The 55756-nt window shown below is 69.0% G+C and carries 53 protein-coding genes (2 of these 53 only partly in view); 19 read left to right on the top strand and 34 right to left on the bottom strand.

The window, feature by feature from the left end:
* Positions 1–34: the 5' end (the start) of a rhodanese-like domain-containing protein gene (locus ACYVGE_RS12870; RefSeq protein WP_460730464.1), read on the bottom strand. 905 nt of this gene lie to the left of the window's left edge; the window shows 34 of its 939 coding nt (coding positions 1–34); the start codon lies at positions 32–34; its stop codon lies off the left edge, out of view.
* Positions 35–297: 263 nt separating this feature from the next.
* Between ACYVGE_RS12870 and ACYVGE_RS12865 the strand changes: the two genes are divergently transcribed.
* Complete coding sequence (locus ACYVGE_RS12865; RefSeq protein WP_460730462.1) at positions 298–879, top strand: outer membrane beta-barrel protein; 582 nt, start codon at positions 298–300, stop codon at positions 877–879.
* 487 nt (positions 880–1366) lie between these two features.
* Here ACYVGE_RS12865 and ACYVGE_RS12860 read toward each other — a convergent pair whose 3' ends face one another.
* The 4 genes from ACYVGE_RS12860 to ACYVGE_RS12845 form a co-directional block, all read right to left on the bottom strand.
* Positions 1367–2395: an NAD(P)H-dependent glycerol-3-phosphate dehydrogenase gene (locus ACYVGE_RS12860; protein ID WP_460730460.1), complete on the bottom strand. Its 1029-nt coding sequence runs from the start codon at positions 2393–2395 to the stop codon at positions 1367–1369.
* A gap of 25 nt (positions 2396–2420) precedes the next feature.
* Positions 2421–2936, bottom strand: a complete 516-nt coding sequence (gene secB / locus ACYVGE_RS12855) for a protein-export chaperone SecB (RefSeq protein ID WP_457097157.1) — start codon at positions 2934–2936, stop codon at positions 2421–2423.
* Between the two features lie 135 nt (positions 2937–3071).
* Entirely contained in the window at positions 3072–3509 is a 438-nt protein-coding gene (locus ACYVGE_RS12850; protein ID WP_460730458.1) for a rhodanese-like domain-containing protein, read from the bottom strand.
* Between the two features lie 105 nt (positions 3510–3614).
* Entirely contained in the window at positions 3615–5501 is a 1887-nt protein-coding gene (locus ACYVGE_RS12845) for a 3-hydroxybutyrate oligomer hydrolase family protein (RefSeq protein WP_460730456.1), read from the bottom strand.
* Between the two features lie 111 nt (positions 5502–5612).
* Between ACYVGE_RS12845 and ACYVGE_RS12840 the strand changes: the two genes are divergently transcribed.
* Both ACYVGE_RS12840 and ACYVGE_RS12835 read left to right on the top strand, forming a co-directional pair.
* Positions 5613–6377: a 3-hydroxybutyrate dehydrogenase gene (locus ACYVGE_RS12840; protein ID WP_460730454.1), complete on the top strand. Its 765-nt coding sequence runs from the start codon at positions 5613–5615 to the stop codon at positions 6375–6377.
* 181 nt (positions 6378–6558) lie between these two features.
* Positions 6559–7221 carry a response regulator transcription factor gene (locus ACYVGE_RS12835; RefSeq protein ID WP_457097153.1) on the top strand — a complete coding sequence of 221 codons (663 nt, stop codon included), beginning with the start codon at positions 6559–6561 and terminating at the stop codon, positions 7219–7221.
* A 14-nt stretch (positions 7222–7235) separates the two neighbouring features.
* On the opposite strand, the gene ACYVGE_RS12830 is transcribed toward ACYVGE_RS12835, so the two are convergent.
* The 3 genes from ACYVGE_RS12830 to ACYVGE_RS12820 all read right to left on the bottom strand — a co-directional run bounded on the left by ACYVGE_RS12830 (position 7236) and on the right by ACYVGE_RS12820 (position 16189).
* Complete coding sequence (locus ACYVGE_RS12830) at positions 7236–10154, bottom strand: putative bifunctional diguanylate cyclase/phosphodiesterase (protein ID WP_460730452.1); 2919 nt, start codon at positions 10152–10154, stop codon at positions 7236–7238.
* 179 nt (positions 10155–10333) lie between these two features.
* Positions 10334–13747: a hybrid sensor histidine kinase/response regulator gene (locus ACYVGE_RS12825; protein ID WP_460730450.1), complete on the bottom strand. Its 3414-nt coding sequence runs from the start codon at positions 13745–13747 to the stop codon at positions 10334–10336.
* Positions 13748–13915: 168 nt separating this feature from the next.
* Positions 13916–16189 carry a TonB-dependent receptor gene (locus tag ACYVGE_RS12820; protein WP_460730448.1) on the bottom strand — a complete coding sequence of 758 codons (2274 nt, stop codon included), beginning with the start codon at positions 16187–16189 and terminating at the stop codon, positions 13916–13918.
* Between the two features lie 177 nt (positions 16190–16366).
* On the opposite strand from ACYVGE_RS12820, the gene ACYVGE_RS12815 reads away from it, so the two are divergent.
* Positions 16367–17764 (top strand): GntP family permease, encoded by a 1398-nt coding sequence (locus ACYVGE_RS12815; protein WP_460730446.1) that lies wholly within the window; start codon positions 16367–16369, stop codon positions 17762–17764.
* On the opposite strand, the gene ACYVGE_RS12810 is transcribed toward ACYVGE_RS12815, so the two are convergent.
* The 3 genes from ACYVGE_RS12810 to ACYVGE_RS12800 form a co-directional block, all read right to left on the bottom strand.
* A complete protein-coding gene (locus tag ACYVGE_RS12810) occupies positions 17761–18411 on the bottom strand; it encodes an HAD-IB family hydrolase (RefSeq protein ID WP_460730444.1) in 651 nt (216 codons plus the stop codon). The genes ACYVGE_RS12815 and ACYVGE_RS12810 overlap by 4 nt on opposite strands.
* Positions 18412–18444: 33 nt before the next feature.
* Positions 18445–18876 (bottom strand): hypothetical protein, encoded by a 432-nt coding sequence (locus tag ACYVGE_RS12805; RefSeq protein WP_460730442.1) that lies wholly within the window; start codon positions 18874–18876, stop codon positions 18445–18447.
* Between the two features lie 105 nt (positions 18877–18981).
* Positions 18982–19437 carry a YiiD C-terminal domain-containing protein gene (locus tag ACYVGE_RS12800; protein WP_460730440.1) on the bottom strand — a complete coding sequence of 152 codons (456 nt, stop codon included), beginning with the start codon at positions 19435–19437 and terminating at the stop codon, positions 18982–18984.
* A gap of 30 nt (positions 19438–19467) precedes the next feature.
* Here ACYVGE_RS12800 and ACYVGE_RS12795 point away from each other — a divergent pair, with 30 nt between their 5' ends.
* The 3 genes from ACYVGE_RS12795 to ACYVGE_RS12785 all read left to right on the top strand — a co-directional run bounded on the left by ACYVGE_RS12795 (position 19468) and on the right by ACYVGE_RS12785 (position 22580).
* Positions 19468–20232 (top strand): uroporphyrinogen-III synthase, encoded by a 765-nt coding sequence (locus ACYVGE_RS12795; protein WP_460730437.1) that lies wholly within the window; start codon positions 19468–19470, stop codon positions 20230–20232.
* 46 nt (positions 20233–20278) lie between these two features.
* Positions 20279–21232: a uroporphyrinogen-III C-methyltransferase gene (locus ACYVGE_RS12790; protein ID WP_460730584.1), complete on the top strand. Its 954-nt coding sequence runs from the start codon at positions 20279–20281 to the stop codon at positions 21230–21232.
* Positions 21233–21317: 85 nt separating this feature from the next.
* Positions 21318–22580 (top strand): heme biosynthesis HemY N-terminal domain-containing protein, encoded by a 1263-nt coding sequence (locus ACYVGE_RS12785; protein ID WP_460730436.1) that lies wholly within the window; start codon positions 21318–21320, stop codon positions 22578–22580.
* 18 nt (positions 22581–22598) lie between these two features.
* On the opposite strand, the gene ACYVGE_RS12780 is transcribed toward ACYVGE_RS12785, so the two are convergent.
* Positions 22599–23570, bottom strand: a complete 972-nt coding sequence (locus tag ACYVGE_RS12780) for a DUF4349 domain-containing protein (protein WP_460730434.1) — start codon at positions 23568–23570, stop codon at positions 22599–22601.
* An 80-nt stretch (positions 23571–23650) separates the two neighbouring features.
* Entirely contained in the window at positions 23651–24928 is a 1278-nt protein-coding gene (locus ACYVGE_RS12775; RefSeq protein WP_460730432.1) for an acetyl-CoA C-acetyltransferase, read from the bottom strand.
* A gap of 202 nt (positions 24929–25130) precedes the next feature.
* Here ACYVGE_RS12775 and ACYVGE_RS12770 point away from each other — a divergent pair, with 202 nt between their 5' ends.
* The gene (locus ACYVGE_RS12770; RefSeq protein WP_460730430.1) at positions 25131–26048 is read left to right on the top strand and encodes a hypothetical protein; all 918 of its coding nucleotides are present in this window, start codon (positions 25131–25133) and stop codon (positions 26046–26048) included.
* Between the two features lie 44 nt (positions 26049–26092).
* Here ACYVGE_RS12770 and ACYVGE_RS12765 read toward each other — a convergent pair whose 3' ends face one another.
* From ACYVGE_RS12765 to glnA, 5 genes are all read right to left on the bottom strand, one after another.
* On the bottom strand, positions 26093–26674 hold the full coding sequence (locus ACYVGE_RS12765) for a superoxide dismutase family protein (protein ID WP_460730428.1): 582 nt from the start codon (positions 26672–26674) through the stop codon (positions 26093–26095).
* 68 nt (positions 26675–26742) lie between these two features.
* Positions 26743–28191: a nitrogen regulation protein NR(I) gene (ntrC, locus tag ACYVGE_RS12760; RefSeq protein WP_460730427.1), complete on the bottom strand. Its 1449-nt coding sequence runs from the start codon at positions 28189–28191 to the stop codon at positions 26743–26745.
* Complete coding sequence (locus tag ACYVGE_RS12755) at positions 28181–29254, bottom strand: two-component system sensor histidine kinase NtrB (RefSeq protein WP_460730425.1); 1074 nt, start codon at positions 29252–29254, stop codon at positions 28181–28183. The genes ntrC and ACYVGE_RS12755 overlap by 11 nt, the downstream gene beginning before the upstream one ends.
* A 76-nt stretch (positions 29255–29330) precedes the next feature.
* Positions 29331–30785: an ammonium transporter gene (locus ACYVGE_RS12750; protein WP_460730423.1), complete on the bottom strand. Its 1455-nt coding sequence runs from the start codon at positions 30783–30785 to the stop codon at positions 29331–29333.
* A gap of 378 nt (positions 30786–31163) precedes the next feature.
* Positions 31164–32573, bottom strand: coding sequence for a type I glutamate--ammonia ligase (glnA, locus tag ACYVGE_RS12745; protein WP_457097138.1), 1410 nt, complete (start codon positions 32571–32573; stop codon positions 31164–31166).
* Positions 32574–32853: 280 nt separating this feature from the next.
* On the opposite strand from glnA, the gene ACYVGE_RS12740 reads away from it, so the two are divergent.
* Positions 32854–33663 (top strand): undecaprenyl-diphosphate phosphatase, encoded by an 810-nt coding sequence (locus ACYVGE_RS12740; RefSeq protein ID WP_460730583.1) that lies wholly within the window; start codon positions 32854–32856, stop codon positions 33661–33663.
* A 66-nt stretch (positions 33664–33729) separates the two neighbouring features.
* On the opposite strand, the gene ACYVGE_RS12735 is transcribed toward ACYVGE_RS12740, so the two are convergent.
* From ACYVGE_RS12735 to ACYVGE_RS12700, 8 genes are all read right to left on the bottom strand, one after another.
* On the bottom strand, positions 33730–34341 hold the full coding sequence (locus ACYVGE_RS12735) for a YbhB/YbcL family Raf kinase inhibitor-like protein (RefSeq protein WP_460730420.1): 612 nt from the start codon (positions 34339–34341) through the stop codon (positions 33730–33732).
* Between the two features lie 102 nt (positions 34342–34443).
* Positions 34444–36510, bottom strand: a complete 2067-nt coding sequence (locus tag ACYVGE_RS12730) for a tetratricopeptide repeat protein (protein ID WP_460730418.1) — start codon at positions 36508–36510, stop codon at positions 34444–34446.
* A 75-nt stretch (positions 36511–36585) separates the two neighbouring features.
* Complete coding sequence (locus ACYVGE_RS12725; RefSeq protein WP_460730582.1) at positions 36586–37599, bottom strand: YheT family hydrolase; 1014 nt, start codon at positions 37597–37599, stop codon at positions 36586–36588.
* Positions 37600–37744: 145 nt separating this feature from the next.
* The gene (locus tag ACYVGE_RS12720; protein ID WP_460730416.1) at positions 37745–38545 is read right to left on the bottom strand and encodes a lysophospholipid acyltransferase family protein; all 801 of its coding nucleotides are present in this window, start codon (positions 38543–38545) and stop codon (positions 37745–37747) included.
* A gap of 136 nt (positions 38546–38681) precedes the next feature.
* Positions 38682–39149 (bottom strand): hotdog fold thioesterase, encoded by a 468-nt coding sequence (locus ACYVGE_RS12715; RefSeq protein WP_460730414.1) that lies wholly within the window; start codon positions 39147–39149, stop codon positions 38682–38684.
* Between the two features lie 193 nt (positions 39150–39342).
* A complete protein-coding gene (locus tag ACYVGE_RS12710) occupies positions 39343–39549 on the bottom strand; it encodes a hypothetical protein (RefSeq protein ID WP_460730412.1) in 207 nt (68 codons plus the stop codon).
* Positions 39550–39607: 58 nt separating this feature from the next.
* Positions 39608–39796: a hypothetical protein gene (locus tag ACYVGE_RS12705; protein WP_460730410.1), complete on the bottom strand. Its 189-nt coding sequence runs from the start codon at positions 39794–39796 to the stop codon at positions 39608–39610.
* 208 nt (positions 39797–40004) lie between these two features.
* On the bottom strand, positions 40005–40694 hold the full coding sequence (locus ACYVGE_RS12700) for a glutathione S-transferase family protein (RefSeq protein ID WP_460730408.1): 690 nt from the start codon (positions 40692–40694) through the stop codon (positions 40005–40007).
* A 102-nt stretch (positions 40695–40796) separates the two neighbouring features.
* Here ACYVGE_RS12700 and queF point away from each other — a divergent pair, with 102 nt between their 5' ends.
* From queF to ACYVGE_RS12685, 3 genes are all read left to right on the top strand, one after another.
* Positions 40797–41609 (top strand): NADPH-dependent 7-cyano-7-deazaguanine reductase QueF, encoded by an 813-nt coding sequence (gene queF / locus ACYVGE_RS12695; RefSeq protein WP_460730406.1) that lies wholly within the window; start codon positions 40797–40799, stop codon positions 41607–41609.
* 96 nt (positions 41610–41705) lie between these two features.
* On the top strand, positions 41706–42026 hold the full coding sequence (locus ACYVGE_RS12690; protein WP_460730404.1) for a LysM peptidoglycan-binding domain-containing protein: 321 nt from the start codon (positions 41706–41708) through the stop codon (positions 42024–42026).
* Positions 42027–42165: 139 nt separating this feature from the next.
* Positions 42166–42675, top strand: coding sequence for a hypothetical protein (locus ACYVGE_RS12685; protein ID WP_460730402.1), 510 nt, complete (start codon positions 42166–42168; stop codon positions 42673–42675).
* 107 nt (positions 42676–42782) lie between these two features.
* Here ACYVGE_RS12685 and ACYVGE_RS12680 read toward each other — a convergent pair whose 3' ends face one another.
* Entirely contained in the window at positions 42783–43178 is a 396-nt protein-coding gene (locus tag ACYVGE_RS12680; protein ID WP_460730400.1) for a YchJ family protein, read from the bottom strand.
* 161 nt (positions 43179–43339) lie between these two features.
* Here ACYVGE_RS12680 and ACYVGE_RS12675 point away from each other — a divergent pair, with 161 nt between their 5' ends.
* Positions 43340–44044 (top strand): UPF0149 family protein, encoded by a 705-nt coding sequence (locus ACYVGE_RS12675; RefSeq protein ID WP_460730398.1) that lies wholly within the window; start codon positions 43340–43342, stop codon positions 44042–44044.
* A 57-nt stretch (positions 44045–44101) separates the two neighbouring features.
* On the opposite strand, the gene ACYVGE_RS12670 is transcribed toward ACYVGE_RS12675, so the two are convergent.
* On the bottom strand, positions 44102–45223 hold the full coding sequence (locus tag ACYVGE_RS12670) for a COG3904 family protein (protein WP_460730396.1): 1122 nt from the start codon (positions 45221–45223) through the stop codon (positions 44102–44104).
* 341 nt (positions 45224–45564) lie between these two features.
* On the opposite strand from ACYVGE_RS12670, the gene ACYVGE_RS12665 reads away from it, so the two are divergent.
* Positions 45565–47790, top strand: a complete 2226-nt coding sequence (locus ACYVGE_RS12665) for an NADP-dependent isocitrate dehydrogenase (protein WP_460730394.1) — start codon at positions 45565–45567, stop codon at positions 47788–47790.
* Positions 47791–47874: 84 nt separating this feature from the next.
* On the opposite strand, the gene ACYVGE_RS12660 is transcribed toward ACYVGE_RS12665, so the two are convergent.
* The 4 genes from ACYVGE_RS12660 to ACYVGE_RS12645 all read right to left on the bottom strand — a co-directional run bounded on the left by ACYVGE_RS12660 (position 47875) and on the right by ACYVGE_RS12645 (position 49833).
* Positions 47875–48909, bottom strand: a complete 1035-nt coding sequence (locus tag ACYVGE_RS12660) for a DUF4344 domain-containing metallopeptidase (RefSeq protein ID WP_460730392.1) — start codon at positions 48907–48909, stop codon at positions 47875–47877.
* A 185-nt stretch (positions 48910–49094) separates the two neighbouring features.
* Positions 49095–49307, bottom strand: coding sequence for a hypothetical protein (locus tag ACYVGE_RS12655; protein ID WP_460730390.1), 213 nt, complete (start codon positions 49305–49307; stop codon positions 49095–49097).
* A 135-nt stretch (positions 49308–49442) separates the two neighbouring features.
* Positions 49443–49646, bottom strand: a complete 204-nt coding sequence (locus ACYVGE_RS12650; protein ID WP_460730388.1) for a hypothetical protein — start codon at positions 49644–49646, stop codon at positions 49443–49445.
* Between the two features lie 28 nt (positions 49647–49674).
* A complete protein-coding gene (locus ACYVGE_RS12645) occupies positions 49675–49833 on the bottom strand; it encodes a hypothetical protein (RefSeq protein ID WP_460730386.1) in 159 nt (52 codons plus the stop codon).
* A gap of 112 nt (positions 49834–49945) precedes the next feature.
* On the opposite strand from ACYVGE_RS12645, the gene ACYVGE_RS12640 reads away from it, so the two are divergent.
* The 4 genes from ACYVGE_RS12640 to ACYVGE_RS12625 all read left to right on the top strand — a co-directional run bounded on the left by ACYVGE_RS12640 (position 49946) and on the right by ACYVGE_RS12625 (position 53751).
* A complete protein-coding gene (locus tag ACYVGE_RS12640; RefSeq protein WP_460730384.1) occupies positions 49946–50914 on the top strand; it encodes a LysR substrate-binding domain-containing protein in 969 nt (322 codons plus the stop codon).
* 98 nt (positions 50915–51012) lie between these two features.
* Entirely contained in the window at positions 51013–51882 is an 870-nt protein-coding gene (locus ACYVGE_RS12635; RefSeq protein WP_460730382.1) for a class I SAM-dependent methyltransferase, read from the top strand.
* 75 nt (positions 51883–51957) lie between these two features.
* Positions 51958–52524: a pseudouridine synthase gene (locus tag ACYVGE_RS12630; RefSeq protein WP_460730380.1), complete on the top strand. Its 567-nt coding sequence runs from the start codon at positions 51958–51960 to the stop codon at positions 52522–52524.
* Between the two features lie 111 nt (positions 52525–52635).
* On the top strand, positions 52636–53751 hold the full coding sequence (locus ACYVGE_RS12625) for a hybrid sensor histidine kinase/response regulator (protein WP_460730378.1): 1116 nt from the start codon (positions 52636–52638) through the stop codon (positions 53749–53751).
* 70 nt (positions 53752–53821) lie between these two features.
* On the opposite strand, the gene ACYVGE_RS12620 is transcribed toward ACYVGE_RS12625, so the two are convergent.
* The gene (locus tag ACYVGE_RS12620) at positions 53822–54211 is read right to left on the bottom strand and encodes a hypothetical protein (protein WP_460730376.1); all 390 of its coding nucleotides are present in this window, start codon (positions 54209–54211) and stop codon (positions 53822–53824) included.
* A gap of 130 nt (positions 54212–54341) precedes the next feature.
* Here ACYVGE_RS12620 and ACYVGE_RS12615 point away from each other — a divergent pair, with 130 nt between their 5' ends.
* The gene (locus ACYVGE_RS12615; protein WP_310054926.1) at positions 54342–55013 is read left to right on the top strand and encodes a Fe2+-dependent dioxygenase; all 672 of its coding nucleotides are present in this window, start codon (positions 54342–54344) and stop codon (positions 55011–55013) included.
* Positions 55014–55038: 25 nt separating this feature from the next.
* Here ACYVGE_RS12615 and ACYVGE_RS12610 read toward each other — a convergent pair whose 3' ends face one another.
* Positions 55039–55756: the 3' portion of a hypothetical protein gene (locus tag ACYVGE_RS12610; RefSeq protein WP_460730374.1), read on the bottom strand. It continues 311 nt past the right edge of the window; the window shows 718 of its 1029 coding nt (coding positions 312–1029); its start codon lies off the right edge, out of view; it ends in the stop codon at positions 55039–55041.

Below are 55756 nucleotides of genomic sequence, written 5' to 3'. Positions count from 1 at the left end.
CGTAGGTGGCTATCAGCTGCAGCAGCGTGTCCATGAACCTTCTTCACCGGCGTCGTTCGGGTGCGGCCATCTTAGGGAGCGCGAGTGCAGGCGAGGGAACCATTCGCAGCCTGCTGTGTTGCCCGGGTGAATGCGGACCACAACCAAGCTGGATGGTTCCTGTACTAACGAGTTCTTTATTAAGCGCGGATTGTGACCGGGCTTGGATACTGGCCGCGACCGGATCTGGCGCCCTTGAGACATCGGATTCCCCAGTCAGCTCCGGACCCACAACAAAACCAAAAGGCTGAGACCTTCATGCATAAGAAACTGCTTGCCCTGACCCTGCTTGCCGCCCTGCCGTTCACCGCTTCCGCCACCGAGGGCCTGTCCTACAACTACGTCGAGGGCGGCTACGTCGCCACCAATAGCGACAGTAACGATGCCGACGGCTTCGGCATCAACGGCTCCGGCGCCATCTCCGACAACTTCCACATCTTCGGCGGCTACACCTTCCAGAAGACCGACGATGTGACCATCGGCGCCGCTCGCTTCGAGGGCATCGATATCGACCAGTGGCGCGTCGGCCTGGGCTACAACTACCCGGTCGCGGCCAACACCGACCTGCTTGCCCGCGTCGCCTACGAGAGCTACGACGTCGAGGACTTCAGCGACCGTCTCGACGGCTTCAGCGCCGAAGTCGGCGTGCGCAGCGCGCTGGCTCCGAACTTCGAAGGCTACGTCACCGCCGGCTATCAAGATGTTGATACCTTGGACGGCGACTTCTACGGTCGCGTCGGCGCGCAGGTGAAGTTCAACCAGAACTGGGGCGTGAGTGGCGACGTCAAGTTCTCCGACGGCGATACCCAGTACTTCATCGGTCCGCGCCTGACGTTCTAACCCGCCCGGGTGCAACGGGCCGGTCGCTCCCCTCCGGCGCGTTCTCTAAGTACCAGTTCCATAGCGCCAGCTTCACAGCGCTAGACGCGACGTCTCTCTCTCCCCCGAAAACGTCGCGGATTGAAGCCCGGTCCTGCCGGGCTTCCTTTTGTCCAATGCGGTTGATGACTTGCGACAAACGCCGTGGAACTACGCAACTCGTGAATGGAAAAAGCCCGGCTTTGGCCGGGTTTTTTTTCTTGCGTGGTCGCGGCGCGCGCGTGTCCGCAGCGGCGCGGCGGTGCCGTTTGCTTAGTCAGGGGTGACGACGATGGACCGCAGGGAATTCAGGGTGTCGCGGATGCGGAACTGGCTCGCGCTGTTGCTGATGGCGATTGCGGCGATGGCGGCGGGAAAGACACACGCGGTGGAACACCACGTCAGCGCAGAAGGTTCCACGCTGCGCATGCTGCGCTGAAGCGGAAGCCGCCGGCTCGGTTGAACAGGCTCAGTCGAACAGGCCGGCCGGATATTCGGGCTTCTGCTCGCGCGCCAGCAGTTGGCGCAGGGCATCGGTGGGCGTGAGTTCGCCGTGCAGCACGCGCTGCACGCCGCCGGAGATCGGCAGTTCGACGCCGTGCTTCGCGGCCTGGCGCATGACTTCGTCGGCGGTCTGCACCGACTCGACCACCTGGCCGATTTCACGCACCGCGTCGGCGATCGACTGGCCGCGGCCGAGCGCGAGGCCGAGGCGGCGGTTGCGCGAGAGGTCGCCGGTGCAGGTCAGCACCAGGTCGCCGAGGCCGGCGAGGCCCATCAGCGTCTCGGCCTTGCCGCCGATCGCCTGGTTGAGGCGCAGCATCTCGTTGAGGCCGCGGGTGATCAGGCCGGCGCGTGCGTTGAGGCCCAGCTGCATGCCGTCCGCCACGCCGGTCGCCACCGCGAGCACGTTCTTCATGGCGCCGCCGAGTTCGGCGCCGAGCATGTCGTCGCCGGTGTAGGCGCGGAAGGCGGGACCGTGCAGGACATCGGCCACCGCTTGCGCGAACGCGGCGTCGTCCGAATGAACGGTCAGTGCGGTGGGCAAGCCGAGGGCGACTTCCTTGGCGAAGGACGGGCCGGTGACCACGGCCAGCGGCACGTCGTCGCCCAGTACGTCCGCCGCGACCTCGTGCAGGAAGCGGCCACTGCCGGGCTCGAAGCCCTTGGTTGCCCAGGCCACGCCCGCACGCGCGGGCCGGTGGGGCGCCACCGCCCGCAGGGTTTCGGCGAAGGCATGCGATGGCACCACCACCAGCACCAGGTCGGCGGCGCCGACGCAGGCGGCCAGGTCGGTGGTGGCGGTCAGCGTGTCCGGCAGGGCGATGCCCGGCAGGTAGCGCGCGTTCTCGTGGTGCGCGTTGATCGCCGCGATGCCGGTGGCATCGCGGCCCCACAGCACGGTCGTACAACCGTGCCGGGCGATCAGTGCGGCGAGTGCGGTGCCCCAGGAACCGGCACCAACCACCGCGACCGTTGCGGGCGCTGGCGCTACCACGCGGAGGCCGGAGCCTGGGCCTGGATCAGGCGTTGCCGGCGGTCTCGGCGCCGGCCAGGTTGGAACCGTCGGTCGCCTGCTGGGCGGCGCGCTGGCGCAGGCCTTCGGCGTAGAGGGCTTCGAAGTTGATCGGCTGCAGGAAGAACGGCGGGAAGCCGCCGGACTGGATCAAGTCGCTGATCAGCTGGCGCGCGTACGGGTACAGCACGGTCGGGCAATGCACGCCAAGCATGCCGTCGAGCGTGGCGGCGTCGAAGCCGGACAGGCCGAACACGCCGGCCTGCTTCACTTCGGCGACATAGATGGTCTTGTCGCCGACGGCGCAGGTCAGATTGATACCGAGGATGACCTCGTAGGCGTTCTCGTTGAGGCGCTGCACGGCCTGCTGCAGGTTCATCTGCAGCTGCGGCTGGGTCTGCTCGTTGTAGACGGCCGGGGCACCCGGGACTTCGAAGGAGACGTCCTTGGCGTAGATCTTCTCGACCGTGAACACCGGTCCGGTGGCTTCGGTGGCAGTGCCGTTGGCGATTTCTTCGGACATCGGTGTTACTCCAGCAGGAATTTCGGAAAAGACGGCGATTATGGCATGGCCGCATGGGACGGCCGTTTCAGCTCTGGCCGGGCAGGCACACGACTCGACGTGGGGCGGCCGCGGGCGGTTCGCAAGGGTTGCGCGCTAGTTGCGGCCCTTCACCAGCGGCAGGTCGGCCTGCTGCCAGGCGGCGATGCCGCCGTCGAGCCAGTGGACCTGCTCGAAGCCGGCCTTCTTAAGGCGTTTGGCGGCGTCTGCCGAGGCCTGGCCGGTGCGGCAGACGACCACGAGCGGCAGCGCCTTGGCCGCAGTCAGCAGCTTGTTCTCCGGATCGAACTGGCTGAGCTGGACCGATTTGCTGCCCGCGATGTGGCCCTTCTCGAAATCGCCACTCGGCGAGAGGTCGACCACCAGCGCGTTGTCGCGGTTGATCAGCGCGGTGAGTTCGGCCGGGCGCAACGCCTTGAAGCCGCGGAACAGGCGCGCGATCTCGGTGTAGATGATCGCAATGGTCAGGCCGACCAGGGCCAGCGACAACATCGGATTGCGTTCGGCGAACGCCAGCAGTTCTTGGAAGTCCACGGGAAGGCTCACTAAATTCCGCAGCCGGGTTCGAAAGGGGCGGCGATTGTCGCCCACGCGCTGCGGGGGCGCAAAAGCGCCCCTCTGCTGGCCTCGGGAGTGCGCCTAGCGCGGGATCGCCAGTTGCGCGGCGGTCAACGGGGCGGCGGCCGGCGCGCTGTCGATCAGCGCGTTGGCCGGCAACGGCTGCGCCGGATCGTCGAGGTGCGCAGCGACGCGGTCGAGCGCGGCGTACACATACGGCAGCAGCGGCACGTAGCGCGCGCGGTAATCGGGCAGTGCGAGGAAGGCGTCGAAGTGCTGGGCATGCCGCACCTGCCAGTAGCGCACGTCGCGGTCCGCGGCCCGTGCGGCCGCCACCCACGGCTGGCTGGTGAACGCCATCGGCACCAGGCCGTCGTCGACTCCGTGGATCACCACGACCGGGAGCCCCGCACGCGGCAGGCCGGCCCGCAGTTCGGCGACGCCACGGCGCACGCGGTCGCCGTCGCCACCGGGCTGCGTCCACAACGCCCGCAGGCATTGCAGGCCGGCAAGGGTGAAATCGGGCGCCGCGAGTTTGCCGTCGATGAGGCCGACCCCCGCGCCCGGCGGGATGCCGCTGCCATCGGACCACCAGGCCGCGCGTTCGCTGGCCGTCGCCGCGCGCGCGCTGAAGTCGGGATTCTGGGCGGCGAAACCGTAGCCGCAAGGATGCTCGCCGGCGCCGTAGCGGCCGTAGGCGGAGGCATAGGTCGCCGCAACCGCGCGCCACAGGTCGAAGTCGACCGACAGCGCGCCCGCGCGCAACGCCGCCTCGCTCCAGCCGGAGGCGTGCAGCGCCTCCCGGGCAGCGCGCGCCTGCGCCCTTACTTCGCCTGCGGGCAGCACGCCGGCCGCCGCCAGCGCGGCGCACCGCACCGGCGCCATCGCGCGTGCCTGCGCCGACAGCGGCGAGGCCGGCAGGCCGTCGAGATCGAGCAGGGCGCAGGGCATCAGCAGCGCGGCTTCGGTGGTGAGGTCGTAGAGCGGTCGCGTGCCGGCGACGTTGACATTGGGTTCGCCGGCGACGACCGCGTCGAGCCAGCCCTGATCGGTGCCGGTGCCTTCCAGTTCCGCCGCGCGCAGCACCGCACCGCCGCCATTGGAGATGCCGACCGCGATCACGCGCGTGTTGGCGAAGGTGAAGCCGCGGTGCGGCAGTGCGTCGTTGAGGGCGAGCAGGGCGAATTCCGCCGCCTGCTTCACGTGCCGGCCCCAGTCGGCCTCGGGATTGTCCTGCGAGTGCGCGTGCTTGAACGCGACGCCATGCGTGGCGGCCGTTGCCGGCTTGAACGCCAGCACCGCAGCGCTGTCCGCGATCGTGCCGTCGGGCGACACGCCCTGCCCGGCATCGAGATCGTAGTAATCGGTGCCCGCGCCCTTGTCGGTGTAGGCCACCGCGCACCCCTTCGGCAGCGCCCAGGGACCGGCCACGGCGATCGCGCCGTAGATGCCGCGCGAGCCCGACGACGCGGCCACCACGATGCAGGGCCTGTCCGCATCGAAGGCATCGGGCAGTTGCAGCAGCACGCGGTGCGGCTGGCGCGCGCCGGGCACGGTGGCGAGCGCGCTGAATTCGCGCCCCGGCACCGCGGCGGTGCTGCCATACCAGTCGCCGTAGCCGCCGCCGGGCATGAGGTCGGCGATGCCACGCCAGTTGCTCCAGATGGCACGGCGGCGCAGTTCGGCCGCGGTGGGATGGGCGGGATCGGCGAAGGCAGGCGCCGTCGGCGCGCGCAGGCCGTCGCGGCCGAGCCCGGCGGTGAGCAGGTCGTCGCCACCACGGTGTTCGGTCACGCGCATGGCGGAGCTCAGCGTCGCAGTGGTCAGCATCGGTTCGCGCTCGCGATCGTGGCGGTTGGGCGTGGCGCAGGCGGCCAGCAGCAGGCCGAGCGCCAGCACGGAAACAAGGTGGCGGCCGCGCGATGCGTCGCGGGCGTGCGGATTCGACGGCACGGGCAGCAGGGTCATGCCGCGACCCTAGCAAGCCGCACCGCTAGCGGCATCGTACTTTCGTACCACGTGGCCGCGGCAACCGCTTGCTAGTCTACGAGTCTCGCCGGCACCCCACTGAGTCGTCCCATGACCCCACGCTGCATCCTCATCACCGGTGCCGGCAGCGGCATCGGCGCCGGCATCGCCGCCGAACTCGCGCGCGCCGGCCACCACCTCGTCATCACCGACGTCAACCGCGACGCCGCCGAAGCCGTCGCCCAGTCGCTGCGCGACGCCGGCGGCTCCGCCGAGGCGCGCGCACTCGACGTCACCTCCGACGACAGCATCGCCGCCGCGCTGGCCGCGCTGTCGCATCCGGTCGACGTGCTGGTGAACAACGCGGGCCTGCAGCATGTCGCGCCGCTGGAGGAATTCCCGATGGCGAAATGGGAATTCCTGGTCGACGTCATGCTGGTCGGTGTCGCCCGCCTGACCCGCGCGGTGTTGCCGGGCATGCGCGCACGCGGATTCGGCCGCATCGTCAACATCGGCTCGATCCATTCGCTGGTCGCCTCGCCGTACAAGAGCGCCTACGTCGCCGCCAAGCACGGCCTGCTCGGCTTCTCCAAGGTGATCGCGCTGGAAACCAGCGACACCGACATCACCATCAACACCATCTGCCCGACCTATGTGAAGACGCCGCTGGTCGACATGCAGATCGCCGACCAGGCGCGCACGCGCGGCATCCCCGAATCGCAGGTGGTCAGCGAGGTGATGCTGAAACCGATGCCGAAGGGCGTGTTCATCACCTTCGAGGAACTCGGCGGGATCACTGCCTTCCTGCTGTCCGACCACGCGCGCAACATCACCGGCCACACCATCGACGTGGATGGCGGGTGGACGGTGCAGTGACGGGATTCATGACGAGCACAGGCTCGCCCCTGCTCGTCATCCCGGCGAAAGCCGGGAACCATGTTGCTGTTGCTGTTTCCCTTCGCGCGTACCTGTTGGGCACTCGTCTGTTGGGCACTCGAACGTCAAAGTCGAAATGGATCCCGGCTTTCGCCGGGATGACGGCAAAAAAGACGCCTTCATGCCTTCTCTGTTAGTCGCTGACGACCACCCGCTGTTCCGCGCCGCGTTGCGCGGTGCCGCCGCCGATGCCGTCGCCGACCTGCGCGTGCGCGAGGCCGATTCGCTCGACGGCGTGCTCGCCGCGCTCGAGGCCGAACCCGACATCGACCTGGTGCTGCTCGACCTGCACATGCCGGGCAACCACGGCCTCGCCGGCCTCGCCGCGATCCGCGCCCAACATCCCGGCGTCGCCGTGGTGGTGGTGTCGGCCAACGACGATCCGCGCGTGATCCGCCGCGCGCTTGACCACGGCGCCGCCGGCTACCTGCCCAAGAGTTCAGGGCTGGACGAACTGCGCGAGGCGATCCGCAGCGTGCTCGCCTGCGAACAATGGCTGCCGGCCGCACTGCGCGCGACGGTGTCGCGCGCGCGGTCCTCGGCACACGACGCCGACCTCGCCGCGCGCCTGGCCAGCCTGTCGCCACAGCAGTTCCGCGTGCTGGTGCTGGTGGCGCAGGGCCTGCTCAACAAACAGATCGCCGACCGCCTCGATGTGCAGGAGCGCACAGTGAAGGCGCACCTCACCGCCATCTTCGATCGCCTCTGCGTGCGCAACCGCACCCAGGCGGGCGTTGTACTGCGCGAACTGGAACTGAGCGATCCGGCGCGGCAGATCGAGTAAGCACGGGCGCGGGGTCAGGCGGGCACGGCAACTTCCGCCAGCCAGTGCGATGCCGGCGCCGGGCGGGCGAACAGGAAGCCCTGCCCGTACACGCAACCCATCGCCTTCAGCACCTCGCACTGGTACTCGGTCTCGATGCCCTCGGCGACGATCTCCGCGCCGAGCGCATTGCCCAGCGCCAGGATCGCCTCGATCACCGCCGAACTGCGCGGCGCCACGCCCGCCGCGAACGGCGTGATGAAGCTGCGATCGATCTTGATCATCTTCAGCGGGAACTGGTGCAGGTGGCCGAGTGATGAGTAGCCGGTGCCGAAGTCGTCGAGTGCCGCTTCGATGCCGGCCTCGCTCAGGCGCTGCAGCGTGGCCGCCATGGCCATGGGATCGCTCAGCAGCGTGCCTTCGGTGACTTCCAGGCGCAGCCGGCGTGGATCGAAGCCGACTTCGCGCGTCATCGCGAGCAGGCGGCGATCGAAATCGTTGTACTGGAACAGGCGCGGCGACACGTTGAGCGTGATGAAGCTGCCATCGCGCACCAGTTCGCGTCCCGCTTCCAGCGCCAGGCGGAACTGGCGCCAGTCGATGGCCTCGATCAGGCCGCTGTCCTCGGCCACCTTGAGGAAATCGACCGGGGCCAGGATGCCGCGCTGCGGATGCCGCCAGCGCAGCAGGGCCTCGTAACCGACGATGCGTTCGTCGTCGAGCCGCACCAGCGGTTGGAAGTACGGCAGGAACTCGTCGCGGGCCAGTGCCCGGCGCAGCGCCTGCTCCATGTCGAGCACGCCCATCGCGGTCTCGTGCATGGCATCGTCGAAGAGGACGAAGCGGTTGCGGCCCAGGCTCTTGGCGCGGTACAGCGCCGCGTCGGCGTCGTGGAGGATGCGGTCGGCGGATTCGCAGGCGCCGTTGGCCAGCGCGATGCCGACGCTCGCCGATACCCGCAACTCGCGCCCGGCGACCTGCATCGGCGCCGCCAGCGTTTCCAGCACGCGCTGCGCCACCTTGCATGCGGTCTCGGGCTGCGCCACGTGTTCGAGCAGGAGCACGAACTCGTCGCCGGCCAGGCGCGCCACCGTGTCGGGTTCGCGCACGCAGGTGGCCAGACGGCTCGCCACCTCGGCCAGCATCTCGTCGCCGGCGCCGTGGCCGAGGCTGTCGTTGACCACCTTGAAGCGGTCGACGTCGATGTAGAGCAGGCCGAAGGCGTCGCGGCCGTCGCGGCGCACGCGGGCGATCGCGTGCTCGATGCGGTCGCGCAGGTACACGCGGTTCGGCAGGCGGGTCAGCGCATCGTGCATCACCTGGTGCTGCAGCTGGGCCTCGACCTGCTCGCGGACGCGGATCTGTTCGCGCAGCTCGAGGGTGCGGGCCTCGACGCGCTGCTCCAGCTCGGCATTGGCCTGCTGCAGCAGTTCGGCCGAATGGCGGCGCTGCAGGCTGCTGGCGATCTGGTACGACACGAAGGTCAGCAACTCGGCATCGCGCTCGTCGTAGGTGCGTCCGGCTTCATAGCTCTGCACCGCGACGACGCCGATCGCCCCCTCCACGCCGAGCAGGGGCGCGCCCAGCCACACCTGCGTGGTCTCATCCATCCGGGCGGGGTCGATCTCGCCGGCCTCGGCCAGCACTCGCGCGCGCGGATGGTCGATCAGCTGCGGCCGGCCGCTGCGCAGCACGTATTCGGTCAGGCCGCGCCCCGCGCGCCGTGGCAGCCATTCGCCTTCGCGCTGGTCGGCGACGTATGGGAACCACACGCTCTCGCCATCGGGCGACTGCAGGGCGATGTAGAAATTCTGCGCATCGATCAGCTCGCCGACGATGGCATGCACGTGACGGTAGAACGCCGCACTGGTCTCGTCGAAGCTGGCCAGCGCGGCGATCCGGTAAAGCGCGGCCTGCAGGCGTTCGCCGCGTTCGCGTTCGCCGACTTCGCGGCGAAGTTCCCCGTTGGCGCGTTCCAGCTGCTGGGTGCGCTCGACCACGCGCTGCTCGAGTTCGGCGCGGCCACGCTTGCGCTCCAGCGCGGTGAGGATGTGTTCGGCGACGAACGCCAGCAGCGACATTTCCGCGGTGGTGTAGCAGCGTTCGCCCGTGTAGCTCTGCACGACCACGACGCCCTGCACCGCGCCATCGCGCATCATCGGCACGCCGAGCCAATCGCTGCTGTCGGCGCCGTGCAGCACCAGTGGCCCCGACAACTGCCGGCGCACCTCCTCGGCCGAGCCCATCACCGGGCGCTTGCCGTGGATCAGGTGCCAGGTCAGGCCGCGCTCGATGCGCGCCAGCGGGACCTCGTCGGCCTCCAGCGGCAGCGTGGCATCCATCACGTCGGCGAAGTAGAGGAAGCGCAGGCTGTCGCACTCGCGGTTGTAGAGCGCGATGTAGAAGTTTTCCGCATACATCAGGTCGGCGACGATGCGATGCAGGCCGCGCAGCATGTCCGGCATGTCCAGGTCGGAACCGGCCATGTCGGCGATGGCGTAGAGCGAGCGCTGCAGTTTTTCCGCTTCTTCCAGCCGCACCAGGCTTTCGTGCATGCGCTGCAGCCGGAGCAGTTCGCCCAGGCGCGCGCAGATGCTCTCGTCGACCTCGGGGCACTCCGGCACGCCCTGCAGGACCGCAACGGTGCAGTCACCGTCGTCGTGCAGCACCCGCATCGAAGGCGAACTGGCACCCCAGCGCGCCTCGCGCAGGAAATCGATCGTCGCGGCCTCGACGCTGTCTGCGCCCGGGCATTCCGGGTAGCTGCGGATGTCCAGCGGCCAGCGGGTCGACCAGTGCAGGCTGGCGCCGCGCTCGCACAGCAGGGGCAGGTCTTCAAACAGGATCGCCGCCAGTTCCGCCGGCGTGGATGCGCGCAACAGGCGGCTGGCGAGGTCGGCCCGGTGCAGGCCGTCCTCGACGGTTCGGATGTTGCCGACCTGTGGCCCGGCCATTGGAATTCCCCCTGATGCGTTGGTTGCCCGTCTGGCAGCTCAGCGCACCAAGGATCGGGCTGGCGCGAACGCCAACCAAGCGGCGCAGGCTAGGCAGTGCAGTATCGCCGTTCCGTGACGGAATTCGCCATTCGTCTGCGTCGCCCGCTGCGGCAAACAAACCGTTCGCGCGACCCGCGCTAGCGCACCCGACTCGCGGCCAGTACCCGGTCCAGCACGGATTTCAACGCCAGCGGCTTGAGGGGTTTGAGCAGCAGCGGAAGCCCGGCCTCGTGCACGGCGCGGCGCACACCCTCGCCCGGGTCGGCACTGAGGATGACTGCCGGCCGGGCACCGTGGTGCGCGGCTAGGCGTCCATGCAGGGCCACGCCGGTGTCGTCGTCATCGAGGTGGTAATCGAACAGCCAGGCGTCGGCGGGATCGTGCTCGATCGTCGCCAGGGCCCCGACCCCGTGCCCGGCGACGCTCACGCGGCAACCCCAGCCTTCGAGCACGCGTCGCAACGCCTCCATCGCCAACGGTTCGTTGTCGACGACCAGCACGTGCAGGCCCGGCAGGCTGGGTCGCTGCGGCAGCGACGCCAGCGCCTCGCGCACTTGCGCCGGCGCGACAGGCACGGTGATGGCGAACATCGTGCCGCGCCCGGAGTCGCTGCGCAGGGTCAGCGGCGCGCGCAGCAGCTCGGCGATGCGTTCGGCGATGGCGAGGCCCAGCCCCAGGCCCTGGCCGGGCGCATCGCCGCCGCGGCGGAACTCTTCGAAGATCAATTCCTGCTGCTCGTGGGCGATGCCCGGACCGGTGTCGTGCACTTCGATGCGCGCACCCGCACCGTCGCGACGCACACCCAGCAGCACGCGGCCGCTGGCGGTGTAGCGCACCGCGTTGGCGAGGAAGTTCTGCAGCACGCGGCGCAGCAGATGCGGATCGGTATCGATCCACAGCGTGCTCGGCACATGGTGGAATGCCAGCCCGCGCTCGGCGGCGAGAGCGCGGAATTCCGATACCAGCGGCTCGAGTACTTCGGCCAAGGGCAGCGCACGCCGCTCCGGCACCAGGCCGCCGGCTTCCAGCCGCGACATGTCGAGCAGGCCAGTGAGCAGGCCGGTGGTGGAATCCAGTGCGCCGCGGATCTGCGCGAGCGTGTCCTGGGCCTCCGCTTCGCGCGGGGCGTGGTGCTCACCGAGCTGCTGCGCCAGCGCCTCGGTGAACAGATGCGCAGCGTGCAGCGGCTGCAACAGGTCGTGGCCGATCGCGGCGAGGAATCGGCTCTTGGCGTCGTTGGCGGTTTCCGCCTCGCGCTTGGCCTGCTCGAGCAGCGTGGTGCGCTCACCGACGCGCTGCTCCAGGGTTTCGTTGGCCTGCAGCAGTTCGGATTCGGCGCGGCGGAACGCGGTGACGTCGGTGAAGGTGGCGACGAAGCCGCCGCCCGGCATCGGGTTGCCGCGGATTTCGATGACCTTGCCCTCCCCGATGCGGCCATCCGGGTGGTCATCGCCGTTGAAGAACACGCGCTCCGACAGGTGCGGCGAACCGGCACGCATGAACGCCAGCCGGCGCGCGAGTGCGTGCTGCAGGTTGCCTTTGTGCGCCATGCGCTGCAGCGCCCACGCCGACAGCTCCGCGATAGGAGTGCCCACGCGCAGCAGCGCATCCGGGAAGCCGAACAGTTCGGCATAACGGCGGTTCCATGCCACCAGGCGCAGCTGCGCATCGACCACGCTGATGCCCTGGCTCATGTTCTGCAGCGCGGCTTCGAGCACGCGCTGGTTGAAGCGGAAATCCTGCGCGGCGGTATCGACGATCGCGGCGACGGTGTCGAGGTCATGGCCATTGCCGCCTTCACGCCGCGCGGCATCGAGCAACACCCGCGCCGAGGCCGAGCCCAGCACGGCGGCGAGTTCGCGCTCCATCGCGGCTTCCACCTCGTGCGGCACCGCGCCGGTGGCGGGCGCGGATACCAATAGTTCGGCGACGCGTTCGCGCGCCAGGAAGCGGCGCCCCGCCGTGCGCAGGGTGGCGGCATCGAGGCCGCGCGATTCACGCCGCGCGGGCGTGGTGCGCCAGACGGCGACGAGGGCGGTGGTGAGCGTGCCGACGAACAGACTGGCGCCCACGGCGCGGCCGAGGCGGCTCCAGCCGGTCAGGCCGAACAGCGCATCCGGCGCCAGCCATTGCGCGTCGAACGGGCCCGCGCCGACCCAGGCCGGCGTCTGTCCGTGCGAAGTAGCCAGCACCGGCAACAGCAGGCACCACGCCCACACCGCGAAGCCTGCAACTATCCCCGCGATCGCCGCGCGCGGCGGCGTATGCGGCCGCCACACCGCGAAGGCCAGCGCCGGCGCCAGCGTCGCCAGGGCCGAGAAGCTCACCGCACCGACGTCGGCCAGCGCCGCGTTGCCGGCGACGATGCGGCCGTACATCCATGCCAGCAACATGATCGCGACGATGCCCGCGCGGCGCAGCAGCAGCACCGTCCCGCGCAGGTCGCCGCGGTCGCCACGGGTCCACGGCGTGCGCTTCCACGAGCGCCGCAGCAGCCCGGGCGCGAGCCAGTGGTTGCCGATCATCAGGCTCAGCGTGAGCGTGCTGACCACGACCATGCCGATCGCGGCACTCATGCCGCCGAGGAACGCGAACAGGCCGAGGCCCGCATGGCCCTGCGACAGCGGCAGCGCGAGCACGTACATGTCCGAGCTCACGCCACTGCCCAGCAACGCCTGGCCCGCGCGCGCCAGCGGCAGCACCGGCAACGCGATCAGCACCAGGTAGAGCGGGAACAGCCAGCGCGCGGTGCGCACGTCGCGTTCGTCGCGGCACTCGACCACGGCGATGTGGAACTGGTGCGGCAGGATGAACATCGCGAACGCGCCGAGCAGCACCAGCGGCATGAAGCCGCCGCTGCTGGTCGGCGGCGGCATCGGTGTGGCGGCGACGGTGGGCAGATCGCCCAGCCCCCACCAGACGAACACGCCCAGCGCCAGCATCGCGCCGAGCTTGAGCAGCGATTCGAACGCCATCGCCAGCACCAGGCCGCGGTTGTGTTCGGCCGCGCTGACCCGGCGCGTGCCGAACAGCATCGCGAACAGCGCCATGGCCAGCGCCACGTACAGGGCGATGTCCTGCCACACCGGGAGGGCACCGCCGTTGCCGCCACGCCCCGTCAGCACCGCGAAGCTCATCGCCATCGCCTTCAGCTGCAACGCGATGTACGGCACCAGCCCGAGCACGGCGACCAGCGTCACCGTCGCCGCCAGCCAGGTGTCCTTGCCCAGGCGCGTGGCGATGAGGTCGGCGATGGACGTGGCATTGGTCTCGCGGGCCAGCTGCACCAGCCGCACCATCAGCGCCGCGGCGAGGGCGTACAGCAGGATCGCGCCGAGGAAGGTGGGCGGCAGCGGCCAGCCGTAACGCGCGGCCTGCGTCACCGTGCCGTAGAAGGTCCACGAGGTGCAGTGCACCGCCAGCGACAGCGCGTACACATGGTTCCAGCGCGCGGCGAAGGCCTGCGGATGACGTTCGCCGTAGACGCCCGCCGCGAACAGCAGGCCCAGCCACAGCAGTGCGGCGAGGACAATCAGGCCCGCGCTCAGCATCGCGAAGCCAGGGTGGAGTCAGCGGCGGCGGACGGCGCGGTCACGCGGCGAGGATAGCGTGGCGGTCGCACGACGCGCGCGACCTCGCGCGTGGTGATGGAGAAAGAAGCGCGGCGACGGAATCTCGTCCGCCGCCGCGCAGGCCCGCCAGGGAGAGCAGTGCAGTCGTCAGAACTCGTAGCGCGCGGTCAGCGTGTACTGGCGCGGCGCCCCGTAGAAGCCGGTGTACACACCGAGCGCCTGGTTGAGGTTGTAGCCGGTGGTACGGTATTCCTCGTCGGCCAGATTGCTGCCTTGCAGGGAGAACGACCAGGCATCGTTGAGCGTCCAGATGACGCCCGCGTTGATCAGGCCGTAGGCGTCCTGGGTGATCGGCGGTCGTCCGAACGGCGCGATCGGCGGCGTGACCGTGCGGATGATCTCGGTGGTCGCCGTCACTTCGGTCTGGTAGCTGTAGCCGATGCGCGCGGACAGGCTGCCGCCGTTGGCCAGGCCGGTGCGCCACTCGACGTTCAGCGCACCGGAGAAGTCAGGCGCGTTGGTGAATTCCTGCTCGTCGGCGATGTCGATGGTGGTGCGCGTCAGCGGATCGAAGAACGCGAACTCATCGTACTTCGCATCGAGCCAGGCCAGGTTGCCGACGACGCGCCAGTGTTCGTTCGGCATCCACTGGTACTCGGCCTCGAAACCGTTGATCGTGCCTTCGCCGGCATTGGTGAAGTCGCCGAAGAAGCCGCCGGTCGGCAACGCGGTGAACACCGACAGCTGGATGTCCTTGTACTTGTTGTGGAACGCGGCCAGGTTGAGGAACAGCGTCGAATCGAGGAAGGCCATCTTGCTGCCGATCTCGAAGCTGTCGACGACTTCGTCATCGAACGGCTCGGCCGAGCGCGGCACGGTCGTCGCCTGCGCACGGATGTTGAAACCGCCCGACTTGAAGCCGCGCGACGCCGATCCGTACACCATGATGTCCGGGGTCACCTCGTAGTCCAGCGAGACCTTCGGCGAGGTGTTCTTGAAGTTGATGGTCTTGTCGAAGTGCGCGGCGGCGGGATCGTCGCTGGGGTTGGCCGGGGTGCAATCGCGCTGGGTGGCGAACGTGGCGCTGGTGTAGCAGCGGTTGAGCACCTGGGCGCGCTTGTCCTCGTCGGTGTAGCGCGCACCGACGTCGAGCGAGAGCCTCTCGGTCAGGTCGAAGGTCCAGTCGGCATAGAACGCGACGCTTTCGGTGCGCACGATGCCCTGGGTATCGCCGAAGGACAGGTTGAAGAAGTTGTTGAGGACCTGCCCGCCGGCGTCGCCGTTGAAGGCATAGATCCCCATCACGCCGCGGGCGCGGCCGCCGGCGTCGTAGTTGGCCTGGACTTCGTGGCTGACCTGCTGGTCGCTATAGAACGCCTTGACGTCGGCGACCTTGGCCTGGGTGGTGTCGAAGTCGATGTTGGTCTCGGTGTCGGACTCGCGCTTGGCCAGTACGTACTTGAACGCCCAGTCCTCGTTGGCGCGCCAGTTCACCGTCATCGAAGCACCCTTCATCTCGGTATCGTTGACGTTGGGCATGCCGTTGCGCACGTCGTAGCGCGAGTCCAGCGGCAGCACGCCCGGAACGAAGCGGTTCGCTTCCAGCATCTTCGCGCCGCGCACGCCGGACTGGTCGTCCATCCAGTCGAAACCGAACTGCACGTCGAAGTTGTCGCCGGCGTAGGCGCCGAGCTGGCCGCGCAGGGCGAGGATTTCCTTGTCGCTGACATCCTGGTCGGTGACGATGTTCTCGCCGAAGCCGTCGCGGTTGAGGCTGGCCACGGCGATGCGGCCGCGCAGACCGCTGTCGGCGCCGCCGATCGGTCCGCCGACGGCGGCCTTGACGTCGAGTTCGTTGTAGTTGCCCACGGTGATCGAGGCGTTGCCATCGAAGGCGCGCGGCAGCCCGCGCGAGAGGTACTTGATCGCGCCGCCGATGGTGTTCTTGCCGTACAGCGTGCCCTGCGGGCCACGCAGCACTTCGACGCGGTCGACGTCGAACACGTCGAGCAGCGCACCCTGCGGACGCGCGATATAGACGTCGTCCAGATAGATGCCCACGCCCGGATCCACGCCCCACAGCGGATCGGACTGGCCGATGCCGCGGATGTAGGCGGTGACGGTGCTGCTGGAACCGCGCGCGGCGTAGATGGTCAGGTTGGGCACCAGCGCATCGAGGTCGGAGAGGTCCTCGACGTTGAGCTTGTCGAGCGCGTCGGCGGTGAAAGCGGTGACGGCGACCGGCACTTCCTGCAGCGTTTCCTCACGCTTGCGCGCGGTGACGGTGACGGCGCCCAGGTTGGTCGCCTTGTTTGCCGGCGTCGCCTCGGAAGGAGCCGTGTCCTGCGCCCACGCCACCGGCGAGGCGAGTGCCGACACCAGCACCGAACCGATCGCCAGACTCAAATACTTGCGCTTCATCGCGTCCCTCCTGCGGGTACGAAGTCATTGCGGCGGACCCCTGCCACCGTTTCCGCAAGGCTAGGGCCGGGCACGCGGGGGCGGCATCGTACCTTCGGACAATGGGACGACCGCGGCGCGGTCACGACACTCGCAGCCTGGTGGAGCGCGCCGGCTGCGGCGCGCGTGGAGTCGTGGATGTCCTTCCTGATCGTCTTGGCCGCGCTGTGTTTCCTGATGGTTGTGGCCTACCGCGGCCACAGCGTGATCCTGTTCGCGCCGGTGGCGGCGATGGGCGCGGTGCTGCTCACCGATCCGACGCTGGTGGCGCCGATGTTCACCGGCCTGTTCATGGACAAGATGGTCGGCTTCCTCAAGTTGTACTTCCCGGTGTTCGTGCTCGGTGCGCTGTTCGGCAAGCTGATCGAGCTGTCGGGTTTCTCGCGCTCGATAGTGACCGCCACCCTGCGCGTGTTCGGCGCCGGCCGCGCGATGCTGTCGATCGTCGCGGTGTGCGCGTTGCTGACCTACGGTGGGGTGTCGCTGTTCGTGGTGGTGTTCGCGGTCTATCCGTTCGCAGCGGAACTGTTCCGCCAGGGCAACATCCCCAAGCGCCTGATTCCCGGCACCATCGCGCTGGGTGCGTTCACCTTCACCATGGATGCACTGCCGGGCACGCCGCAGATCCAGAACATCATCCCGACTTCGTTCTTCGGCACCGATTCGTGGGCGGCGCCGCTGCTGGGCGTGACCGGTGCAGTGTTCATCCTCGTCGCCGGCCTGTCCTATCTGGAATGGCGCCGCCGTGTCGCGTTGAAGCGTGGCGAGGGTTATGGCGATCCGGCCACGCTGGTGAACGAGCCGGCGACTTTCGCCGGCACCGCACTCTCCCATCCCTTCGTCGCGATCCTGCCGCTGGTGCTGGTGGGCGTCAGCAACAAGCTGTTCTCGGTGCTGATCCCGCAGTGGTACGGCAGCAGCCACGAATTCACCCCGGCGGTCATTGGCAATGCCGCGCCGGTGGTGCAGGAGATTTCCAAGGTGGCCGCGATCTGGGCGGTGCAGGGCGCGCTGCTGGTCGGCATCCTCACCGTGCTGGTGTTCGCGTGGCGGCCGGTGAAGGCGAGCTTCGCCGAGGGCAGCAAGAGCGCGATCGGCGGCGCCCTGCTCGCGTCGATGAACACCGCGTCCGAATACGGCTTCGGCGCGGTGATCGCCGCGCTGCCGGGCTTCGTGGTCGTCGCCAATGCGCTCGCCGCGATCCCCAACCCGCTGGTCAACGAAGCGGTGACGGTCACCGCCCTCGCCGGCATCACCGGTTCCGCCTCGGGCGGCATGAGCATCGCGCTGGCGGCGATGGCCGACAGCTTCATCGCCAACGCGCAGGCGGCGGGCATTCCGATGGAAGTGCTGCACCGCGTGGCGGCGATGGCCTCGGGCGGCATGGACACGTTGCCGCACAACGGCGCGGTCATCACCCTGCTGGCCGTGACCGGCCTGACCCACCGCCAGTCCTACAAGGACGTCTTCGCGATCACCGTGATCAAGACCCTGGCGGTGTTCGTCGCGATCGGGATGTACTACGCGACGGCTTAAGCGATGAAGCGCTGCGCGGCTTCGTCCAGCGCGGTAGCCGCGGATTCCACGTCGGCCTTTCGTTCGACGCCGCGGTACCAGCGACGGTGCGCCAGAGCAAGCATGGCCTCGTCCTCGGGCGTGTCGCCGTAGGCATGGATCGTCGCGAAGTGGCTCAGGTTGAAGCGCTCCCGTACGCGCCGCACCTTCTCTTCGCCTACGCACTGCGCTCCGGCGTAGCGGCCGGTGGCGATGCCTCCGCGGATCTCCAGGCACGAGGCCAGTAATTCCACACCATGTTGAGCGCACCAGTGCGCGAGCGCGACTTCAAGGGCGCCCGACACGACCACGACGGTGTCGCCGCGGGCCTGGTGCCAGCGCAGGCGCTCGAGCGCTTCGGGCCGAATCGTCGCCGGCAGGACCTGCTCGGCAAATGCGACGCCGCTGGCCTGCAAGCGCGCGAGTGGCAAGCCGCTCAGACCGAAGCGGATGACCGCGGCGCGGACCAGATTGGCGGGAACCCAGCCGAGCTTGTAGCCGACGCCCAGCGGCGCGAGCAGCACCTTGCCGATCGCGAGACGGAGCGGCGGCACGGCCTGCTTCAGGTAGGGTACGTACATCTCACGATCGGTGATCGTGCCGTCGAAATCGAACAGCGCCAGTTCCATTCGCGTCCTGCGTAAGAGCGTGTTCGGTAGAGCTTACTGCCCGTCCCACAGGTCCGGCAGCGGGCTGGTCACCCACCATGCCTTGCCTTCCTCGTCCCAGCGCCAGGTCTCGCGGTAGCGGACGACGCGCTCGGCCATGGTGTGGCGGTTGATCACGCCGATCTCGACGTCGCGCACGGAGGTGCCGGCCTCGAAGTCGGTGCTGGTGCCGATATCGCGGTACGAGGAGATCTGTACCTGCTTGTAGCGCTCCAGCTGCAGCGGCGTTACTTCGAGCTTCTCGCGCACCTTGGGATCGATCATGTTCATCGCCCCTTCGAAATCGCCCCAGCGGATCGCGCCCGACCACGCGTACTGCGACTTGTCGAGCTTGTCGCTCTGGGGCCCGAGCGTGGTGCAGGCCGCGAGGGCGAACAGGCACAGGACGAAGGCCGGCTTGCAGAAGGCTCGGAGCAGACGCGTCATGCGGGATTCCCCAGGGTGGATGCATGCATCCTAGCGCGCCCCGAGCCGCTGCGACTGCGACGCAGGCCCACGCGCCGCCGCGCTTGATCAAGCGCTGGCGGCGGGCTACTTCAGTATCGCGACATACCGCGCGGTGAAATCGGTGGCGATGCCCCCATCGGGCAGCAGCGTGCGTGCGACCAGGCCAATGCGCGCACGCCCACGGCTGCGCAGCGTGGCGATGAATTCATCGGGATCGGACTCGGCCGCGGGTTCGGCGCTGACGTCGAGATCGGCGAACAGCGGCGCGAGGTAACGGATCTGGCTGTCGGCGACGAAGATATCGGCATGCAGGCCCGCGCGTTCCACCAGCAGCGAGACCACGCCCCACGAGGCCAGCGTCATCATCGACGCGAGGCTGCCGCCGAAGGCGCAACCCTTGTCGTTGACGTGCACCGAAAGGGGCGCGTGCAACTGCAGGCGGCGGCCGTCGTAGCCGGCGATGGTCAGTTGCATCGATGCCACCGGCGGCATGGACTGGTAATGGACGTTGAGCTGTGCGAGTTCGGCGCTGTGGGGCATGGGGGAGACGCGTGCTAGTAAGCTGCGCGCATGTCCCGGCGCAGCACCCCGTCATGGTATGTGATCTCGCTGCGTCCCCGCGGCGAGCACGCTGCACTGCGCCGCGCGGCCGCACGATACGGTGCCGGATTGATCGCGCTGTCGCCCTGGAAACTGCAACTGCGCGATGACGCCGCGGCGCGCGCGGACCTGCGCGCGGCACTGGCGGCACCCCACGTCATCTTCACCAGCCCGACCGCGGTGCGCGCGGCGCATGTGCTGCAACCCTTCAAGCCGCGGCGCGGGCAGCACTGGTGCGCGGTCGGCGCGGGCACGGCGGCGGCATTGCGGCGCGCCGGCGTCGGCACCGTGCATGCGCCCACGCGCATGGACAGCGAAGGCCTGCTCGCCTTGCCGCCGCTGCAGGACGTGTCCGGCGCCGACGTGGGTCTGGTAACCGCCCCCGGCGGCCGCGGTGAGATCACCCCGGCCCTGCAGGCGCGCGGCGCGCGGGTACTGCGTGCGGACGTGTATGCGCGGGTTCCGGTTCCGCCATCCGCGCGGGTGCTGCGGCAGCTGCGCGAGACGGATGCGCCGCTGATGCTGGCGCTCAGCAGCGGCGAGGCCTTGCAGCTTGTCCTCGCCGCGCTTCCCGCCGATCTCGCCACGAAACTGCGCGGCGCGCGCGTGGCCGCCGCCAGCGAACGCCTGCGCGCGTTGGCGCAGGAACTTGGCTTCGCCGACATCGTGGTCGCCCGCGGTCCGCGTCCGGCGGACCTGGCCGCCGCGGCCGCGGCTGCGCTTCCGGTAGCATGAGACCCTGATCACGGATCCTGATCAGGAGCAGCGCCGCATCGTGGCCATGTCCCCCGAGCAACCTCCCGCGCCCCGCCGCAGCCGTGCCGCGCTGTGGCTGGTACTGCTGCTCCTGCTGGCCCTGGGCGGCTATGCCGGCTGGCACCAGTGGCGCGCGCGGGAACAGGCCGCCGTCAACAGCACGCAGCAGCAGGTCGACGCGCTGTCGGAGCGACTCAACGCGATGCGCACGGAGCAGCGCGCGCAGGCACGCCGCCTGCAGCAGGCCGATTCGCTCAACCGCGTGCTGCGCGACGAACTCGACGGCATCACCCAGCGCGCTGCGCTGCTCGAAACCAGCGTCGAGCGGCTGGCCGACCCCGACCGCCACGGCGCGCAGGCACTGCGCCTGGATGAAACCGAAATGCTGCTGACGCTCGGCAGCCAGCGCCTGCAGATCGCCGGCGACCTCGATGGCGCGCGGCGCGCCTACGCCCTCGCCGCCGGGGTGCTCGACGGCATCGACGATCCCGCCTACCTCAGCCTGCGGCAGACGCTGCTGCAGGAACGCACTGCACTGGATGCGCTCGGCGCCGATCCGCGCGTGCGGGCGATCGCGCAGCTCGATGCCTACACCCAGACCATCACCGCGCCCGGCGGGCGCGAGGAACGCGCCCGCGACGAGCGCGCGCCATGGTGGCAGCGCGCCTTCGGCAACCTGCTGCAGGTGCAGCCGACCGACCGCGCCGTGGCGGTGCAGGCGGCCGACCGTGCGGCGGCGCTGGCCGGTCTGCAACTGGAGATCTCGCTGGCGCGCGCCGCTGCCGAACGCCGCGACGCTGCCGGCTATCGCGATGCCCTGCGCCGCGCCGACACCTGGCTGCAACGCCTCGCCCCGGACTCCGCGGCGCGCACGCAACAGCGGGCGCAGCTGCAGGCGCTGGCGGCGCTGCCTCTTTCACTTTCCGTACCCACGCTCGGCAGCACCCTGCAACAGCTGCGACAGCTGCGTGCGCGCTAGCCGGTCGCGGTGTATCGCCACGTCGTCGGCCAGACGATGAGCATGATCGGACAATGATCCGACCTCGCCCTCAGGTGCACGCGCCATGAACCTGTTCCGCAACCTGCTGTTCTGGATCGCTCTCGCCCTGCTCGGCGCGCTGGTCGCCCAGGTGCTCGTGCAGGATCCAGGCTACGTGCTGATCCGCTATGGCGGAACCGACTACAGCACGACGCTTGCAGGAGCCCTGCTGATCGCCATCGCCGTGCTGCTGGGGGCGTGGCTGGCGTGGAAAGTGCTGAGCCTGCCCTTCGTCGCCTTCCGCCGGCATCGCAAGAAGCAGGCGCGGGCCCGCCTCACCGACGGCCTGCTCGCCGTCGAACAGGGCCACTGGGCGCGCGCGGAGAAATCGCTGCTGCAGGCGTCGCAGAACGAGGACGTCGCCGCGATCGCACAGCTCGCCGCCGGCCGCGCCGCGCGCGAACGCGGTGACCTGGCCCAGGCCCGCCAGTACGTGGAACCGCTGCTCACCCGACAGCCGGCCGTGCACGCCATCGCCGTGGCCGAACTCGCGCGCGCCGAAGGCCGCCCTGCCGATGCGCTCGCCGCCCTCGACGTGCCCGCTGCGCAACCGCTGCCGCCGCGTGGCGTGCTGTTGCGTGCGGAAACGCTGGCCGCGATGGGCCGCGCCGGTGAGGCCTATGGCCTGCTCGGCGCGTTGCGCCAGCAGCAGGTGCTCGGTCCGGAGCGCCTGGCCGCGCTGGAGGCGCAATGGGCCGAAGCGGGCCTGCGCGAAGCGGCCGATGCCAACGTGCTCGCCGATCGCTGGGAATCGCTGCCCAAGCCGTTGAAGAGCGATGCCCGCACCGTCGCCGCCTACGCCGAACGCGCGGCGGCGTTGCGCTGGGACGACGCGGCCGCGAAGAGCATCGAATCCGCGCTCGACGCGAAGTGGGACGAATCGCTGGCCGCGCTCTATGGCCGCCTGCCCGTGCCGCAGGACCGTGCCCGCCTGGATGCACGCCGCGCCATCGCCGAACGCTGGGCGCAGGCGCGCCCGACCAGTCCGGCCCTGCTGGTGAGTCTGGCCCGCATCGCCATGGCGCAAGGCCAATGGCCGCAGGCGGAAGGCTTCCTGCACCGCGCCCTGGCGCAGGGCGCGGGCTCGGAGGCGTGGGAGGAACTCGGCCACGGTTTCGCCGCGACCGGCGACGAGAGCCGCGCGCGCCAGAGCTACGTCAACGCCTTGCGCGCCGCGCGCGGGGAAACGGTGAGCGAACTGCCCGGCCGCGACATGCGGCAGCGGATCTTCGATCAGGCCGCGGTCGAGGAACGCGACGAGCACGGCGTGCCGCGGTTGCGCGGCTGAGGCCGCGCAACCGTCGAATCAGCTCCGGCGTCGACGCTGGATCAGCACCGCAGCCGCGGCGAGCACCAGCCACAAAGGCCACAGCTGCGCCAGCGCGACTGCAGTGTCGAGCAGGCCGAACCAGCCCGCGCTCAGCGCGTGACCCAGGCGCGGGAAGAAACCCGGCCCGTCGCGACGGGCCACTTCTTCGACATCCATGCGGATGGTGTGGCGCACGCGCGGTGTCTGGTACAGCGACAGGTCGATCGTGGCGAAGGCCACACGATCCTCGAAGCTCCTGCGTGCGATCAGTGCCTCATCGCGCTCGGCCTGCGACTGGACGCGGGCATCCACGGCCTGCGCCTTCTCGCCCAGCTTGCCCGGTCCGGCCGCGACCTCGCCCAGCGCACGCTGCGCGTCCTCGTGGCGGGCGTAGGCGAGCTGTTGCCGCAGCAGTTCAAACTGCGCGTCCGTCGCTGCGAAGGTGCGGTTGTCGAGGAATTCGACCTGTGCGGCAAGCGCGCGCATGAATGCCTGCGTACGTGCACTGGGCACCCGTACCTGCAGCTGTCCGCGCACGGTGTAGGTCGCCAGTTCGATGAGATTGCCGTCGCCGCTGGGGCGCGTCCGGACGTCGTCGACCTCGGCGCGGATGTCGTTCCTGACGACGAAGCCACCGTGTTGGGCGGCCAGGTCCTCGATCGCCAGGGCCGCGCCATAGACTTCGCGTACGCGGAATTCAGCCGCCGCCGTTTTGATGAACTTGCGTTCGCCGTCGTCCTGCGAAGCCACCGCGGATTGCAGCTGGCTTTCCACCGCGGGCGATTCCACCGGCGCATCCGCGCGCGAACGCGTCTCCAGTTTCACTTCCGGCATCGCTGCGGGCGCAGCCGCCGCAGCTTCCTCGGCGGTCTGTGGCGAGCCTGCGTCCGCCGCCTGCTCGTGCTTGCTGCAACCGCCAATAGCCAACAGCCCGCAGGCCAGTACTACCGCGCAACCCGTCGCACGCATCGAACGTCCCCTGTCGTGGCCATCGGCGCATGCCGACGGTCCGGTCGGGGACTCTATACGGACCGCGCGGGATTTCGGGGTTAGCGCTCCAGGATCGCGACCACGCCCATGCCGCCCGCGGTGCAGATGGACACCAGCGCACGGCCGCCGCCGCGCTCCTTCAGCTGCTTCGCCGCGGTGGCGACGATGCGCGCGCCGGTGGCGGCGAAGGGATGGCCCGCGGCGAGCGAGGAGCCGACTGGATTGATCTTCGCCGGGTCGATCCGACCGAGCGGGGCGTCGAGGCCGAGTCGACTGCGGCAGTAGTCCTCGCTCTCCCAGGCACGCAGCGTGCACAGCACCTGCGCGGCGAAGGCCTCGTGGATCTCGTAGATGTCGAAGTCCTGCAGGGTCAGGCCGTTGCGCTTCAGCATTTCCGGCACCGCGATGGTCGGCGCCATCAGCAGGCCTTCGCCGTGGACGAAATCGACCGCGGCCACGTGCGCGTCGCGCAGGTGGCACAGCACTTCATGGCCGTGCGCTTGGGCCCATTCTTCCGAGGCGAGCAGGCACGCGGCGGCACCGTCGGTGAGCGGCGTGGAGTTGGCGGCGGTGAGCGTGCCGCGACCGGACGTCTTGTCGAACGCCGGCTTCAGCGACGCCAGCTTTTCCAGGGTGGAATCCGCACGCAGGATGTTGTCGCGCGCCACGCCGCGAAAGCTGACCACGAGGTCGTCGAAGAAGCCGCGGTCGTACGCCGCGGCCAGCTTCTTGTGCGACGACAGCGCCCACTCGTCCTGCGAGTCGCGCGCGATGTTCCATTCCTTGGCCATGTCCTCGCAGTGGTCGCCCATCGACTTGCCGGTGCGCGGCTCGGCGACACCGGGGAAGTCGGGCTTGAGTTCGCGGAAATGGAAGCCCTTGAAGGCGCGCAGCTTGTCCTGCGTGGTCTTGGCCATCGCGGCATTGAGCAGGCGCCGGCGCAGGTGCCGGCCGTACACGATCGGCACGTCCGAGGTGGTATCGGAGCCGCCACCGACGCCGACGTCGATCTGGCCGGTGGCGATCTTGTTGGCGATGGCGACGATGGTGTCGAGCGAGGTGCCGCAGGCGCGCTGCATGGTGATGCCCGGCGTCAGCGGCGACAGGCCGGAGGAGAGCGTGGCTTCGCGGCCGAGATTCCAGTCGCTGGAATGCTTGATCACCGCGCCCATCGCGACTTCGCCCAGCTGCTGCCCATGCAGGCCGAACTTCTCGACCAGCGCGCCGAGCGTGCGGACCGACATGCCGAGGTTGCCGACGTCCGCATAGGCGGTGTTCTGGCGGCAAAACGGGATACGGACGCCGCCGAGCACGGCAACGGGACGGATGGATCGCATCGGGCACCTTCGGATGTGGGGGAACGCGGCCGCGCGGATCGCCGAAGCGGCCTGGTCGGAACGGCTAACTCAAAATCCGCACCGTCCGCCATACTCTTGCGGACGGTGACAGTGGCCGCGAGTGTAGCGCCGCCTTCGGGCGCGACCAACCGCACGGCCGTCATTTCCAGCCGCCGCCCGACTTCGAGATCCCCCACTCCGCATGAGCAGCGCCATCGACGACGCGTCCGCCCGCCGCGACCCCGCCCAGCCCGTGCACGTCCTCGGCGCGCTGGCGCTGGAGCTGCGCGGCGATGCCGCCGTGGCGCGGGGAGCGCTCGCCCAGGCCGCCGCCGGCGAGCTGGGCGCCCTGATGGCCCGCGACCTGGCCACGTTCGCGCCCGAGGCGGCGCAGCTGCAGCTGGTCACGGTGGGCGCGCATTACGATCCGGTCGAACTGCTGCGCCCGGGCTGGGCTCTGCATCGCGAGCTCGACCAGCTGTCGGCCCGCGCACCGGGCGACGCAGCCGGGCGGATCATCGCGTTCGGTGCGCACGACGGACAGCTGCCCGGGGCGCTGGCACCCTCGCCCGACCATGCCGGCGGCCCGCTGCGCCTGGTGCCCTTCATCCTCGGCGGCGCGGCAAGCCTTGTCGCCCACGTCGGCGACCGCTTCGAACGCGAACTGATCGAGCGCGGCATGGCCGACGCCGCCACCGCGCTTGCCGCGCAGGAAGCGTTCGGGATGCAGATCGAACACGCGCGCTACCTCACCGCGCACGATCTCGCGGCGATGACCGCGTTGCAGTACGAGCACGCCGGCCTCGCGCCGTTGTGGCCGGTGCTGGAAACCGCCCTGCTCGACCCCGATGGCGAAGCCTGGCTGGATGCGCCGCCGGAACCTCTGCTGCATTACGCCGACGGCGAGGCGCGCATCGCCATGTTCGAACCGCGCGCATGGAAGCAGCGCTACGCCGCCGACACGCCCTGCGATACGCCGGACAGTCGCGCGAAGCTGGAACGCCAGCACCAGCATTTCCAGGCGCGGCAGCGGCAGATCGCCGCGGTGCTGGGCGCGCACGGCGTCGCGGTGAACTTCGTGCATTGCGCCGAGGACGAGGACCCGCGCGCGGCGTTGTAGCGCGCGCCGGCAACTCGCTGCCTCCGCCCTCGCCGCGGCGCCGGTTACGGAATCAGCTGGATCACGCCGCAGGCCACGCGCGCCCCGGCATTGCCGGCGGGTTGCGTGACGTAATCGTCGGGCATCGCATGCACGACGATCGCGCGCCCGCCGATGTCGGTATCGCCGCCACCCAGGCTCACGCCGAGCGCATGCACGTCCACGCGCGCCACGCCGCGGGCGTCGGCGACGAAGTTGTCCATGTCGCCGCCATGGTGCGGTCCGCTGCCGACGCGGCCGTGCGGTTGCTGGGCAGGATTGAAATGGCCGCCGGCGCTGGTGGCGTCGGCCGCACTGCAGTCGCCCTTCTCGTGGATGTGGATGGCATGCGTGCTGCCGGGTGCGAGGCCACCGATCTCGCCGGTGATGCGTACGCCGTCGTCGATCGGCGCCGCGCTGAGCTTGCCGCTGACCAGGCTGCCGGAGGCCGGCGTTAGCGTGATGGTGGCGCCCTTCGCCGTTGACACGGCGGGCGCGGGCGCGCGCGACGATGCCGAGGCGCCCGGCGACGACGGCGTACTGGCGCAGGCCGCCAGGGCGAGCAGGGTGGCCGGGAATGCCACGCGGAAAACAAGCGCGGTTCGCATGCGGGATCTCCTGGGGTCGGGGTCGCCCGAATCTAGCCCAAAGCCGCTTCGCGCCGTGTGTGCGCCGGTCAGCGCCGCTTGCGCCCCGTGCCCAGCTTGCGCGTCAGGGTGTTTCGGCCCAGACCCAACCGGGCGGCGGCCTCGGCCCGGCGTCCGCCGGTGTGTTCCAGCGCCGCGTCCAGCAGGACGCGATCGAAACGTTCGCGCGCCTGGGCGTGGATGTCCGCGCGTCCGGCCGCGAGTTGCGCCCGCGCCCATTGCGCCAAGGCCGCATCCCACGCATCGGCCGCGGTGGCGTGGTCCGCGACCGCGGTGCTCGCAGGCAACGCGGTTTCGACATCCGCCGCGCCTATGTTCTCGCCCGGCGCGAGGGCGGCCAGGCGCCAGCACAGGTTTTCCAGTTCGCGCACGTTGCCCGGCCAGTCGTAGGCGAGCAGGCGTTCGATCGCGGGCTTGCCCAGGCGCTTGGGCGGCATGTCGAAGCGGCGCGCCGCGGCGGCGAGGAAGCGCGTGGCGAGCAACGGCACGTCGTCGCGGCGTTCGCGCAGCGGCGGCAGGCGCAGGCGTACGACGTCGAGCCGGTGCAGCAGGTCGGCGCGGAAGCGGCCTTCGCCGACCAGCGCTTCCAGGTCCTGGTGTGTCGCCGCGATCACGCGCACGTCGACCCGGATCAATTCGCGGCCACCGACGCGGAAGAACTCGCCCTCGGCAAGCACGCGCAGCAGGCGCGTCTGCAGCGGCAGCGGCATGTCGCCGATCTCGTCGAGGAACAAGGTGCCGCCATCGGCCTGCTCGAACCGGCCCGGATGGCGGCGCGTGGCGCCGGTGAAGGCACCGGCCTCATGGCCGAACAGTTCGCTCTCCAGCAACTCGGACGGAATCGCGGCGGTGTTGAGCGCGACGAAGGGCTTGGCGGCGCGGGGCGACTCGCGGTGCAGGGCGCGCGCCACGAGCTCCTTGCCGGTCCCGGTTTCGCCGGTGATCAGCACCGACAGCGGCGCCTGGGCGAGTCTGCCGATGGCGCGGAACAGCGCGCGCATCGCCGCGGTGGTGCCGACCAGTTGCGGACCGTCCGCGCCCACGTCGTTGCCGTTGTCGCCCGGCACGTCGGCGCCCGTCCCCGTGGATGTCGTCGGCGCGCCGTTGCGCATGGGCAGGGCCCGCGCGGCGAGCGCCACGGCGTCGTCGAGGTCGAACGGCTTGGACAGGAATTCGTGGGCGCCGCCGCGGAACGCGCCGGCGGTGCTGGCAACGTCGGTATAGGCACTCATCACGATCACCGGCAACTCGGGATGCGTGGCCTTGAGTTTTTCCAGCAGCACCAGGCCGTCGTCGCCGGGCATGCGCACGTCGGTGAACAGCAGGTCGGGCGCCGTGCGCGTACGCAGCGCGGCGAGCGCATCGGCGGCGTTCTCGAAGCCGTCGACTTCGTAGCCTTCGTCACGCAACGCGGTGGCGAGGACGAACCGCACGCTGCGGTCGTCATCGACGATCCAGATGCGGGCCTCACGCGCCATGGGGGTTGCCCTCGTGGGTGTCGCCTTCCAGGGCGATGGGGAGCAGCACGGTGAACACGGTGTGGCCCGGCCGCGAGCGGTACACCAGCGAACCACGGTGCTCGCGCGCGACCTGCTGCGCGAGCGCCAGGCCGAGGCCGCTGCCTTCCGCACGCCCCGACACCAGCGGCAGGAACAGGCGCTCGGCCAGTTCCTCCGGCACGCCGCGCCCGTCGTCGCTGATTTCCAGGCGCAGCGCCAGCGCATGCGGTTCGTCGCCGATGCGCGCGGCATGCTCGGCACGGGTGCGCAAGGTGACGTTGACCGCACCGGCTTCGATCGCGTTGCGCACCAGGTTCCACACCGCCTGGGTCAGGCGGTCGGCATCGCCGGTGAGCTCGGGCAGGCTGGGGTCGTAGTCGCGGGTGAGCTTCACCGCCCAGCCGGCGTCGGCTTCGGCCAGGCGCAGCACGCGTTCGAGCACGGCATGGATGTTGAGCGGTTCGTGCGGGCGCGCCGGCGTCGGCGACAGCAGGCGCTCAAGCAAGGCGGTGAGGCGCGCGACCTCGGCTTCGATCAGGGCGACCAGTTCGCGCGAATCGCGGTCGTCCTCGCTGCTGCTGGCGATGCGGCGCGCAAGCAGTTGCGCCGCCCCCTTCAGGCCCGCCAGCGGATTGCGCAGTTCGTGGGCGAGACCCTTGAGTGCGGCCGACAACGCGGACGGCAGGGCGACAGCGGGATCCTCGCCGGGGAATTCCTCGACCGGGTGCGCCTCGACCAGCCACCCGGCTTCGGTGCGCGACAGGCTGACATCGGCGAAGCGCGGTTCGTCGTGGCCGGGAAACGCCAGCGCGAGCCGGCGCAGGCGGGCGAAGTCGCGTGGTGTTTCGCCGGATTCGGCGAGCGCGCGCGACAGCATTTCGCCATCCACTTCCAAGGCCGCCAACGGCACGCCCGGCAGGCGCCGACTGCTGACCCCGAGCCAGCGCGCCAGCGCCGGGTTCGCCCCGAGAATCACGCCAGCCGCATTGGCCCAAGCCAACGGGGTCGTCAGGCTGTTGCTGTCGGGAGCCAGGGCCGTCATTGCACCATCTTAGTGCAAAGACGCGGCCGCACCCGAGGGCGGGCGCTTCTGTCGGCTGGCTGATCGCACGCCCGCCTCAATGCTCGTACGCCGCTTCACCGTGCGAGGAGATATCCAGGCCTTCGCGCTCGGCCTCCTCGGGCACGCGCAGGCCGACGGTGTGCTTCACGACCAGGAAGCTCACCAGCGCGACCACGCCAGACACCAGCACGGTCACGACTACGCCCTGCAACTGGATCCATACCTGATGGGCGATGTCGTAGTCGGGCGACGCGGTTTCGCTGACGTAATCCCATACCCCCGCGCCGCCGAGCGCCGGCGATGCGAACACGCCAGTGAGCAATGCGCCGAGAATGCCGCCGAGGCCGTGCACGCCGAACACGTCGAGCGCATCGTCTGCACCCAGCAGTCGCTTCAACCCGCTCACGCCCCACAGGCACGCCACGCCGGCGAGCGCGCCGATGACCAGCGCACCGCACAGGCCGACGAAGCCGGCCGCCGGTGTGATCGCGACAAGTCCGGCCACTGCGCCCGACGCCGCGCCAAGCATCGATGGCTTGCCCTTGCCCATCCACTCCAGTGCGGTCCAGCCCAGCACCGCCGCGGCGGTGGCTAGGAAGGTGTTGACGAAGGCCTGCGCGGCAATCGCGTTCGCTTCGAGCGCGGAACCGGCGTTGAAGCCGAACCAGCCCACCCACAGGATCGACGCGCCGACCATGGTCTGCGTCAGGTTGTGCGGCTTGATCGCCTCGCGGCCGTAGCCGATACGCCTGCCGGTGAGGTAGGCACCCACCAGGCCCGCGGTGGCGGCATTGATGTGCACGACGGTGCCACCTGCGAAATCCAGCGTGCCCTTCGCGAACAGGAAACCGGATCGCGCCAGCACACCCGGCACCGCGGCGTTGCTGGTGAACGCATCCGGCCCGGGGAAGAACCACACCATGTGCGCCATCGGCGCATAGGCGAAGGTGAACCACAGCACGGTGAACACCAGCACGCCGGCGAACTTCACCCGTTCGGCGAAGGCGCCCACGATCAGCGCGCAGGTGATGCAGGCGAATGCGCCCTGGAACACGAAGAACGCCAGTTCCGGGATGTACACGCCCTTGCTGAACGTCGCCGCCAGCGCACTCGCAGTGAGTCCTTTCGCGAACAACCGGCCACTGCCGCCGACGAACGCGTTTCCCGGCGTGAACGCCAGCGAGTAGCCATACAGCACCCACAACACCGCCACGAGCGCGAACACCAGCAGGCACTGCATCAGCACCGACAGCACATTCTTGCTGCGCACCAGCCCACCGTAGAACAGCGCCAGGCCCGGCAGGGTCATGAAAATCACCAGCGCCGAGCACACCAGCAACCAGGCGATGTCGCCTTTGTCGACTGCCGGTGGTGCAGCGCGCGCCGCCTGCTGGGCGAATGCGATCGTCGGAGCGGCGAGTACCGGCACGACGGCGATTGCGACACGACTGCCCCATCCCGCGCGCTGCCGCCCGTCCGGCCTGCGGATGATCGCGGTGATCGGCTGCATCGCTCGGCTCCCATGGCTGTCGGTAAACGCTTGCGTGGCGATTGCCTTCAATCCACATGCGATCCCGCGGCCGTGTGGCATGGCGGTGGCATGCGGTGACATGGCGAAGGCGGCGACACGTTTTGCGGACTACAGCCCGCAGGGATGGCCGCGGGTAGGCGTGGTGTGCGTTCGCAGGGACGGCCGCGAAGGCGGAGGTGATGCACTCGCAACGTGGTGCGAGGTGGACTCAGGCGCGTCGAGGCATCCGGATTCGCGGGGTTCGCCGCAAGCCGGAGTTGAAGCACGCGGCATGGGGAACGGCCATGCCGCGCTGTTACCGGTAAAACCGCCCCTCTCCGCCAGGAGAGGGGCGTTGAAGCAAGGAACTCTGGAAACTCAGATCGTGTAGTACATCTGGTACTCGAGCGGGTGCGTCGCCGCGCGGAAGCGCGTGACTTCCTGCATCTTCAGCGCGATGTAGCTGTCGATGAAGTCGTCGGTGAACACGCCACCGGCCTTGAGGAATTCGCGATCCTTGTCGAGCGCTTCCAGTGCCTGGTCGAGCGAGTGGCACACGGTCGGGATGTTCTTCTCTTCTTCCGGCGGCAGGTCGTACAGGTCCTTGTCGCTCGGCGCGCCCGGATCGATCTGGTTCTTGATGCCGTCCAGGCCGGCCATCATCAGCGCGGCGAAGGTGAGGTAACCGGAGTTCATCGGATCGGGGAAGCGGATCTCGATGCGGCGCGCCTTCGGGTTGGACACGTACGGAATGCGGCACGACGCGGAGCGGTTGCGCGCCGAATAGGCCAGCATCACCGGTGCTTCGTAACCCGGCACCAGGCGCTTGTAGCTGTTGGTGGTCGAGTTGGCGAACGCGTTGATCGCGCGGGCGTGCTTGAAGATGCCGCCGATGTACCACAGCGCCATCTGCGACAGGCCGCCGTAGCCGTCGCCGGAGAACAGGTTCTGGCCGCCCTTGGCGAGCGACTGGTGCACGTGCATGCCACTGCCGTTGTCGCCGACCAGCGGCTTGGGCATGAAGGTCGCGGTCTTGCCGTTGCGGTGGGCGACGTTCTTGATGATGTACTTCATCGTCAGCAGTTCGTCGGCCTTCTGCACCAGGGTGTTGAACTTGGTGCCGATCTCGCACTGGCCGGCGTTGGCGACTTCGTGGTGGTGCACTTCGACTTCGATGCCGACCTGCTCCAGCGTCTTGCACATCTCGGCGCGGATGTCGTGCAGCGAGTCGAGCGGAGCGACCGGGAAGTAACCGCCCTTCACCATCGGCCTGTAGCCGGTGTTGCCGCCTTCGTATTCGCGGCCGGAGTTCCATGCTGCTTCTTCCGAGTCGACATGGAAGAAGGTGTGGCCCATGTCATTGGCGAAACGGACGCTGTCGAAGATGAAGAATTCCGGTTCCGGACCGAAGAACGCGGTGTCGGCGACGCCGCTCGACTTGAGGTAGGACTCGGCACGCTTGGCGATGCCGCGCGGATCGCGCGTGTAGGCCTGCATGGTGGCCGGGTCGAGGATGTCGCAGGTCAGGACCAGGGTCGGATCGGCGGTGAACGGATCCAGGAACGCCGTGGAGGCGTCGGGCAGCAGGACCATGTCCGATTCGTTGATGCCCTTCCAGCCGGAGATCGACGAACCGTCGAACATCTTGCCATCTTCGAACAGGCTGGCCTCGACGATCGACTTGGGGAAGGTCACGTGGTGCTGCACGCCGCGCATGTCGGTGAAGCGCAGGTCGACGAATTCGACCTTGTGGTCCTTGATGAGTTTTTCGACGTGTTCGAGGGACATGCTGGGCTCCGGGGCTGGGATCGTTGCGGTGGGCCAAGGCGGCCCGTCGACATCCTTCAAAGCAAGCCGCGTGCCAAGCTTTCGATCCGCGTAAGCATCTGATTTGCAATGGTTTCACCTCGACGCCGAGCACCGGCGTGCGCCAACTTGGGGCGGAATATCCGCAGTCGCACCTGATTGGTGCGATCACGCCCGTCGGCTATGCTTGCGCGCCCTCGCCGGGCCGGCCGTGCGCGCAACCTGGCACGACAACGCCCACTTCGACACCAGTCCATTGCCCATGTCCAACCTGTTCGCCGCCCTGCTGCTCGGGATCATCGAAGGCATCACCGAATTCCTGCCGATCTCCAGCACCGGTCACCTGCTGATCGCCGAGCGCTGGCTGGGGCACCGCAGCGACCTGTTCAACATCTCCATCCAGGCCGGCGCGATCCTCGCCGTGGTGGTGATCTACCGGCAGCGGCTGTGGGACCTGGCCACCGGCTTCTTCACCGAGCACGCAAGCCGCGACTACGCGGCCAAACTCGCCGTCGCCTTCGGGGTCACTGCGGTGCTCGGCCTGGCGGTGAAGAAGCTCGGCTTCCAGTTGCCCGAAACCGTCACGCCCGTCGCTTGGGCGCTGGTGATCGGCGCGGCGTGGATGGTCGCCGCCGAACACCTCGCCGCGCGTCGCGCGGCGGTGCTGGGCGAACGCGCGGCGATCACCTGGACGGTGGCGCTCCTGGTCGGACTGGCGCAGGTGGTGGCCGGCGTGTTTCCGGGCACCTCGCGCTCGGCCGCGACCATCTTCGTCGCCCTGCTGGCCGGTACCACCAGCCGTGCGGCGGCGACCGAATTCGCCTTCCTGGTCGGCATCCCGACCATGTTCGCCGCCACTGGCTACGAGCTGATGGAGGTGCTCGGCACGGGTGAAGCCGCGCACGAGGACTGGGCTGCGCTCGCGGTTGCCTTCGTCGCCTCGGCCATCACCGCCTTCGTCGCTGTGAAGTGGCTGCTGCATTACATCCAGAACCACCGCTTCACGGCGTTCGCGGTGTATCGCGTCGTCCTAGGCGTGGCGTTGCTGCTGCTGGTGCCGACGGGCCAGTAGTGCGTTCGAAAGAGTCGGAAGTGGAGCCCGCGCGCTGAACTGCGTCGCGGCCGGGCTGGTCCAGGGTCAGTCCTTGACCGCGGGATTGAGCGAATAGGTGCCGTAGATCGCGGCTTCGTCCAGCACGTGCCCCTGCATCGCCTGCAGGACGTCACTGGCGGTGAAGCGCTCGGGCACGTCCAGCTTCGCCACGTCCAGCGCGAACAGGCGGAAGAAGTAGCGGTGCAGGCGCAGGTCGTGCGGCGGCGGGAACGGACCGTCGTAGCCACGCCAGTCGCCGCGCATGTCGGCGTCGTTGGCGAACCAGCCGGTGTAGTCGTTCAGGCCCTGGCGGCTGCCCGCGGGTCCCTTGGGTGCGGCCTTGCCGTGCGCGACCACGCCGTCGCTGCAACTGCCGGCGGCGAGCATGCGCACATCCGCGGGCACATCGACGATTACCCAATGGGTGAAATCGGTGCGCGGCTGGTCGGCCGGGATCTGTGCCGGCGCGATGTCGGTCGGCACGTCCGGATCGATGCACAACAACGCAAACGATCGTGTCCCCGCTGGCACCTCGTCCCAGGCCAGGTGCGGATTGCGGTTGGCCGCGAAACCGTAGCCGTCGGCTGTCGGCTGGCCGGCGGCGAATTCGGCGGGAACGCGCGCGCGATGCGCAAAGCTGTCGCTGTGGATCTTCATGGTCTGCGCTCCCGGGTGGCGTGGAAAACAGTGCTTGAAGGCCACAGCGACCGCGTCGCGGCGCAGTCGCTGCGGACGGCGCGTTGCGACGCGCCGCGGTGATCAGTTTTGCGGATAGCCCAACCGTACCGCGACCGGCGTCAGCATGGCGAATGCCGCCGAAAGCGGTTCGGCATACGCGCGCCAGTGGCCCGGGGCGAAATGGCGGATGCCCGCGCTCGGCATCGGTGCCAGGTTTATCTCCAGCGCCTCACCTACCGCCGTCGCCAGGGCGACCGGGTCGTATGCGATGTCGTCTAGCTTGAGCAGGCGATGCGGGAACAGATCACCCGCGTGCAGGTCGGCCACCTGTGCCAGCGAGTCCGCGAGCCAGCGCGCCGCGGCTTCCGGCGAGGGCACGGCGAAACGCTGCGGCGCGTCGAACGCCAGCCATTCCAGCAGCATGTCGCGCGGATCGCGCACGGCGATCATCAGCACCGCCTCGGGCAGGTGCGGGCGCAGTGCATGCAGCAGCGCGTTGTCCCACAGCGCCAGCCAGTCGAAGATCTGGCCGTCGTGGATGCCACGGGCCGGCAGCCCGGCGCGCCATTCGTCGACGAGGGCCTTGCCATCGAGGCGGCCATCCATCAGTTCGAACGGCGTGTCGTAGCGTTGCAGCGGATCGGTCGGCGGTTGCGGACCATAACGGTCGACCCGCACCGGTCCGTCGGTGAAATCGAAGTTCAGGGCGATGCGATCGACCAGCGAACCGGGCGCACCCCACAACAGCAGGACGCCAGGGGCCGGATCGGGCAGCGGTGCCAGCGGGGGCAGGTCGCCCAGAGTGGTGGTCAACGGCGGCAACGGCGCGCGCTGGTCGGCGGCATCGGCATGCAGCGCGGCCCACGTGGCCGCGGCTTCCGCGGTTTCGCCGGCGGCATCGAGGCAGCGGCCCAGCAGCTGGCGCAGCAGCGGGCGGGCGTCGGCCGATTCCGTGCGTGCCAGCAGTTCGCGAACGCGCACCACCGCGGCGGCCGGGTTGTCCTTGAGCAGGCGATCGACGATGCGCAGTTCGGCCGGCGCATGCCCGGGCGCCATGGCGACGATCTGGTACGCGATCGCATCGGCTTCCTCGGTCTCGCCGGCGTGGTCGTGGATCGCGGCGCGGGCCTGCAGCGGAAGGATGTGATCGGGTCGGGCTTCGAGCCAGCGCTCCACCACCACCAGCGCTTCCGGGCCGGCGAATGCCTCGAACAGCAGGCGCGCGCGCCACAGCTGGTCGTTTTCCGGGTAGTTCGCCAAGGCGGCATCGAGGGTGGTGCGCGCGTCCTCGGCGGCATTGCCGCGGCGCCACGCCTCCACCAGTGCTTCCAGGGTGCGCTGGTCGTGCGGCATGGCGGCGAACGCCGCCTTCAGCGGCTCCAGCGCGCGCTCGGCGCGACCGGCTTCGAGTTCGAGTACGCCCACCACGCGTTGCAGGCCCGGCGTGACACCGTCGCCCTGCAGCAGCGCGGCGGCTTCGTCGGCGGCCTCGGCGGCACGGCCCTGGCGGCGGACTAGGTCGGCGATCAGGCCACGCAGCGCGACCGAATCGGGCTGGTGCTCGAGCTGCTTGCGGAAGGCCTGCTCGGCGAATGCGTAGTGGCCCTTGGCGATGTAGGCGAAGCCGAGCGCATTGCGCACCGTGACATCGTCCGGCGCGGTCTGCGCGGCCTGCGACAGGATCGCCAGCGCACGGTCGGCATCGCCACGGCGCAGCATCACCATGCCTTCGATCGCGGCGACCAGCGGGTTCTCCGGCGCGATGCGCGCGGCGAGCTTGGCGGCGCGTTCGGCTTCGGCGAGGTCGCCGCGCGACAGCGCCAGCTGGCCCTGGATGATGTAGGCGGGGAACTGGTTGGGATCGAGACCCACGGCGCGGGCGAGGGCCGCCTGCGCGTCGTCGAGCTGGCGCGTATCGAGCAGCAGGCCGGCGCGTTCGACGTGCAGGCTGGCGTCGTCGGGTGCCAGCGCGAGCGCGGCGTCCACGGCGCCGAGTGCGGCCCCGCGATCGCCGCTCAGGTGCAGGGCGGCGCCCAGCAGGCGGTGGGCCATGGCGTCCTGCGGGTTGGCGGCAACGGCATCACGGGCGGCGGGCAGCGCCTCGGCGGCGGCGCCACGGCGCAGCGCGTCGATCAGGGTCTCGTACATGGGGTGTGCTTCGGTAGGAATTGCAGGGAGTCGGCGATTGTAAGCCGCGCGGCGGATGCGCGCGGGCCTTGCCGCTCAGGCCACCGACGGTGCGGCCGGCAGCGCCTTGGCCGCGGTTGCCAGCCGTTCGGCGACCCAGCGTTCGGCGAATCCGTCCAGACGGGCGTTCTCGAGGAAACCGCAATGGCCGCCCCATGGCGCGATCTCCAGCCGGGCCGTGGGCGGCAGCTGGAGGTGGTGGAAGTCTTCCACCGGGATCACCGGGTCATCGGCCGCCATCAGGATGCTCACGGGCACCTGCAGGCCCGCCAGCCGGCTGCCGGCGATGGAATAGCCGTCGAAGTAGTTGTCGAGGGTGCCGAAGTCGGTGTGGCGTTCGACCAGCCACTGCGTCAGCGGGCGCATGCGCAGGCTCAGCACCTGGCTGTCGAAGGCATGCAACTTCGGGAACAGCGCGCGCTTGCGCGCCAGCGAGCTGCGCCACTTGCGCTCGAAGTACCACATGTACGCGCGCAAGCCCTGCTCCATCGCCTCCATGGTGCGCGCCGGGTCCAGCACCGGACACACCGCGGCGACGTGGGCGATGTCGAGCCCCGCGGCCGGCGCGCGCAGGGCCAGGCGCAGGGCGAAGTTTCCGCCGAGCGAGTGCCCGGCCACCACCAGCGGCCGGCGCGCGAAGCGCCGCGCGACATCGCAGGCCGCGCGCACGACTTCGTCGATGCGGTTGGAGTGGAACAGGCCCTCGTTGAGGTGGTGGGTGTCGCCGTGGTCGCGGAAATTGAGGCGGAACACCTCGAATCCTTGGCGCAGCAGCTGCGCCGCCGTCAGGCGCATGTAGCTCGAGTCGGCGCTGCCTTCCCAGCCGTGCAGCAGCAGGGCGAGGCCGCGTACCGGCGCGCCGGGGATGGCGCTGTGCACGCCCTGCAGGCGCACGCCGTCCCCGCCATCGATCAGGTGCACCGTGTCGACCGCGCCGCAGGCGCGCAGCGCGCGTTCGCCGTACAGGGTCCGCAGCGGGCTGGTGCCCACCAGCGACTGAACGTGCGCGTTGCGCAGCCAGCGCGACGGACGATAGTCGGCGACGGTCAGCATCGGCTGTGGCGGCGCGGCCGGCGCCACGGACTGGAGGGTGGCGGCCGCGCCGAAGTCCTGGAGCAGGTTGCGTTCTTTCGGATCGCCGCTGGTGCGTTCGGCGTCAAAGCCCGCCTCGAACCCTGCATCACGTCCCGTCACTTCAGCCTTCCATCGCCGCGATGATGCGGCCGCGCGCCAACTCGGCAATGCGCCGGCGGCCATCGGCTTCGCCCGGCGCGATCGGTTCGAGGAAATGCACCTCGGCCAGGCGCGCGGGTTCGCCGAGCAGGCGCACGAAGTTGTCGAAGAAATTTTCGCGCGGCTGGAAGGCGACCACGTGCTGCGCCGATCCTCCTTCTCCATAACGCAAAGCCACCGGCTGTACGGGCACGCCCGCCTCGACCGCGGCCAGGAAGATGCGCGCATGGAATGGCCCGATCTCGCGGCCGCCGCGGGTGCCGCCCTCGGGAAACACGCCCACGCTGCGGCCATTGCGCAGGCGCGAGAGCATTTCATGCAGCACACCGCCCAGGGATTCGGTGCTGCCACGGGCGTGGAAGATGGTTTCGCCGCGCTGCGCCAGCCAGCCCACTACCGGCCAACTCTGGATCTCACGCTTGGCGACGAAACCCATCATGCGCTGGCTGTGCAGGGTCTCGATATCGATCCAGCTGACATGGTTGGCGACGAACATGGTGGCGCCCGGCAGCGGCGTGCCTACCCGGCGCAGGCGGAAACCGAATACGCGCATCAATCCCGCCGACCAGGCACGGATGGCGCGATGCTCCAGCGATTCGTTGCCCCAGCGCAGTGCCGCGGTGACGGGCGTGGTCAGCAACATCGTCAGCGGCAGGTGCACGACCAGATGCCACGCCAGCATCGGCACGCGATAGAGGTATCGGCAGGCGCGCGCCAATCGCGCCCCGGGCGCGAGGGCGCCGGTGGGGGACGGCGCAGTCATGGCACCACGATACCGACCCCACGACAGCAATAAAACAGTTATGTCGCAACTGCCGCGTCCGCGGCAGGGAACAGTGACTAGCGCGCTTCACAACACGTCGGCGTACGGAAGCAGGCTTATTCCTACTGCCGCTTGGCTAACTCTGTGCCGGCCGCCCCACCACCGCCAGCGTCAGCCGCGAGATGCACACCAGGCGCCCGGCTTCGTCCTCGATGCGGATTTCCCACACCTGGGTGCTGGCGCCGACATGCAGTGGCCGCGCCGTCCCGGTGACGAAGCCCTCGCGCACGCCGCGCAGGTGGTTGGCGTTGATCTCGATACCGACCACGCCCTTGCCCTCGGGGGCGCACAGGCCGCCGGCGGTGCTGCCCAGGGTCTCGGCCAGCAGCACCGAGGCGCCGCCGTGCAGCAGGCCATGGGGTTGGAGGGTGCGCGCATCGACCGGCATGGTGGCGCGGACGAAATCGGGGCCGAGCTCGGTGAACTTGATCCCCAGCGGGATCATGGCCGTGCCCTCGGACATGGCGTTGAGGTCGGCGAGGGTGGCGTCGCCGCGAAACAGCGGCCGGCTGGGGCGGGTGGCGGGGGTGGCGGGGTCGGTCATCGCCAGACGATACACGCTGTGGTGGGGCCGGCGGTCGGTACTAACCGGCCAGCGCGCAGGGAGAGGGAGGAGACCTGCGCGCCGGCCGGGACCGCGCCCACGGAGAGGGGGATATCCCTGTCAGGTGCTGCTTAGTCAGGTGCAGCCGAGTCAGGTGTTGCCATCGCGCGGGGGCGACGCGATGGCACGGAAGTCAGGCACAACGGAACAGCGGGGCGAAGCCATTGCTGGTGTAGCGACGGTCGCGACCGTAGCCGCTGCTGTTGCCATAGCCGACGCCGAAATCACGGTCGCGGTGCACATGGCGGATGGGGGCGGCCTGCGCGGCGCCACGGGCGGCCACGGCAACGGCGGCCAGGGTGTCGGGGGTGGGGCGGGTTTCGGTGGAAACGGTGTTCATGACGATCTCCTCGGGGCTGGGCGGGGCGGCGAGCACAGCCACCGGAGTGGGGTGCGCGTTACGCGCAGCGGAACAGGGGCTGGAAGGCGCTACTGGAATAGCGGCGGTTGCTGGCGTAGCCGCTGCTGTTGCCGTAGCCGACGCCGAAATCGCGTTCGCGGTGCAGGTGGCGGACGGGGGCGACCGGGGCGGCGGGGGCGGACTTGGCGGAGTCGGCGCGGCGGGCTTCGAAAGTGCGGACGTTCATGGCGGTTTCCTTGGGGGCGGGGGTGTGTGGCTTGGTGTGTTGGTAAAGTACAACACCGCATCGATAATTCACCTGTGCCGGAAGTCACCCCACCGACGGCCTAGGGGTCACTTCCGACGGAACTCCCTGATTCAGATGCCTTTTCGGCCGGGAGAGTTGCTGTGACTGATGGCCTACTCCCCTATCCGGGGGACGCCGGCGCACGGGTTCAGGTCGATTCCGGGGCGGCCGGGGCTGGGATCGGGGCCGAAATCAGGCGGCCCAGCTCGCGGCCGGAGTGCGGATCGATCGAATACGGATGCGTCTGCGCCAGGAACCCGGGCTGCGACCGGACCCGCGCGAGCCAGGCGCACACCCGCGGATAGGCCTGGAGCACAAACCCGGCCTCGTCCGCCCGGCTCGTGTAGGCGAACAACGCGATATCGGCGATGCCGTAACGGTCGCCCGCAATAAAGTCGCGCGTCGCCAGTTCGCGCTCGAGGATCCCCAGCGCGTTGCGGCCGGCGCCGCGCTTGAGTTCGACCAGCGCCTGCGGCCGGCGCGGCAGCTTGCCCGTCAGGGTCCAGTGCCGCAGCGCCCCGATCTGGCTTTCCACGCGCTCCTGCTCGAAGCACAGCCATTGCCACACCTTGGCGCGGGCGAACCCGTCATCGGGCAGGTACGGCGTGCCCTGGGCGAGGAACATCAGGATCGCGTTCGATTCGGCGAGGCAGCGGCCGTCCTCCAGTTCGATCGCGGGCACGGTCCCGGTCGGGCTGATCGCACGGAAGTCGGCGCTCGCGCCTTCGCCCTCGAAGATGCTGACGTGACGCGTGCGGTATGGGCACTGCAGGTGCGCGAGCAGCTGCCGCACCTTCCAGGCGTTCTGTGAAGGCAGGTAGTCGTAGAGCGTGAGCATGGACGGACTCGTCGGCAGGAGGAGGCGCCAGTGTCCGCAGCCCGCGCGCGCGGCGATATCCGATTCCTGCGCCGGCGCGCGCGCGCACGTAAAATCGGCGCCATGACCATGCAAGAACTGCCGCTGGGCCGCCACGTCGATTACCCGCGCGAATACGACGCCACGCTTCTGTTCGCGATCCCGCGCGCGCTCGGCCGCGATCACATCGGCATCGATGCCGACAAGCTGCCCTTCGTCGGCAGCGACCGCTGGCATGCGTACGAACTGAGCTGGCTCGATGCGCAGGGCAAGCCGCACGTGGCGACGGCGACGTTCGAGGTGCCCGCCGACTCACCGAACCTGATCGAATCCAAGTCGCTCAAGCTCTACCTCAATTCGTTCAATGCGACCCGGCTGGACAGCGACGCGGTCGTCCGCGAACGCATCGTTCGCGACCTGTCGCACGTCGCGGGCGCGCCGGTCGCGATGAGCTTCGGCCTGCCGCCGATCGACGAGAGTGGAACCGGCGAATCGATCGACGAACAGGCCATCGCCATCGACAGCTACGGCCCGCCCGACGCCACCCTGCTCGCCGCAGATGCCAGCGACGTCATCGAGGAAACCCTGAGCAGCGCGCTGCTCAAGTCCAACTGCCCGGTGACCGGCCAGCCGGACTGGGCACGCGTGGTGATCCGCTATCGTGGTCCGCGCCTGGATCGCGCCGCGCTGCTGCGCTACCTCGTCTCCTTCCGCGACCACGCCGAATTCCACGAGCAGTGCGTCGAACGCATCTTCACCGACCTGCTCGCACGCACGCGCCCGCAATCGCTGTCGGTGGAAGCGCGCTACACCCGCCGCGGCGGGCTCGACATCAATCCGTGGCGCGCCACGGCGGACATGCAACGGCCGCCCGTCGGCCGCGACAGCAGGCAGTAGGAAACCGGTTCAGGTTTTCCGTCTCCGCCATATTTCCTTAACAAGGACCGTGCCACCGTTGCCCACGTCGACAAGACACAGGGGAGGAGCCCCTACATGAGCAACGAGAAGAAGCCCGACTTTTCCAACGTGCAAAGCGGCTCGGGCACCACCGAGCAGAGCAAGCCCGATTTCTCCAATGTGCAGTCCGGCGCGTCCTCGACCGAGCAGATCACCGGTGGCGGCGGCGGTACCGGCGGCGCAGGCGCAACCATGTACACGGTAGCCAAGGGCGACACGCTCTCGCACATCGCCAAGGCGCATTACGGCCAGGCCAGCAAGTGGCACGCGATCTTCGAAGCCAACCGCGACCAGCTCGACGATCCGGACAAGATCTTCCCCGGCCAGGTGCTCAAGCTCCCGGCGAGCGAAGGCTGACCTTCGCACCGCTTCGCACCTCGTCTTCGCACCTCGCCGAGCCCACCGGTTTCGAAGCTCGTTCGAACGCACGCCCCGCTCCGTTCGTTACCGGGCACGTCGTCACCGCACACGTCGTCATCGCACAAGGAACGCACGCATGAACAACCGCAACCGCATCTCTTCTGTCCTGCTGATCGCGCTGCTCGGCACCATTGCCCTGGTCGGCTGCAAGAAGAAGGAAGAACCCGCCCCGATGGCGACTACGCCGCCGCCGGCCACCACTCCGGCTCCTGCTCCGGCGCCGATGCCCGCCCCGATGCCCGCCGGCGCATCGGTCAGCACGGTCGATCTCGGCAGCGCCGTGGGCGCCGACATGAAGGTGAGCGCGCCCAAGACCAGCTTCGCACCGAAGGACACCATCTATGTCTCGATCGGCACCAGCACCAGCGACCCCGCCGCCAGCGTGTCGAGCAAGCTGGGTGCGAAGTGGACCCACGTGGACAGCAACCAGACCGTCAGCGAGGACACCCGTGACGTCACCCTGACAGGCATGGGCAATACCGAATTCCACATCGTCAAGCCCGATGGTTTCCCGGCCGGCAAGTACAAGGTCGACGTCATGCTCGACGGCAACGTCGTGCAGACACGCGAGTTCGAGGTCAAGTAAGCACCGTCTCTCTCCGCCCCGCTGCTGGCGGGGCCCTGAAGTCCGGGCGCGACGCACGATGTCGCGCCCTTTTTTTGTCCGCCCTCGCCGTGCTCAGCGCGCCGCGTTCAGCGCGCCGGGAATTCGCCGTCGAGGTAATACCAGCGTCCGTCTTCGCGCACGAAGCGGCTGATCTCGTGCAGGCGCACCGCGGCCGCGCCGCCCACCCGGTAACGCGCCACGAATTCGACGGTGGCGCGATCGGGGTCGAGCACCTGGTGCCGCTTGACCTCGAGCCCGAGCCATCGCGTCGCGCCGGCATCGCCGAAATCGAGCGCCTGCGGCCGCGTGGACGCATGCCAGGTCGCGAGCAGATAGCCCGCGTCGCCACGCACATAGGCGCTGTAGCGCGAACGCATCAGCGCTTCGGCGCTCTGCGCCACGGCATCACCGCGATGCAGGGGCGCGCAGCATTGTGCATAGGCCCGCGCGGACTGGCAGGGACACGCTTCGGTCGCGTTCATCCCCGCATTGTCGCGGCGGGGCGCGCCTGGCGTCATCCGTCCTGCGTGGGCGCATTGGCTGCAACGCACATCGGGCCCGCATTGCCGGTGCCGGCGCGCCAGCGCGGCCGCGAACGACTACCCTGTGCACCCCCGCACCCCGCAACCTCGCCCCCGCCGCCATGAAAGTCCCCAGCTACCTCGACGATGCGCAGATCGAACGCCTGTCCGACCTGCTTGACCAGCGTGCCGTGCCGTTCAAGGGCTTCAACCTGGAGGCGCTCGACGGTTACCTCTCGGCCCTGGCGGTGTCGCCTGAAGACGTACCCGTCGCCGAGTGGCAGCCTGCTGTGTGGGGCAAGCCGCCGCGCTGGGCCGACGAGGCCGAACGCGCGGAAGTCGAGGCGCTGCTGCTGGGCCACTGGAACATGGCCAGCCAGCGCGTGCGCTTCGACGACGACGACCTGCCCGAACACCTAGCCCCGCTGCTGTGGCTGCCGGAAGAAGCCGAGGCCGAGCATCCCGATGAACTCGATGTCGGCCGCGACTGGGCCTTCGGCTTCTTCCGCGGCGTCGAACTGCGCGAGGCCGCGTGGGAAAAGTGGCTGGACGAACACGACTGGATCGAGGAGATCTTCGCGCGCCTGGACCAGCTCGCCAGCGGCGAGGTGATCGGCGAGGATCCCGAGGCGCCGGGCACGCCGGTCGGCTATCGCGAACGCCTGGAAGTGATCGCGTCGTTGCCGGGCATGCTCGCCGACCTGCACCACCACCGCATCGACGCGCTCACCCCACGCGAACCGATCCGCAAGGACGCCACGCCCGACCGCAACGCGCTTTGCCCGTGCGGCAGCGGCAAGAAGTACAAGAAGTGCCACGGCGCCTGAGCTGAGCGCCCGGAAGCACGCACCTGCGCGCGGCGGAATCGGCGCGATTGCGCGCGATTACTTCCTGGCCACGTTCGCCGACTTCTTCTGCACGACCGGCTTCAACGGCAGCAGCAGCCCCGCTGAATCCACCGCCGGCAGCAGTCCACGCCGGTCCGCGGTCGGGCTCTGGCCGGGACACTTGGCGTCGGGGAAGCCGAAGCGCGGCTCCAGCGCGCGCCCGCATTCATCGAGCACCTCGAAGGCCTTGCCCGGTTCCAGGCATTCGCCTTCGAACGCACGCAGCCACGCGTCGCGGCGGCGCGCGAAATCCTCGCCACAACTGCGCGTGACGCGGATGCGGTCGAGGTCGTCCTGCACCGCGTTGCTGCCGGACAGTCCGTACTCGCGCAATTCGGCCTCGCTGAGCAGGCGCAGGCGGCGGTTGGCGACCGTCATCATCAGGTCGGCGATGCGCGCATCGGCGCCGTTGCGGGCGAGGTAATCACGCACCTGTCCGCTGACGTCCTTCAACTCCGCGCTGAGTTCGGCGCGCGACGTCGCCATCGACTGGTCGCGGAACAGCCGGTGCACGCCGACTTCACCGGCGATGGAACGCGTATCGCCACCGGCCAGGATCAGCACGCATGAGCTGTGGCAGTACGAACCTTCGCGCACCCAGATCGCCCAGCGCTGGTCGGCCATGCTGTCGCCGGCGCGGATCGCCTCCTCGACGTGGCCGCCGGAGGAGCTGATGTCGAGGATGCGGACCGGGATCTCCATGCGGTCGGCGATCGCCGACAGGCGCTGCATCAGCGCGGTGAAGCCGGCATCGATCTTGCCTTCATAGCGCACGCGCACCACGCCCTTGGGCTGGCACGGCGTGAGCGCGTCGACGACCGCGAAGAAGGTCAGCGCGCCCAGGGCCTCGCCATCGCCGAGCGCGGCGTAGTCGTAATCGCAGCTGATCCACGCCTGGCCGGCGTCGAGCTCGGCGGTGGGCCAGTAGGTGGTCTTCAGGTAATCGCCCGGGGCCATCTCGGTCATTGGCGCGGCGGTGATGTGCCGGGCGGGGCCGGCACTGGCGGCGTCCTCGGCGAGGGTGACCGGTGCCTGCACGGGCGCCTGCTTCTGGCAGGCAACAGCCGCCAGCCCCAGGGACAGCAACAAAAGACTTCTTGCCAGTAGATCTTTCAGCATGAGCACATCACCAAACCTGCGATGCGGGGAGCTGCACCGCCATTGCCAGTACACCGCGCTGGCGCCCGCGCGGCAAGATGTTGTTGCGCCTTTGTGAAGGCGGAATTGTGAATCCGTGCAGTCAGTTTCCGGTCTGCGCATGAACACCCTTTGACCCTTGTCCAGATGAACGCGGGCGTCCGCCGGACCCGGACGCAACGTTCCGTTCCGGAAGCCGCACCGCTTTGCCCCGGCCTGCCTGAACCGCGACAATGGCGGGTCTGCCCGCCCGCGGTCCGCGCCGCCGGCCGGCCGCGGCCAGCGCCGCCCCCTTTCGAACGACCGAGCCTGCGAGCCCCCTCATGTCCAATGCCCCGAAGATCCTCTACACCCTGACCGACGAAGCGCCGTTCCTGGCCACCGCGTCGCTGCTGCCGATCATCGAGGCCTACACCGCCCCCGCCGGCATCACTGTGGAAACGCGCGACATCTCGCTCGCGGGCCGCATCCTCTCGCACTTCCCCGATTTCCTCCGCGACGACCAGAAAGTCGCCGACGACCTGGCCGAACTCGGCCAGCTCGCGACCACGCCGGAAGCCAACATCATCAAGCTGCCCAACATCAGCGCCTCGGTGCCGCAGCTGCTGGCCGCGATCAAGGAACTGCAGCAGCAGGGCTACGCGCTGCCGGACTACCCGGAAGAACCGCGCGGCGAGCGCGACAACGAGATCAAGGCCCGCTACGACCGCACCAAGGGCAGCGCGGTGAACCCGGTGCTGCGCGAAGGTAATTCCGATCGCCGCGCGCCGGCGTCGGTGAAGGCGTATGCGCGCAAGCATCCGCACAAGATGGGCGCCTGGAGCAGCGATTCGAAGTCGCATGTCGCGCACATGGACGCCGGCGACTTCTACGGCAGCGAGCAGTCGGCGGTGATCGCGCAGCCGACCACGCTGAAGATCGAAATGATCGGCAGCGACGGCCGCAGCCAGATGCTCAAGACCGGGCTCAAGGTGAAGGCCGGCGAAGTGGTCGACGCGTCGGTGATGAGCACGCAGGCGCTGGGCGAGTTCGTCGATGCGCAGATCGACGATGCCAGGGCGCAGGGCGTGCTGTTCTCGCTGCACCTGAAGGCGACGATGATGAAGGTCTCCGACCCGATCATGTTCGGCGTGGTGGTCAAGCGCTTCTACGACCAGGTGCTGTCCAAGCACGCCGCCGTGCTCGAACAGATCGGCTTCGATGCCAACAACGGCATCGGCGACCTGGCCGCGCGCCTGCCTTCCCTGCCCGCCGATCAGCGCGCCGCGATCGAAGCCGAGCTTGCGGCCGTGTACGCCACGCGCCCGGGCCTGGCGATGGTCAATTCCGACAAGGGCATCACCAACCTGCACGTGCCCAGCGACGTCATCGTCGACGCTTCGATGCCGGCGATGATCCGCGACAGCGGCCGCATGTGGAACGCCGAAGGCAAGCTGCAGGACACCAAGGCGGTGATCCCGGACCGCTGCTACGCCGGCATCTACCAGGCCGTGATCGACGACTGCCGCGCGCACGGCGCGTTCGACCCGGCGACGATGGGCAGCGTGCCCAACGTCGGCCTGATGGCGCAGAAGGCCGAGGAATACGGCTCGCACGACAAGACCTTCCAGATCGCCGCCGACGGCACCGTGCGCGTCAGCGACGAGGCCGGCCACGTGCTGATGGAACACGCGGTCAAGGCCGGCGACATCTGGCGCATGTGCCAGACCAAGGACGCGCCGATCCAGGACTGGGTGAAGCTCGCGGTCAACCGTGCGCGCCTGTCGCACACGCCGGCGGTGTTCTGGCTCGACAGCGCGCGCGCGCACGACCGCAACGTCATCGCCAAGGTCGAGCAGTATTTGAAGGACCACGACACCAGCGGCCTCGACATCCGCATCCTGTCGCCGGTCGAAGCGATGAAGTTCTCGCTGGCCCGCATCCGCAAGGGCCAGGACACGATCTCGTGCACCGGCAACGTACTGCGCGACTACCTCACCGACCTGTTCCCGATCATGGAGCTGGGCACCAGCGCCAAGATGCTGTCGATCGTGCCGCTGATGAATGGTGGCGGCCTGTTTGAAACCGGCGCCGGCGGCAGTGCGCCCAAGCACGTGCAGCAGTTCGTCGAAGAGGACTACCTGCGCTGGGATTCGCTGGGTGAATTCCTCGCCCTGGCCGCCTCGCTCGAGCATCTGGCCGAGACCACTGGCAACGCCCGCGCGAAGGTGCTGGCCGACGCGCTCGACGCGGCCAACGCCAAGTTCCTCGACACCGACAAGTCGCCCTCGCGCAAGGTCGGCGGCATCGACAACCGCGGCAGCCACTTCTACCTGGCGATGTACTGGGCACAGGCGCTCGCTGCACAGAGCGACGACGCGGCGCTGCAGGCGAAGTTCGCGCCGTTGGCACAGGCGCTGACCGCGAACGAGGCCAAGATCGTCGCGGAGCTGGTCGCAGTGCAGGGCAAGCCGGTCGACATCGGCGGTTACTACAAGCCAGACATGGCCAAGCTGTCGGTAGCGATGCGACCGAGTGCGACGCTCAACGCGGCGTTGGCGGCGTTGTAAGTCGTCGTAAAAAGCAAAGCCCGGCAACTGCCGGGCTTTTTGCTTTCTGCACGCGCATCGCCGTGGCGACCTCGACAGTCATGGCTAGCGGACGTAAGGCAGTTCGGTGTTGCGGTTGCGTTCGCGCTCGCGCTGCTCGAACAACCGGTTCGCCTTCTCCTCGGTCATCTCGTACTTCGGCGCCACGTGCGGCAACAGCAGGCGCAGCCATGCCTTGTCCACGCGGCGCGCCTCGGCCGGACAGGCCTTGGCCCGCGCTGCGGGCAGGTCGCCGTCGGTGACGATGCCGAGGTAGCGCGAAGGGTTGCTGCCGTAGACCAGGCATTGCAGGTTGAAGTAGCGCTGCTCGCCCAGCGCATGCTCGTCGGCGTATGCGTCGAGGTTGTATTGCCCGGTGCTGCGCGCGAGGAACCAGTTCGACGCCATGCGCAGGTTGTCGCTGACCTGGCGCGAGGATTCGTTGATGCCGGCGAAGCGTTGCATCAGCGTGGTCGCGAGCTGGTCGACCGCATCTTCCTCGCGGCCGGTGATCGGGATCTCGAGCATGTCGATCAACGCATGGCCGGTCTCGTGCAGCAGGATGAAGCGCAGGTTGGCGGCGAGGTATTTCTGGGCGTAATCCTCGCCCAGGTCCTGGTCCGCAGCGAGCTGCTGGCCGCGCTCGAGCAGCACCTTCATGGTTTCGTAGCACATCACCACTTCAGCGCGTTCGGGTGAATAGAACGCATTCGGCTCGCGGCATTCGGCCATCACGAACTTGATCGGGCGCGGCAGCATCAGCATGCCGTCGATGGCCTTGATCTCCGGCAGGTGGCGCAGCAGGTCGCCGTCGTGGGCGAGCTTGTAGAACGGCTCGAGTTCGGCCGTCTTCGGTGCCACGTACTCGTAGGCGAAGTGGACACCATCGGCCTTGCCTTCGGCGTTGGCGACCTTCTTCATCACCGCCGGCTTGAGCGCGGCGAGTTCGTCGGCCATCGCCTTCTCCGCATCGGCGCGGCCTTGCGCGCGCGCGGCGGCGACGGCCTTCTCCTGCCGCTTCACCGACAGCAGCGAATAAAGAAAGGCACCGCTCACCAGGCCCAGGGCCACCGAGAGCAGGACGATCAATCTGAGTTTCATGCACTTCCCCGAGGCGGACGTGGCGGGCGATGCGCTCCAAACGCCACTCGGCGCCACGACGGGATCGTAGCGAGTCGGCCGTCACGGCGGAATACACGCCCACGTCCCGGATCTGTGCCCCGGACGGCAGGAAGGGCGCCGTGGGCGCCCTTCCGCGTTTCCTCATCCTGACTTCAGCTGCGCGGTCAGGCGGCTTGGTCGTACTGCCGCATCACCAGCTCGTCGCCGATGCGTTCGATCGCGTATGCGATCAACGCGGGCGCTGGTTCGGCGGTCCCAGCATCACGGCGCCGGCCATAACGCCGGGCGAAGGCGGGCGTGCGATAGCTGCGGGGCTCCCGTTCCGACAGGGCCTCAAGCATGGTGGCGTTGAACAACTCGTTCTTGAACAGGTTCATCTCTGCGCTCCGTAGGGGGGCCATTCCGGCATGGAGCTGCCGTCCTGGCGCGGGGCTGGTGAAGCAGGCGCAGCTTGCGCGGTGCAGATGACACCCGGGTTCACGCCGCCTTGCAGCGGCGTGAACCTTCTTCATTCAGCGGCAGCCGCCGGCAGCACGTGCTTCGGTGCGCACGTCCTGGCGCTGGCCGAAACGGCGCTCGGACGCCGCGCGGTTGCCGAGTTCATCGGCGAATTCATTGGCGGCGGTGGCGGCGCCGTAATGACGCGCGTCGATGAGCACCGGGGATGCCGGCTGGTCGTTGTCGATCAGGTAAAGCAGGCCTTTGAACAGGTTCATGGTCGTCTCCAGATTCGGTAAAGGTCGATCAATGCAGTTCGGTGGACGTGGGGCCCGTGCGCGGGTCGGAACCCGTCGCGGCGACATCCTCCGCGCTGGCCTGAGGGGCCTCGTCGCTCAGGTCGCGGGCCAACGCGACGTCGGCCACGGCACCCTCGAGGAACAGCAATCCGGTCCAGATGTTCATTTCCCACTCCCAGGCCGATTTGGCCTATCTCTTGAAGTGAGGTGTAATCTACGGACTTGCAGACCACTGAAAAAGCGACGATTCTGCAAGCCAGCCTTGAAGGAGATTCAACATGAGTCGGCCTCCCTTGCATGCCCTGCAGGGCTTCGTGATCGCCGCCCGCGCCGGCAACCTGTCGCGCGCAGCCGAGGCGCTGCACCTCACCGTGAGTGCGCTCAGCCATCAGATCCGCGGGTTGGAAGAGCGCATCGGCCAGCGCCTGTTCGTGCGCGTGGCGCGCGGCGTCGAGCTCACCGCCGATGGCCAATGCCTGTTCGACCGGGTATCGCCGCATTTCGATGCGATCGAACAGGCACTGCAGCCGTACCGCGCGCGCCGCGACGATGTGTTGACCATCACCCTGATGCCGTCGTTCGCCTCGAGCTGGCTGGTGCCGCGATTGCCGCGCTTCCTCGCCGCGCATCCGCAGATCGAGATCAACCTGCAGTCGACGGTCAACAAGGTCGACTTTGAACGCCAGACCGACATCGACGCGGGCCTGCGCTACGGCCCCGGCACTTGGCCGGGATTGTGCGCAGTGCACCTGTTCGACGACTGGGTGGCGCCGACGGTGAGCCCGGAGCTGCTGCAACGGCTCGGGCATCCGACCCTGGAAACACTCGGCGACTTCCCCTTGCTGGGCGCGCCGGGTGGACGCTGGAGCGACTGGTTCGAGCACTTCGGCGGCACCGCGCCCAAGCGCTTCGTCGCCAACTTCGACGACTCCGAAACGCTGCACCGCGCCGCGGTGGAAGGCCTCGGCATCGCCCTCGGCCGCCTGACCCTGACACGGCCGATGGTGGAGGCGGGGCGACTGGTCACCCTGTTCGAGGAGCGGCTGCAGGCCGAGTTCTCGCATTACCTGGTGTTTCCCGAACGCTCCGAGCGCCATCGCGGTCTGCAGGCATTCCGCGACTGGCTGCTGCAGGAAGCGCAGGACTACGCGGCCTCGGCGGAATGCGTGCTTGCGCGCGCGAAGGGGAAAGGGCCGCGCAAGGCCGCGGTCTCCAAGCCGGCGGTGCGCAAATCCGGCACGGCTTGAGTGCGTCGCTTGCCTGGAATCGGTGCGGACAAGGGATGCGATGGCGATCATCGCGTCCTTGGGGGTAGGCTGCGCCCACTTTCCGCATGGAGCTCCGCATGAAACGCCTGTTGCTCGCCGCCCTGATCCCGGCCGCACTCGTCGCCTTCACGACCGCAACCCCGGCCGCTGGCGCCGAAGTCCACGCCGCCACCGCCAAGCCCGCGGCGTCTGCCGACATGGCCGGCATCGACGCCGCGCTCGCCGGCAGCTGGCGCGACGCGAAGAACAGCGCGCGCGACCAGTACCGCCACCCGCGCGAAACGCTGGCGTTCTTCGGCGTCGGTGCCCACGACACCGTCATCGAGATCACGCCCGGCGGCGGCTGGTACACCGAAGTGCTCGCGCCCTACCTGCGCGATGGCGGCCACTACGTCGCCGCGGTATGGGACGACGCAATCCCCGGCCAGCCCGGCTACCGCTACAACCTCAACAAGACGCTGCGCGCGAAGATCGCCGGCAACCCGGCGGTGTACGGCACGCCCGACGTGCGCGTGTTCGATCCGAAGGCGCCGGTATTCGGCCCGGCCGGCTCCGCCGACACCGTCCTGACCTTCCGCAACGCCCACAACTGGGTGGCCGACGGCAATGCCGATGCCTACTTCAAGGCGTTCTTCGACGTACTCAAGCCGGGCGGCACGCTTGGCGTGGTCGACCACCGCGCCAAGGCCGGTGCGGACCTGGAAACGATGAAGAAGTCGGGTTACCTGACCGAGGCGCTGGTGATCGGCTATGCGACCAAGGCCGGCTTCGTGCTCGAGGCGAAAAGCGAGGTCAACGCCAATCCCAAAGACACCACCGACCATCCCAATGGCGTGTGGACGCTGCCGCCGAACAACAACCACGATGCCGCCGACGATGCCAAGTACAAGGCCATCGGTGAGAGCGATCGCATGACGCTGCGCTTTCGCAAGCCGCGCCGCGACTGACTCCAGTTGCGATGGAATTCGTGCCGTCGCAACGGCTGGGGACAGTCAAGCGACGGCGCTTTTCCAAAATCAAAGATGCTCATCGCCTTCAACAAACCCTATGGCGTGCTGTGCCAGTTCACCGACAACAGTGCGCCAGCAGCGGGCAAGCCGGCGCGGCGCACGTTGGCCGGATTCGACCTGCCGGCCGGCGTGTACGCCGCCGGCCGGCTCGACTTCGACAGCGAGGGGCTGCTCCTGCTCACCGATGACGGCGCGCTGGCGCACCGCCTGACCGATCCGAAGCACAAGCAGCCCAAGACCTATTGGGTGCAGGTCGAGGGCGACCCGAGCGCGGAGCAGCTGGACGCGTTGCGCCGTGGTGTCGAACTCAATGACGGCCGCACGCGTCCCGCTCAGTGCCGGCGCATGGAGGCGCCCACGCTATGGCCGCGCGACCCGCCGGTGCGCTTCCGCAAGACCGTGCCCGATGCCTGGCTGGAACTGGGCATCGGCGAGGGCCGCAACCGCCAGGTGCGGCGCATGACCGCGGCGGTCGGGTTGCCGACGCTGCGGCTGGTGCGGGTGGCCATCGGCCCGCACCGGCTCGATGACCTGGCGCCGGGCGCCTGGCGGCGAATACACGGCCTTCACGAGAGGTGACGAATCTTTCCTGACTCGTTCATATAACTGACTGCGACGACTCCGGGCGTTCTGCTACTTTCAAGGGCCGGTTCCATCGGCGCGTGAAGGCTCGGAGGCTTTCGCCATCCCATGAATCCCGTCGCCCAACACGGCCGCATCCTTGTCGTCGACGACCAGCCGGTCAACCTGCGCGTGGTTACCAGCCTGCTGGAACGGCAGGGCTACGAGGTTGTCGGGGCCGGCAATGGCGATGAAGCGCTGGCGCGTTATCGCGAAACCGCACCGGATCTGGTCCTGCTCGACATGATCATGCCCGGCATGGACGGGTTCGATGTACTCAAGGCGCTGCAGACGTTGCCTCCGCCGGTGGCGCCGGTGGTGTTCGTCACCGCCGCGCAGGATCGCGACATGCTGTTGCGCGCGTTCGACGCGGGCGTGGTCGATTACGTGACCAAACCATTCCTGCCCGAAGAACTGCTGGCGCGCGTGAATACCCACATGGGTTTGAAACTGGCGCGCGACCGCCTCGCGCGCGTCGCGTCCGAGCGGGAAGAACTGGTGAACCTGGTCGCGCACGACCTCAAGAATCCGCTGAGCAGCGTGCTGTTCGCGAGCGAGCTGCTGCTCAGCGATAACTGCAAACCCGAGCGCGTGCCGCACTACTTCACCCTGATCCGCGAAAGCGCGCAGGATGCGCTGGGGTACATCCGCGAATACCTGGAGTCGCGCGAGGGCGCAGCAGCGCCGCGTACCGGCGCCAGCGCGGGCCTCGCCGATGCGCTCGACTGGCTGCTGCGGCGCTACAGCATGCAACTGGATGCGCGCGGCATCCCCGTGGTCACGGTGCCGCCGCCGGCGGGGGCGCGCGTGGCGATCGACGAACGCGTGCTGCGCCAGGTCGCCGAAAACCTCGTCTCCAACGCGCTCAAGTACGCGCCAGGCTGCGAACTCACCCTGGCCGTGCGCGCCGGCGCACCGGGCTACTGGCAGCTGATCGTCGCCGATCGCGGTCCCGGCATTCCGGCGGCGCAACAACGCCTGTTGTTCAAGCCGTTCACGCGACTGCAGGACGGCAACGACGGCATCTCGTCCGGCCTGGGCCTGGCGCTGGCCAAGCAGATCATCGCCAAGGCTGGCGGCCAGCTCTGGTACGAGACGCGCGAAGGCGGTGGCGCGAAGTTCGTGATCGAACTGCCGGAAGCGACCAGCTGCGTACCCGCGATGCCGGTCGCAGCGGGCAAATGAGCTCCTGCCGGCCTTTGCCGGCGTCCACCGCAACCTGCCACTTCATCGCTTCGCGCGTTTCGCCGCCGGCTCAGGTATCCGCCGACCTCTCCGTGCTGGCGCGCGATGCGCGTCCACCCGCGCTCGCCGGCCGCGTGCGTTTCGCGCCATTGCCGCGGCGCGCATCGACGCGCCGCGCGTTGCCTTCGATCGCCTCGCGTTCGCTATTGCCCTGCTCCGCGCGCTTGGCGCGCTGGCGCGCCGCGAACCAGAGCACGCCTGCGCCCGCGACCGCGGCCGCGACCAGCACCGGATTGCGGCGGGCGAACTTGCCCGCCACGCGCGCGCCGGTCTTGAGCACACCCAGCTTCGCGCCCGCTTCCAGGAGATGACCGGCCTTGGGCAGGACCTGGCGGACGTTGTCGCCCATGGAGCCCGCCAGTTCCAGCGCACGCTCGGAAATCGATTCAATCCTGTTCATGGTGCCCTCGGCGGCGCGTTCGAAAACAGACCATCAGTATCCGCGTGGATTCGTGGAATCGGCGTGAGCGGTTGCCGCAGGCGCGATCAGCGCCGATCATCGGCGGCAATCTCCTGCATCGCGGCCCGCCATGATCCGCCTCCTGTCCCAAGTACTGAATGCCGGCGAACTCCAGGCTGTGCGCGAGCTGCTGCCCCAGGTGGGATTCGGCGACGGACGCATCACCAACCAGTCGTCGCAAGTGAAACGCAACCTGCAGGCCTCGCAGGAGGACCCGGTCAACGCCCGCATCGCGCAACTCGCGCGCGATGCATTGGCCCGTCATCCCGACCTGCGCATCCACGCGATGCCGCGCACGATGGCGCGCGCCACGGTGGTGCGCTACGAGCCGGGCATGACTTACGGCTGGCACGTGGACGAGGCGCTGTTTCCGTCCACGCCGCCCATGCGCAGCGACTTGTCGTGCACCATCTTCCTCAACGACCCGACCGAATACGACGGCGGCGAACTCATGATCCAGCTCGGCGCGCAGGAGCTGGCCTACAAGCTCAATGCCGGCGACGCGATCCTGTATCCGTCCACGACCATCCACCAGGTGGCGCCGGTCACGCGCGGCGTGCGCATCGCCGCGATTACCTGGCTGCACAGCTGGATCGCGGACGCGAGCCAGCGCGAACTGCTGTCGCAGCTCGACGAAGCCCGCGCGATCGCGGTGCGCGGCGCCGCCCCGGGCGATCCGCGCCTGCAGGTGCTGCTGGAATCGCTGAAGACCAACCTGTTCCGGATGTGGGCCGACACCTGAGGGCCGTCGCGCTAGACGCGATGTCCTAGACGGCGATGTCCTGGAGCAGCGCCTGCAGCTGCGGGTGCCGCCGCGCGTGGTCCGCGACCCAGTCCGCGCCCTCCTGCACTTCGTCCGCATGGCGTTGCAGCGACAGCGCCAGGTCGTGGGCGCGATCATCGCGGCCGTAACCGTGGTCCTGCGCCTTGGCATAGCGATGCCAGGCAGGTGACGCCAGCGCGTCGGCGACGCCGGCCGGATCCAGGGCGAGGTGCGCGGCAATGGCATGCAGCTCCGCTTCCGGCTGCGCGAGCAGGCGTTCGAAGTCGACGCGTAACGCACGCCGTGGATGCGCGCGGGTGATGGCATCGAAGCGGATGCGTTCGGCCAGCCAGCCCATCGCGCACTGCTGCGGCAGCGACAGCGCATGCAGCAGCACGCCGTCGCCGAAGCCGCGCCAGTGCAGTTCGTGCAAGCGTTCGGCCGCCGCACTGGCGGCATCGCGCACCGAATCGGGCGACTTCAGCAGCGTGGCGAGATAGGGGCGCAACGGCATGTCGAGCAGCACCGCGCGCGCTGGCGGCCGCGCCTCCAGCAACGGCGCGATCAGGCCGTTGCAGCCACTGGTGGCCTTGACCACGCTGCGGCCGTGGCCAGCGAACGGACGCGACCAGGCATCCCACAACGCGTGCAGCACGCGCGGCGCTTCGGCCGGCGACAGCCGCGATTCGGGCGCGTGCAACCGCGGCCAGGCTTCGGCCAGG

It is taken from the genome of Lysobacter rhizosphaerae (assembly GCF_054779795.1).
This window is presented reverse-complemented; position numbering and strand designations above follow the sequence as displayed.

Coding starts and splice junctions, on each gene's coding strand:
- ACYVGE_RS12865 (WP_460730462.1), top strand. CDS start 298: ATGCATAAGAAACTGCTTGCCCTGACCCTGCTTGCCGCCCTGCCGTTC.
- secB (WP_457097157.1), bottom strand. CDS start 2,936: ATGTCCGAAGAAATCGCCAACGGCACTGCCACCGAAGCCACCGGACCG.
- ACYVGE_RS12845 (WP_460730456.1), bottom strand. CDS start 5,501: ATGACCCTGCTGCCCGTGCCGTCGAATCCGCACGCCCGCGACGCATCG.
- ACYVGE_RS12840 (WP_460730454.1), top strand. CDS start 5,613: ATGACCCCACGCTGCATCCTCATCACCGGTGCCGGCAGCGGCATCGGC.
- ACYVGE_RS12835 (WP_457097153.1), top strand. CDS start 6,559: ATGCCTTCTCTGTTAGTCGCTGACGACCACCCGCTGTTCCGCGCCGCG.
- ACYVGE_RS12830 (WP_460730452.1), bottom strand. CDS start 10,154: ATGGCCGGGCCACAGGTCGGCAACATCCGAACCGTCGAGGACGGCCTG.
- ACYVGE_RS12825 (WP_460730450.1), bottom strand. CDS start 13,747: ATGCTGAGCGCGGGCCTGATTGTCCTCGCCGCACTGCTGTGGCTGGGC.
- ACYVGE_RS12820 (WP_460730448.1), bottom strand. CDS start 16,189: ATGAAGCGCAAGTATTTGAGTCTGGCGATCGGTTCGGTGCTGGTGTCG.
- ACYVGE_RS12815 (WP_460730446.1), top strand. CDS start 16,367: ATGTCCTTCCTGATCGTCTTGGCCGCGCTGTGTTTCCTGATGGTTGTG.
- ACYVGE_RS12810 (WP_460730444.1), bottom strand. CDS start 18,411: ATGGAACTGGCGCTGTTCGATTTCGACGGCACGATCACCGATCGTGAG.
- ACYVGE_RS12805 (WP_460730442.1), bottom strand. CDS start 18,876: ATGACGCGTCTGCTCCGAGCCTTCTGCAAGCCGGCCTTCGTCCTGTGC.
- ACYVGE_RS12800 (WP_460730440.1), bottom strand. CDS start 19,437: ATGCCCCACAGCGCCGAACTCGCACAGCTCAACGTCCATTACCAGTCC.
- ACYVGE_RS12795 (WP_460730437.1), top strand. CDS start 19,468: ATGTCCCGGCGCAGCACCCCGTCATGGTATGTGATCTCGCTGCGTCCC.
- ACYVGE_RS12790 (WP_460730584.1), top strand. CDS start 20,279: ATGTCCCCCGAGCAACCTCCCGCGCCCCGCCGCAGCCGTGCCGCGCTG.
- ACYVGE_RS12785 (WP_460730436.1), top strand. CDS start 21,318: ATGAACCTGTTCCGCAACCTGCTGTTCTGGATCGCTCTCGCCCTGCTC.
- ACYVGE_RS12780 (WP_460730434.1), bottom strand. CDS start 23,570: ATGCGTGCGACGGGTTGCGCGGTAGTACTGGCCTGCGGGCTGTTGGCT.
- ACYVGE_RS12775 (WP_460730432.1), bottom strand. CDS start 24,928: ATGCGATCCATCCGTCCCGTTGCCGTGCTCGGCGGCGTCCGTATCCCG.
- ACYVGE_RS12770 (WP_460730430.1), top strand. CDS start 25,131: ATGAGCAGCGCCATCGACGACGCGTCCGCCCGCCGCGACCCCGCCCAG.
- ACYVGE_RS12765 (WP_460730428.1), bottom strand. CDS start 26,674: ATGCGAACCGCGCTTGTTTTCCGCGTGGCATTCCCGGCCACCCTGCTC.
- ntrC (WP_460730427.1), bottom strand. CDS start 28,191: ATGGCGCGTGAGGCCCGCATCTGGATCGTCGATGACGACCGCAGCGTG.
- ACYVGE_RS12755 (WP_460730425.1), bottom strand. CDS start 29,254: ATGACGGCCCTGGCTCCCGACAGCAACAGCCTGACGACCCCGTTGGCT.
- ACYVGE_RS12750 (WP_460730423.1), bottom strand. CDS start 30,785: ATGCAGCCGATCACCGCGATCATCCGCAGGCCGGACGGGCGGCAGCGC.
- glnA (WP_457097138.1), bottom strand. CDS start 32,573: ATGTCCCTCGAACACGTCGAAAAACTCATCAAGGACCACAAGGTCGAA.
- ACYVGE_RS12740 (WP_460730583.1), top strand. CDS start 32,854: ATGTCCAACCTGTTCGCCGCCCTGCTGCTCGGGATCATCGAAGGCATC.
- ACYVGE_RS12735 (WP_460730420.1), bottom strand. CDS start 34,341: ATGAAGATCCACAGCGACAGCTTTGCGCATCGCGCGCGCGTTCCCGCC.
- ACYVGE_RS12730 (WP_460730418.1), bottom strand. CDS start 36,510: ATGTACGAGACCCTGATCGACGCGCTGCGCCGTGGCGCCGCCGCCGAG.
- ACYVGE_RS12720 (WP_460730416.1), bottom strand. CDS start 38,545: ATGACTGCGCCGTCCCCCACCGGCGCCCTCGCGCCCGGGGCGCGATTG.
- ACYVGE_RS12715 (WP_460730414.1), bottom strand. CDS start 39,149: ATGACCGACCCCGCCACCCCCGCCACCCGCCCCAGCCGGCCGCTGTTT.
- ACYVGE_RS12710 (WP_460730412.1), bottom strand. CDS start 39,549: ATGAACACCGTTTCCACCGAAACCCGCCCCACCCCCGACACCCTGGCC.
- ACYVGE_RS12705 (WP_460730410.1), bottom strand. CDS start 39,796: ATGAACGTCCGCACTTTCGAAGCCCGCCGCGCCGACTCCGCCAAGTCC.
- ACYVGE_RS12700 (WP_460730408.1), bottom strand. CDS start 40,694: ATGCTCACGCTCTACGACTACCTGCCTTCACAGAACGCCTGGAAGGTG.
- queF (WP_460730406.1), top strand. CDS start 40,797: ATGACCATGCAAGAACTGCCGCTGGGCCGCCACGTCGATTACCCGCGC.
- ACYVGE_RS12690 (WP_460730404.1), top strand. CDS start 41,706: ATGAGCAACGAGAAGAAGCCCGACTTTTCCAACGTGCAAAGCGGCTCG.
- ACYVGE_RS12685 (WP_460730402.1), top strand. CDS start 42,166: ATGAACAACCGCAACCGCATCTCTTCTGTCCTGCTGATCGCGCTGCTC.
- ACYVGE_RS12680 (WP_460730400.1), bottom strand. CDS start 43,178: ATGAACGCGACCGAAGCGTGTCCCTGCCAGTCCGCGCGGGCCTATGCA.
- ACYVGE_RS12675 (WP_460730398.1), top strand. CDS start 43,340: ATGAAAGTCCCCAGCTACCTCGACGATGCGCAGATCGAACGCCTGTCC.
- ACYVGE_RS12670 (WP_460730396.1), bottom strand. CDS start 45,223: ATGCTGAAAGATCTACTGGCAAGAAGTCTTTTGTTGCTGTCCCTGGGG.
- ACYVGE_RS12665 (WP_460730394.1), top strand. CDS start 45,565: ATGTCCAATGCCCCGAAGATCCTCTACACCCTGACCGACGAAGCGCCG.
- ACYVGE_RS12660 (WP_460730392.1), bottom strand. CDS start 48,909: ATGAAACTCAGATTGATCGTCCTGCTCTCGGTGGCCCTGGGCCTGGTG.
- ACYVGE_RS12655 (WP_460730390.1), bottom strand. CDS start 49,307: ATGAACCTGTTCAAGAACGAGTTGTTCAACGCCACCATGCTTGAGGCC.
- ACYVGE_RS12650 (WP_460730388.1), bottom strand. CDS start 49,646: ATGAACCTGTTCAAAGGCCTGCTTTACCTGATCGACAACGACCAGCCG.
- ACYVGE_RS12645 (WP_460730386.1), bottom strand. CDS start 49,833: ATGAACATCTGGACCGGATTGCTGTTCCTCGAGGGTGCCGTGGCCGAC.
- ACYVGE_RS12640 (WP_460730384.1), top strand. CDS start 49,946: ATGAGTCGGCCTCCCTTGCATGCCCTGCAGGGCTTCGTGATCGCCGCC.
- ACYVGE_RS12635 (WP_460730382.1), top strand. CDS start 51,013: ATGAAACGCCTGTTGCTCGCCGCCCTGATCCCGGCCGCACTCGTCGCC.
- ACYVGE_RS12630 (WP_460730380.1), top strand. CDS start 51,958: ATGCTCATCGCCTTCAACAAACCCTATGGCGTGCTGTGCCAGTTCACC.
- ACYVGE_RS12625 (WP_460730378.1), top strand. CDS start 52,636: ATGAATCCCGTCGCCCAACACGGCCGCATCCTTGTCGTCGACGACCAG.
- ACYVGE_RS12620 (WP_460730376.1), bottom strand. CDS start 54,211: ATGAACAGGATTGAATCGATTTCCGAGCGTGCGCTGGAACTGGCGGGC.
- ACYVGE_RS12615 (WP_310054926.1), top strand. CDS start 54,342: ATGATCCGCCTCCTGTCCCAAGTACTGAATGCCGGCGAACTCCAGGCT.